The organism is Martinezella sp. CNPSo 3957 (assembly GCF_057784395.1).
The window spans coordinates 285,669-342,722 of the sequence record NZ_JBXSOU010000001.1 but is presented as its reverse complement, the minus strand read 5'-3'; the positions used below and the strand labels follow the sequence as shown (position 1 = coordinate 342,722).

The 57,054-nt window shown below is 59.6% G+C and carries 56 protein-coding genes and 2 pseudogenes (2 of these 58 running past the window's edge); 20 read left to right on the top strand and 38 right to left on the bottom strand.

Annotation, left to right across the window (positions count from 1 at the left end; translation table 11 throughout):
* On the top strand, positions 1–182 hold the 3' end of the coding sequence (gene xdhC, locus AC13QE_RS01645; RefSeq protein ID WP_488482294.1) for a xanthine dehydrogenase accessory protein XdhC. Its footprint begins 670 nt before the window's first position; 182 of the gene's 852 nt are visible here — the last part of the coding sequence; its start codon lies off the left edge, out of view; it ends in the stop codon at positions 180–182.
* On the opposite strand, the gene AC13QE_RS01640 is transcribed toward xdhC, so the two are convergent.
* Complete coding sequence (locus tag AC13QE_RS01640; protein ID WP_488482293.1) at positions 169–1,113, bottom strand: LysR family transcriptional regulator; 945 nt, start codon at positions 1,111–1,113, stop codon at positions 169–171. The genes xdhC and AC13QE_RS01640 overlap by 14 nt on opposite strands.
* A 141-nt stretch (positions 1,114–1,254) precedes the next feature.
* On the opposite strand from AC13QE_RS01640, the gene AC13QE_RS01635 reads away from it, so the two are divergent.
* The gene (locus tag AC13QE_RS01635) at positions 1,255–2,493 is read left to right on the top strand and encodes a urate hydroxylase PuuD (protein ID WP_488482292.1); all 1,239 of its coding nucleotides are present in this window, start codon (positions 1,255–1,257) and stop codon (positions 2,491–2,493) included.
* On the top strand, positions 2,490–3,833 hold the full coding sequence (gene guaD, locus AC13QE_RS01630) for a guanine deaminase (RefSeq protein ID WP_488482291.1): 1,344 nt from the start codon (positions 2,490–2,492) through the stop codon (positions 3,831–3,833). Before AC13QE_RS01635 ends, guaD begins: the two co-directional genes overlap by 4 nt.
* A gap of 62 nt (positions 3,834–3,895) precedes the next feature.
* Here guaD and bhcR read toward each other — a convergent pair whose 3' ends face one another.
* Positions 3,896–4,723, bottom strand: a complete 828-nt coding sequence (bhcR, locus tag AC13QE_RS01625) for an HTH-type transcriptional regulator BhcR (protein ID WP_488482863.1) — start codon at positions 4,721–4,723, stop codon at positions 3,896–3,898.
* 195 nt (positions 4,724–4,918) lie between these two features.
* On the opposite strand from bhcR, the gene gcl reads away from it, so the two are divergent.
* The 8 genes from gcl (at position 4,919) to AC13QE_RS01585 (ending at position 15,077) form a co-directional block, all read left to right on the top strand.
* The gene (gene gcl / locus AC13QE_RS01620) at positions 4,919–6,703 is read left to right on the top strand and encodes a glyoxylate carboligase (RefSeq protein ID WP_488482290.1); all 1,785 of its coding nucleotides are present in this window, start codon (positions 4,919–4,921) and stop codon (positions 6,701–6,703) included.
* 12 nt (positions 6,704–6,715) lie between these two features.
* On the top strand, positions 6,716–7,531 hold the full coding sequence (gene hyi, locus AC13QE_RS01615; RefSeq protein WP_488482289.1) for a hydroxypyruvate isomerase: 816 nt from the start codon (positions 6,716–6,718) through the stop codon (positions 7,529–7,531).
* Positions 7,532–7,536: 5 nt separating this feature from the next.
* Positions 7,537–8,421: a 2-hydroxy-3-oxopropionate reductase gene (glxR, locus tag AC13QE_RS01610; protein ID WP_488482288.1), complete on the top strand. Its 885-nt coding sequence runs from the start codon at positions 7,537–7,539 to the stop codon at positions 8,419–8,421.
* Between the two features lie 15 nt (positions 8,422–8,436).
* Entirely contained in the window at positions 8,437–9,714 is a 1,278-nt protein-coding gene (locus AC13QE_RS01605; RefSeq protein WP_488482287.1) for a glycerate kinase type-2 family protein, read from the top strand.
* A 259-nt stretch (positions 9,715–9,973) separates the two neighbouring features.
* Positions 9,974–11,602, top strand: coding sequence for an MFS transporter (locus tag AC13QE_RS01600; protein ID WP_488482286.1), 1,629 nt, complete (start codon positions 9,974–9,976; stop codon positions 11,600–11,602).
* A 365-nt stretch (positions 11,603–11,967) separates the two neighbouring features.
* A complete protein-coding gene (locus tag AC13QE_RS01595; protein ID WP_488482285.1) occupies positions 11,968–13,023 on the top strand; it encodes a hypothetical protein in 1,056 nt (351 codons plus the stop codon).
* Positions 13,024–13,244: 221 nt separating this feature from the next.
* Positions 13,245–14,102 carry a helix-turn-helix domain-containing protein gene (locus AC13QE_RS01590; protein ID WP_488482284.1) on the top strand — a complete coding sequence of 286 codons (858 nt, stop codon included), beginning with the start codon at positions 13,245–13,247 and terminating at the stop codon, positions 14,100–14,102.
* Between the two features lie 99 nt (positions 14,103–14,201).
* On the top strand, positions 14,202–15,077 hold the full coding sequence (locus AC13QE_RS01585) for an NmrA family NAD(P)-binding protein (protein WP_488482283.1): 876 nt from the start codon (positions 14,202–14,204) through the stop codon (positions 15,075–15,077).
* Between the two features lie 48 nt (positions 15,078–15,125).
* Here the strand turns inward: AC13QE_RS01585 and AC13QE_RS01580 are convergent, their stop codons facing one another.
* Positions 15,126–16,184 carry an ATP-binding protein gene (locus tag AC13QE_RS01580; protein ID WP_488482282.1) on the bottom strand — a complete coding sequence of 353 codons (1,059 nt, stop codon included), beginning with the start codon at positions 16,182–16,184 and terminating at the stop codon, positions 15,126–15,128.
* A complete protein-coding gene (locus AC13QE_RS01575; RefSeq protein ID WP_488482281.1) occupies positions 16,168–16,860 on the bottom strand; it encodes a response regulator in 693 nt (230 codons plus the stop codon). Before AC13QE_RS01575 ends, AC13QE_RS01580 begins: the two co-directional genes overlap by 17 nt.
* A 145-nt stretch (positions 16,861–17,005) precedes the next feature.
* On the opposite strand from AC13QE_RS01575, the pseudogene AC13QE_RS01570 reads away from it, so the two are divergent.
* Positions 17,006–17,113 (top strand): annotated as a pseudogene (locus AC13QE_RS01570) (IS6 family transposase); the annotation flags it as partial.
* A gap of 448 nt (positions 17,114–17,561) precedes the next feature.
* On the opposite strand, the gene AC13QE_RS01565 reads toward AC13QE_RS01570, so the two are convergent.
* From AC13QE_RS01565 to AC13QE_RS01555, 3 genes are read right to left on the bottom strand one after another with little or no spacing between them, the layout of a single operon-like run.
* Positions 17,562–18,563 carry an NADP-dependent oxidoreductase gene (locus AC13QE_RS01565; RefSeq protein ID WP_488482280.1) on the bottom strand — a complete coding sequence of 334 codons (1,002 nt, stop codon included), beginning with the start codon at positions 18,561–18,563 and terminating at the stop codon, positions 17,562–17,564.
* A 34-nt stretch (positions 18,564–18,597) separates the two neighbouring features.
* Complete coding sequence (locus tag AC13QE_RS01560; protein WP_488482279.1) at positions 18,598–19,461, bottom strand: alpha/beta fold hydrolase; 864 nt, start codon at positions 19,459–19,461, stop codon at positions 18,598–18,600.
* Positions 19,462–19,496: 35 nt separating this feature from the next.
* The gene (locus AC13QE_RS01555) at positions 19,497–19,910 is read right to left on the bottom strand and encodes an SDR family NAD(P)-dependent oxidoreductase (protein ID WP_488482278.1); all 414 of its coding nucleotides are present in this window, start codon (positions 19,908–19,910) and stop codon (positions 19,497–19,499) included.
* Positions 19,911–20,137: 227 nt separating this feature from the next.
* Here AC13QE_RS01555 and AC13QE_RS01550 point away from each other — a divergent pair, with 227 nt between their 5' ends.
* Positions 20,138–20,710, top strand: a complete 573-nt coding sequence (locus AC13QE_RS01550; RefSeq protein ID WP_488482277.1) for a TetR/AcrR family transcriptional regulator — start codon at positions 20,138–20,140, stop codon at positions 20,708–20,710.
* A gap of 272 nt (positions 20,711–20,982) precedes the next feature.
* On the opposite strand, the gene AC13QE_RS01545 is transcribed toward AC13QE_RS01550, so the two are convergent.
* From AC13QE_RS01545 to speB, 7 genes are all read right to left on the bottom strand, one after another.
* Positions 20,983–22,308: an aspartate aminotransferase family protein gene (locus AC13QE_RS01545; protein ID WP_488482862.1), complete on the bottom strand. Its 1,326-nt coding sequence runs from the start codon at positions 22,306–22,308 to the stop codon at positions 20,983–20,985.
* Between the two features lie 44 nt (positions 22,309–22,352).
* Positions 22,353–23,417, bottom strand: a complete 1,065-nt coding sequence (locus AC13QE_RS01540; RefSeq protein ID WP_488482276.1) for a phosphotransferase — start codon at positions 23,415–23,417, stop codon at positions 22,353–22,355.
* Positions 23,418–23,485: 68 nt separating this feature from the next.
* Complete coding sequence (locus AC13QE_RS01535; RefSeq protein ID WP_488482275.1) at positions 23,486–24,919, bottom strand: NAD-dependent succinate-semialdehyde dehydrogenase; 1,434 nt, start codon at positions 24,917–24,919, stop codon at positions 23,486–23,488.
* A gap of 20 nt (positions 24,920–24,939) precedes the next feature.
* Positions 24,940–26,532 carry a gamma-glutamyltransferase gene (gene ggt / locus AC13QE_RS01530; protein WP_488482274.1) on the bottom strand — a complete coding sequence of 531 codons (1,593 nt, stop codon included), beginning with the start codon at positions 26,530–26,532 and terminating at the stop codon, positions 24,940–24,942.
* Between the two features lie 13 nt (positions 26,533–26,545).
* Positions 26,546–27,928: an aspartate aminotransferase family protein gene (locus AC13QE_RS01525; RefSeq protein WP_488482273.1), complete on the bottom strand. Its 1,383-nt coding sequence runs from the start codon at positions 27,926–27,928 to the stop codon at positions 26,546–26,548.
* A 122-nt stretch (positions 27,929–28,050) separates the two neighbouring features.
* Positions 28,051–28,893, bottom strand: a complete 843-nt coding sequence (locus AC13QE_RS01520; protein WP_488482272.1) for a lysine/arginine/ornithine ABC transporter substrate-binding protein — start codon at positions 28,891–28,893, stop codon at positions 28,051–28,053.
* Between the two features lie 78 nt (positions 28,894–28,971).
* Entirely contained in the window at positions 28,972–30,018 is a 1,047-nt protein-coding gene (gene speB / locus AC13QE_RS01515) for an agmatinase (protein WP_488482271.1), read from the bottom strand.
* Positions 30,019–30,201: 183 nt separating this feature from the next.
* Between speB and AC13QE_RS01510 the strand changes: the two genes are divergently transcribed.
* From AC13QE_RS01510 to AC13QE_RS01480, 7 genes are all read left to right on the top strand, one after another.
* A complete protein-coding gene (locus AC13QE_RS01510) occupies positions 30,202–30,900 on the top strand; it encodes an FCD domain-containing protein (RefSeq protein WP_028754911.1) in 699 nt (232 codons plus the stop codon).
* 27 nt (positions 30,901–30,927) lie between these two features.
* Complete coding sequence (locus tag AC13QE_RS01505; protein WP_488482270.1) at positions 30,928–31,653, top strand: ABC transporter permease; 726 nt, start codon at positions 30,928–30,930, stop codon at positions 31,651–31,653.
* Entirely contained in the window at positions 31,653–32,357 is a 705-nt protein-coding gene (locus AC13QE_RS01500) for an ABC transporter permease subunit (RefSeq protein WP_112400402.1), read from the top strand. Before AC13QE_RS01505 ends, AC13QE_RS01500 begins: the two co-directional genes overlap by 1 nt.
* Positions 32,358–32,368: 11 nt before the next feature.
* Positions 32,369–33,175, top strand: a complete 807-nt coding sequence (locus tag AC13QE_RS01495) for an ABC transporter ATP-binding protein (RefSeq protein WP_488482269.1) — start codon at positions 32,369–32,371, stop codon at positions 33,173–33,175.
* A 452-nt stretch (positions 33,176–33,627) separates the two neighbouring features.
* Positions 33,628–34,416, top strand: a complete 789-nt coding sequence (locus AC13QE_RS01490) for an SDR family NAD(P)-dependent oxidoreductase (RefSeq protein ID WP_488482268.1) — start codon at positions 33,628–33,630, stop codon at positions 34,414–34,416.
* A 16-nt stretch (positions 34,417–34,432) separates the two neighbouring features.
* On the top strand, positions 34,433–35,212 hold the full coding sequence (locus tag AC13QE_RS01485; protein WP_488482267.1) for a MoaF C-terminal domain-containing protein: 780 nt from the start codon (positions 34,433–34,435) through the stop codon (positions 35,210–35,212).
* A 7-nt stretch (positions 35,213–35,219) separates the two neighbouring features.
* Entirely contained in the window at positions 35,220–35,609 is a 390-nt protein-coding gene (locus AC13QE_RS01480; RefSeq protein ID WP_488482266.1) for a nuclear transport factor 2 family protein, read from the top strand.
* 42 nt (positions 35,610–35,651) lie between these two features.
* On the opposite strand, the gene AC13QE_RS01475 is transcribed toward AC13QE_RS01480, so the two are convergent.
* The 24 genes and pseudogenes from AC13QE_RS01475 to AC13QE_RS01360 form a co-directional block, all read right to left on the bottom strand.
* Positions 35,652–36,596, bottom strand: a complete 945-nt coding sequence (locus AC13QE_RS01475) for an AraC-like ligand-binding domain-containing protein (RefSeq protein ID WP_488482265.1) — start codon at positions 36,594–36,596, stop codon at positions 35,652–35,654.
* A 39-nt stretch (positions 36,597–36,635) separates the two neighbouring features.
* Positions 36,636–37,352 carry an ABC transporter ATP-binding protein gene (locus AC13QE_RS01470; protein WP_488482264.1) on the bottom strand — a complete coding sequence of 239 codons (717 nt, stop codon included), beginning with the start codon at positions 37,350–37,352 and terminating at the stop codon, positions 36,636–36,638.
* A gap of 1 nt (position 37,353) precedes the next feature.
* Positions 37,354–38,058: an ABC transporter ATP-binding protein gene (locus tag AC13QE_RS01465; RefSeq protein ID WP_488482263.1), complete on the bottom strand. Its 705-nt coding sequence runs from the start codon at positions 38,056–38,058 to the stop codon at positions 37,354–37,356.
* On the bottom strand, positions 38,055–39,092 hold the full coding sequence (locus AC13QE_RS01460) for a branched-chain amino acid ABC transporter permease (protein ID WP_488482262.1): 1,038 nt from the start codon (positions 39,090–39,092) through the stop codon (positions 38,055–38,057). The genes AC13QE_RS01465 and AC13QE_RS01460 overlap by 4 nt, the downstream gene beginning before the upstream one ends.
* The gene (locus AC13QE_RS01455; RefSeq protein ID WP_488482261.1) at positions 39,089–39,955 is read right to left on the bottom strand and encodes a branched-chain amino acid ABC transporter permease; all 867 of its coding nucleotides are present in this window, start codon (positions 39,953–39,955) and stop codon (positions 39,089–39,091) included. Before AC13QE_RS01455 ends, AC13QE_RS01460 begins: the two co-directional genes overlap by 4 nt.
* Positions 39,956–40,121: 166 nt before the next feature.
* A complete protein-coding gene (locus AC13QE_RS01450; protein ID WP_488482260.1) occupies positions 40,122–41,375 on the bottom strand; it encodes an ABC transporter substrate-binding protein in 1,254 nt (417 codons plus the stop codon).
* 60 nt (positions 41,376–41,435) lie between these two features.
* Positions 41,436–43,031, bottom strand: coding sequence for a GMC family oxidoreductase (locus AC13QE_RS01445; RefSeq protein ID WP_488482259.1), 1,596 nt, complete (start codon positions 43,029–43,031; stop codon positions 41,436–41,438).
* 3 nt (positions 43,032–43,034) lie between these two features.
* Positions 43,035–44,441 (bottom strand): aldehyde dehydrogenase family protein, encoded by a 1,407-nt coding sequence (locus tag AC13QE_RS01440; RefSeq protein WP_488482258.1) that lies wholly within the window; start codon positions 44,439–44,441, stop codon positions 43,035–43,037.
* 103 nt (positions 44,442–44,544) lie between these two features.
* Entirely contained in the window at positions 44,545–45,531 is a 987-nt protein-coding gene (locus tag AC13QE_RS01435; RefSeq protein ID WP_132721540.1) for a helix-turn-helix domain-containing protein, read from the bottom strand.
* Positions 45,532–45,591: 60 nt separating this feature from the next.
* A complete protein-coding gene (locus AC13QE_RS01430) occupies positions 45,592–45,873 on the bottom strand; it encodes a hypothetical protein (protein WP_488482257.1) in 282 nt (93 codons plus the stop codon).
* A 135-nt stretch (positions 45,874–46,008) separates the two neighbouring features.
* On the bottom strand, positions 46,009–46,431 hold the full coding sequence (locus AC13QE_RS01425) for a PIN domain-containing protein (protein ID WP_488482256.1): 423 nt from the start codon (positions 46,429–46,431) through the stop codon (positions 46,009–46,011).
* A complete protein-coding gene (locus AC13QE_RS01420; RefSeq protein WP_132721546.1) occupies positions 46,428–46,682 on the bottom strand; it encodes a type II toxin-antitoxin system Phd/YefM family antitoxin in 255 nt (84 codons plus the stop codon). The genes AC13QE_RS01425 and AC13QE_RS01420 overlap by 4 nt, the downstream gene beginning before the upstream one ends.
* Before the next feature lie 162 nt (positions 46,683–46,844).
* Positions 46,845–46,946, bottom strand: a pseudogene (locus AC13QE_RS01415) (IS630 family transposase); the annotation flags it as partial.
* A gap of 168 nt (positions 46,947–47,114) precedes the next feature.
* On the bottom strand, positions 47,115–48,488 hold the full coding sequence (locus tag AC13QE_RS01410) for an amidase (protein ID WP_488482255.1): 1,374 nt from the start codon (positions 48,486–48,488) through the stop codon (positions 47,115–47,117).
* Between the two features lie 17 nt (positions 48,489–48,505).
* On the bottom strand, positions 48,506–49,723 hold the full coding sequence (locus AC13QE_RS01405; RefSeq protein ID WP_488482254.1) for an ABC transporter substrate-binding protein: 1,218 nt from the start codon (positions 49,721–49,723) through the stop codon (positions 48,506–48,508).
* A gap of 16 nt (positions 49,724–49,739) precedes the next feature.
* The gene (locus AC13QE_RS01400; RefSeq protein ID WP_488482253.1) at positions 49,740–50,792 is read right to left on the bottom strand and encodes a CobW family GTP-binding protein; all 1,053 of its coding nucleotides are present in this window, start codon (positions 50,790–50,792) and stop codon (positions 49,740–49,742) included.
* The gene (locus tag AC13QE_RS01395; RefSeq protein ID WP_488482252.1) at positions 50,782–51,114 is read right to left on the bottom strand and encodes a hypothetical protein; all 333 of its coding nucleotides are present in this window, start codon (positions 51,112–51,114) and stop codon (positions 50,782–50,784) included. Before AC13QE_RS01395 ends, AC13QE_RS01400 begins: the two co-directional genes overlap by 11 nt.
* 45 nt (positions 51,115–51,159) lie before the next feature.
* A complete protein-coding gene (locus tag AC13QE_RS01390; RefSeq protein WP_112345836.1) occupies positions 51,160–52,041 on the bottom strand; it encodes a polysaccharide deacetylase family protein in 882 nt (293 codons plus the stop codon).
* Positions 52,042–52,074: 33 nt separating this feature from the next.
* Positions 52,075–53,178, bottom strand: coding sequence for an ABC transporter ATP-binding protein (locus tag AC13QE_RS01385; protein ID WP_488482251.1), 1,104 nt, complete (start codon positions 53,176–53,178; stop codon positions 52,075–52,077).
* A gap of 78 nt (positions 53,179–53,256) precedes the next feature.
* Positions 53,257–54,489 (bottom strand): ABC transporter substrate-binding protein, encoded by a 1,233-nt coding sequence (locus AC13QE_RS01380; protein ID WP_488482250.1) that lies wholly within the window; start codon positions 54,487–54,489, stop codon positions 53,257–53,259.
* Between the two features lie 95 nt (positions 54,490–54,584).
* A complete protein-coding gene (locus AC13QE_RS01375) occupies positions 54,585–55,352 on the bottom strand; it encodes an SDR family NAD(P)-dependent oxidoreductase (protein ID WP_488482249.1) in 768 nt (255 codons plus the stop codon).
* Between the two features lie 13 nt (positions 55,353–55,365).
* The gene (locus AC13QE_RS01370) at positions 55,366–56,130 is read right to left on the bottom strand and encodes an SDR family NAD(P)-dependent oxidoreductase (protein WP_488482861.1); all 765 of its coding nucleotides are present in this window, start codon (positions 56,128–56,130) and stop codon (positions 55,366–55,368) included.
* On the bottom strand, positions 56,130–56,975 hold the full coding sequence (locus AC13QE_RS01365; RefSeq protein ID WP_488482248.1) for an ABC transporter permease: 846 nt from the start codon (positions 56,973–56,975) through the stop codon (positions 56,130–56,132). Before AC13QE_RS01365 ends, AC13QE_RS01370 begins: the two co-directional genes overlap by 1 nt.
* 2 nt (positions 56,976–56,977) lie before the next feature.
* Positions 56,978–57,054, bottom strand: the end of a protein-coding gene (locus AC13QE_RS01360) for an ABC transporter permease (protein WP_488482247.1). It continues 823 nt past the right edge of the window; only the last 77 of its 900 coding nucleotides appear in the window; its start codon lies beyond the right edge, outside the window; the stop codon is at positions 56,978–56,980.

Sequence of the window (57,054 nt, the reverse complement as noted above, 5' to 3'; positions counted from 1 at the left end):
TGTCGCGCGAAACCGGCCATGCGGAGCTTTTCGATCGTCTTGTCTGCCCGATCGGCGGGACGGCTATGAAAGACAAACGCCCGACCGTTATCGCAACGCTTGCGGCCGCAGAGATCATGACGGCGGCGCTGAGCTGGACGGCGGATCATGCAAGGCTTGCGAGCAGCGTTAACCGCCCGTAGCTTTAGCCGCCGGCTCGTCCTCGAGCAGCTTGCCGATCAGCCGCTGACAGCGCTCCGCCATGAAATCGATCATCAGGCGGACCTTCGGATCCTGGAAACGCTTGTGAGGATAGATGGCGGCGAGCTGAACCGGAGCCGGCGGACTTTCCTTCAGGATCTCCACCAATCGCCCTTCCCTGAGATAGGCCTTCACCTCAAACAGCGGCTTGTTGATGATCCCGCGGTCTTCCAGCGCCCATTGTGTCAGCACGTCGCCGTCGTCGCTGTCATAAGGGCCTGCGACTTCGAATTTGCGGGGGCCTTCTGCGGTCACCAGCGTCCAGTAATATTCCTTCGAGCCAGGATAGCGCAGCAGAAGACAGTCGTGTTTGTCGGCAATTAGAGCATCCGCAGTCGGCGGTACGCCGCGGCGCGCGAGATAGGCCGGCGAAGCGCACAGCACCCGCTCGCAATTGAGGATGCCGCGCATGCGCAGGTTTGAATCTTCCAGCACGCCAAGCTTGAAGGCGACGTCGACACCCTCAGCAAGGATATCGACATTGTGGTCCGACAGGCGGACGCGCACCTCGATATCCGGATATTTGTCATGAAACTCTGGAATACCCGAGGCGATCAGCCGCCGGCCGATACCGAGCGGTGCCGTGATCCTCAGCGACCCCTTCGGATTGCGTGAGAGATCGGCGATCGCCGCTTCCGCCTCGTTGACAGCCTCGATGATCTTCACTGCCTTTTCGTAGAAGACGCGGCCATGTTCGGTCGGCGACAGCTTACGCGTCGTGCGATTGAAGAGGCGCACGCCGAGATGACGCTCGAGTTCCTTGATGCGGTTGCTCGCAACCGCAGGCGTGACGCGCTGGTCGCGGCCTGCTGCCGAAAGAGTACCAAGTTCGACCACGCGAACGAAGACACGGACATTATCGAGATAGGACATGGCACCTTTCTACCACATCGGCACGCGGAACAAACCAGGGTTCATCTTATAGATTTTTTTGAAAGTGTTGGCGGATTAACCGGGATTTTCGGGAAAATGAAGCGATGGCAAACACTCCCATAAAGATCGGGAGGAGTTCCCATGTATGAATATGCCATCGCCTGGGACTGGCTGACTTTTGCCGTCCGCTGGCTGCACGTCATTACCGCCATCGCCTGGATTGGCTCGTCGTTCTATTTCGTGGCACTTGACCTAGGCCTCAAAAAGCATCCAGCGCTGCCGCCGGGAGCCTATGGTGAGGAGTGGCAGGTCCACGGCGGCGGCTTCTACCATATCCAGAAGTATCTGGTGGCGCCGGCCAACATGCCGGACCACCTCGTCTGGTTCAAATGGGAAAGCTATGTCACCTGGCTGTCGGGCTTCGGCATGCTCTGTCTCGTCTATTATGCCGGCGCCGATCTCTACATGATCGACCCGGCCGTGCTTGACGTCTCCAAGCCGGTGGCGATCGCCATTTCGCTCTGCTCGATCGCCGGCGGCTGGCTCCTCTACGACCTGATCTGCAAATCGCCCTTCGGCAACGACAATACGCGGCTGATGGTGGCGCTCTATTTCATCCTGGTCGCGGTGGCCTGGGGCTATACCCATCTTTTCACCGGCCGCGCCGCCTTCCTGCATCTCGGCGCCTTCACCGCGACGATCATGTCGGCCAACGTATTCTTCATCATCATTCCGAACCAGAAGATCGTTGTTGCCGATCTCCTTGCCGGGCGCACGCCAGATGCGAAATACGGCCGCATCGCCAAGCAACGCTCCACGCACAACAACTACCTGACGCTGCCAGTGCTGTTCCTGATGCTGTCGAACCACTACCCGCTGGCTTTCGGCACGCAGTTCAACTGGATCATTGCCTCGCTCGTCTTCCTGATGGGCGTCACGATCCGCCACTGGTTCAATACCCGCCACGCCAATGCCGGCAACCCGACCTGGACCTGGCTCATCACCGTCGTCCTCTTCATCATCATCATGTGGCTTTCCACGGTGCCGAAGATCCTGACGGGCGAGCCAGTCACGAAGATCTCGGCAATCCAGCAGCCCTTCGTCACGGCTGAGGCTTTTCCCAAGGTTCGCGACACGATCATGGGGCGCTGCTCGATGTGCCATGCGAAGGAGCCGAGCTGGGAGGGCATTATCGCGCCGCCGAAGGGCGTCGTCTTCGAGACCGACCGCGACATCGCCGCCCATGCGCGTGAGATCTACCTGCAGGCCGGCCGCAGCCACGCCATGCCGCCGGCCAACGCCTCGCACATTACCGACGAGGAGCGCCGTCTGCTCGTCTCCTGGTACGAGAGTGCCATCAATGGGGAGAAGACCCAATGAGTGAAATCCTGATCCGTGGCCGCGTGCTGACCTTCCTTGCCGAGCCACAAGGCATCGATGATGCCGCGTCCTATCGCTATATCGAAGACGGCGCTGTCTTCGTTCGCGATGGCAAGATCGTGGAAATCGGTGTCTATGGCGACATTCGCAGGCTGGCCGATGCCGGCGTCAGAATCGCGGATCACCGCCCGCATCTCATCCTGCCGGGCTTTATCGACACACATCTCCATTTCCCGCAGACGCAGGCGATCGCCTCCTATGGTGCGCAGCTGCTCGAATGGCTGAATACCTATATTTTCGTCGAGGAGCAGAAGTTCGCCCGCGCCGCCCATGCGGCCGAAGTCGCCGACCGCTTCATGGACGAACTCCTGTCGAACGGCACGACGACGGCCGTCGCCTATTGTTCCGTGCATCCCGAAAGCGTCAATGCCTATTTCGCGGCAGCCGAAGCGCGCGGCATGTGCATGATCGGCGGCAAGGTGATGATGGACCGCAACGCGCCGGACGCACTGCGCGATACGCCGCAGCGCGGCTATGACGAAACGAAGCATCTGATCGAGAAATGGCACGGATGCGGACGCGCGCATTATGCCATCAGCCCGCGCTTTGCGATCACCTCAACGCCTGAGCAGATGGAGATGAGCAAGGCGCTCGTCGCCGAGCATCCGGATTGCTATGTCCAGACGCACCTCTCGGAAAATCGCGACGAGATCGCCTTTGCCACCTCTCTCTATCCGGAGGCGAAGGACTATACGGATATCTACGCCCGCTATGGCCTGCTCAACGACCGCATGCTGCTCGGCCATTGCATCCATATGAGCGAGCGGGAAGTTGCCGTGCTGGCGGAGAACGGCGCGGTCGGTGTCTTCTGCCCGACCTCGAACCTCTTCCTCGGCTCGGGGCTCTTCAACGCAGCACAGTTTGACAGCCTCGGCGCTCGCTGGTCGGTTGCGACCGACGTGGGCGCCGGCACCAGCTTCTCCATGCTAGAAACGATGGATGAAGCCTACAAGGTGCTGCACCTGCAGGGGCAGCGGCTGACGCCGTTCAATTCCTTCTACCGCATGACTCGCGGCAACGCGCTGGCCCTTGGCCTGGAGAAGCAGATCGGCTCGCTGCAGGCCGGCGCGGATGCCGATATCGTCGTGCTGGATTCCAGCGCCAAGTCGGCCATGGAATTCCGCATGCGCACTGCCACGTCGCTGGCTGAGGAACTCTTCATTCTCCAAACCATGGGCGATGACCGTTGCGTTGCTGAAGTCTATGTCGCCGGCAAGGCGATGAAGACCAAGGGCAAGAAAGCAGACACGATCGTACGCGAGCAATTGCAGCTCGCCTAACCAATAAATGTGGCGGACCGGCAGCGCCGTCGTCTCCGGATAGGAGACGACGGCGAAGACGTTCAGGTCCGCTTCGAGCGTCCACCCATCGCCTTCGTCAATTCTTCCGCCGCCGCCCGCACAGCAGGACCAAGCGCAGCAACCCTTTCATCCGGCAGCCGCACAGCCGGGCCCGAAATCGAGATGCCGGCAATAGCCTCGCCATATTCGTCGAAGATCGGCGCGGCGACGCATCGCATGCCGAGCGTATGCTCCTCATCGTCGATCGACCAGCCGCGCGAGCGGATCTCGGCCATATCCGCAAGCAGCACGGGCAGCGTATCGCGGGTCTTATCGGTGAAATGCTGCAACGACCGCCCTTTGAGCAAAGCCTCTATCTGGCTATCCGACCAGGTGGAAAGGATCGCCTTGCCGATACCCGAAGCATGGATCGGTCCGCGCCGGCCGGGGCGGAAGAAGGCGCGCATCGGCGCATGGCTTTCCGCCTGGGAGATGAAGACGACGTCGCCATCTTCCTCGATGGCAATATTGGCGGTCTCGCCAGACGCCTCCATCAGCTGTTTGAGAAACGGCCGGCTGATTGTGCCGAGCTTGCGGAAGCGTAAGTAGGCCGTTCCGATCTCGAAGGCTTTCACCCCGATCGTCCAGGCGCCGGTCTCAGCATCATGCGCCACCATACCGTGCTGGGCGAGAGAGGTCAGCAGCCGGTGAACCGTGGAAGGCGCCATGGCCGATCTGTCGGCGAGATCGGTCAGAACCGCGCCATCGGCTTCGGCCACCAGCTCCAGCAGCTTCAGGCTGCGATCGAGCACCTGCACGGACGAGGCCGCTGCATTCTCGGCCGGTTTCCGACCCGGCCTGCCCCTCGTCTTTTCCCGATTTTCCGCCATGCCGCTCACTTTTGACTGAAGGCGCGTGGCGCAGTTTGGCGCCACCCGCTTTGGCTTCATGACATATCCGCTTCGCTTCGATTGTTCCAGATTTGTTGAAAATGTTTATTTCCGTATTATGGGATTGATTTCCATTTTTAGATTGCACTCGTTCACCCATGCGATACCTTCGAAGCAGAAACGGAGGAAATTCCCATGGCGAAGATGCGCGCAGTCGATGCCGCAGTGCTGGTTCTGGAAAAGGAAGGCGTCAATTGCGCCTTCGGCGTTCCCGGCGCTGCGATCAACCCCTTCTATTCGGCGATGAAAGCGCGCGGCTCTATCCGCCATGTGCTGGCCCGTCATGTCGAAGGTGCAAGCCATATGGCCGAGGGCTACACCCGCGCCCGCGCGGGCAATATCGGTGTGTGCATCGGAACGTCTGGGCCTGCCGGCACCGACATGATCACCGGCCTTTATTCCGCCTCTGCCGATTCGATCCCGATCCTCTGCATCACCGGCCAGGCGCCGCGCGCTCGCCTCGACAAGGAGGATTTCCAGGCGGTCGATATCGCCAAGATCGCAGCCCCCGTCACCAAATGGGCCGTGACCGTCATGGAGCCCGCTCTCGTTCCTTACGTCTTCCAGAAGGCATTCCATACGATGCGCTCCGGTCGCCCTGGCCCGGTTCTCATCGATCTGCCTGTTGACGTCCAGCTCGCCGAGATCGAGTTCGATATCGACACCTATGCGTCGCTTGCCCCCTACAAGCCCTCGGCGACGCGAGCCCAGGCGGAAAAAGCGCTTGCCATGCTGAACGCGGCCGAGCGGCCGCTGATCGTCGCAGGCGGCGGCATCATCAATGCCGATGCTTCCGACCTGCTCGTCGAATTCGCCGAGATCACCGGCGTTCCGGTCATCCCGACGTTGATGGGCTGGGGCACGATCCCGGACGATCATCCGCTGATGGCCGGCATGTGCGGGCTGCAGACCTCGCATCGCTATGGCAATGCGACGCTGCTTGCCTCCGATTTCGTTCTCGGCATCGGCAATCGCTGGGCCAATCGTCACACCGGCAACGTCTCGACCTATACCGAGGGCCGGATCTTCGTGCATGTCGATATCGAACCGACCCAGATCGGCCGTGTCTTCGCTCCCGATTTCGGTATCGTCTCCGACGCCGGTGCTGCGCTGAAGCTGTTCCTCGACGTTGCGACGGAATGGAAGACGGAAGGCAAGCTGCGTGACTGGTCGGCCTGGGCGGAAGAATGCCGCGACCGCAAGCGCACCATGCTGCGCAAGACGCATTTCGACCAGACGCCGCTGAAGCCGCAGCGCGTCTACGAGGAGATGAACAAGGCCTTCGATCGCGACACCTGCTATGTCTCGACCATCGGGCTTAGCCAGATCGCCGGCGCGCAATTCCTGCACGTCTACAAGCCCCGCAACTGGATCAATTGCGGCCAGGCCGGCCCGCTCGGCTGGACCCTGCCGGCAGCACTCGGCGTGCGCGCCGCCGATCCGGACCGTCCGATCGTGGCTCTCTCCGGCGACTACGACTTCCAGTTCCTCATCGAGGAGCTGGCGGTCGGTGCGCAGCACAAGCTTCCCTATCTGCATGTGGTCGTGAACAATTCGTATCTCGGCCTCATCCGCCAGGCCCAGCGCGGCTTCAACATGGATTTCGAGGTCAGCCTCGCCTTCGAGAACATCAACGCATCCGGTGATGCCGAACCTGGCTATGGCGTCGACCATGTCGCGGTTGCCGAAGGGCTCGGCTGCAAGGCGATCCGGGTGCGCAGCCCGAACGAATTCCAGGAGGCGTTCACGACAGCAAAGCAGCTGATGGCGGAGCATCAGGTTCCCGTCGTCATCGAGTTCATTCTGGAGCGCGTCACCAACATCGCCATGGGCGCCGACATCAATGCGGTCGTCGAGTTCGAGGAACTTGCCGAACGCGGCGAGGATGCACCGACGGCAATCCTCGCCCTGCTGGACTGAAGGAGAAATACAATGCCGAAATTTGCGGCCAATCTCACCATGCTTTTCACCGAGGCACCGTTTCTGGATCGCTTCGCGCTGGCCGCCAAGGCGGGCTTCGAGGGCGTCGAATATCTGTTTCCTTATGATTTTGCGAAGGAAGCGCTGCGCGCCGAACTCGATCGTCATGGCCTGACTCAAGTGCTGCACAATCTGCCCGCCGGCGACTGGGCCGGCGGCGAGCGGGGGATCGCGATCCTGCCCGATCGTATCGACGAATTCCGCCGCGGTGTTGCCTCGGCGATCGACTACGCGACGACGCTCGGCTGCAGACAGGTCAACTGCCTCTCTGGCATCGCACCGGCGGGCGTGCCCGATGAGGTGCTGCGGACAACCTTCATCGTCAACCTCAAATATGCGGCGGAAGAGCTCGGCAAGCACGGGATCCGTCTGCTGATCGAGCCGATCAACCGGTTCGACATTCCGGGGTTTTATCTCAACACGCTGGACCAAGCCGCTTCGATCATCGCCGAAGTCGGCAGTGACAACCTGTTCATTCAGTACGACCTCTATCATCAGCAACGTACGGAAGGCGAGCTGATCGGCACCTTCAAGAAGCACCAGGCGCAGATTGCCCATGTGCAGCTTGCCGACAATCCCGGACGCAACGAACCAGGCACCGGCGAGATCGCCTACCCCTTTGTCTTCGAAACGCTCGATGCGCTCGGCTACGACGGCTGGATCGGCTGCGAATACAAGCCCCGCACCACGACTGCGGCGGGGCTCGGCTGGTTTGCCGCAGCCGGACGCCACGCCGAAAGCGCCGCCATTCTCAATATCAGGAGCTAACAACCATGGCACATATCGGATTTATCGGCCTCGGCATCATGGGAACCCCCATGGCGCGCCACCTGCAAAATGCCGGCCATATCGTCGTCACATCAAAGTTTTCGATTCCGCCGCGCCAGGAGCTGCTCGACAACGGCCTGCAATTCGTCGAAACGCCGAAGGCGCTCGCCGAAACCGTCGACATCATCATCCTGATGCTGCCGGATACGCCGGAGGTCAAGGATGTGCTCTTCGGCGAGAACGGCGTTGCGTATGGCCTTTCGAAAGGCAAGCTCGTCATCGACATGAGCTCGATCTCGCCGATCGAGACCAAGGAATTTGCGAGGAGAATTCGTGAGACTGGCGCCGAGTATGTCGACGCTCCGGTTTCGGGTGGTGAGGTCGGTGCCAAGAACGCCTCGCTTTCCATCATGGCCGGCGGTTCTGAAGCCAGCTTCGAGCGAGCGCTGCCGCTTTTCCAGCTGATGGGCAAGAACATCACGCTCGTCGGCGATTGCGGCGATGGCCAGGTCACCAAGGTCGCCAACCAGATCATTGTCGCATTGACGATCGAGGCCGTGTCCGAAGCGCTTGTCTTCGCCTCGAAGGCCGGTGCCGATCCGGCGCGCGTGCGCTCGGCCCTGATGGGCGGCTTTGCCTCATCGCGCATCCTCGAAGTGCATGGCGAGCGCATGATCAAGCGCACTTTCGAACCCGGCTTCCGCATCTCGCTGCATCAGAAGGATCTGAACCTCGCCCTGCAAGGCGCCAAGGCTCTCGGCGTTTCGCTGCCGAACACAGCGGCAACGCAGGAGCTTTTCAACCAGTGCGCCGCCAATGGCGACAGCGGGCTCGACCATTCCGGTCTCGTCAAGGCGCTGGAGCGCATGGCGAACCATCCCGTCGCGTAACATGTGAGAGACCCGATGCCTGACATCGCCGATCCCCGCGCCTTTCTGGAAAGGCTCTTCTATGCAGCCGTTACGGCTGCCGATCCGGACAAGGCGCTCGCCGCCCATCTGCCGGAAAAACCGAAGGGCCGGACGGTGGTGGTCGGTGCCGGCAAGGGGGCAGCGCAGATGGCGCGTGCCTTCGAGCGTCTCTGGGATGCGCCGCTCTCCGGCGTTGTCGTAACGCGTTACGGCTACGCCGTGCCATGTGAGCGTATCGAGGTTCTCGAAGCCGCCCATCCCGTACCGGATGAAAGAGGACTGCTCGCAGTGGATCGGTTGATGGCTGCGGTAAACGGTCTTACCGAGGATGATCTGGTCATCGCCCTCATCTGCGGCGGCGGCTCGGCATTATTGCCGGCACCTGCCGGCGATCTCACGCTTGCCGATGAGATCGCCGTCAATCAGGCCCTACTTGCCTCCGGTGCACCCATCAGCGCCATGAACGCCGTGCGCAAGCAGGTTTCCCGCATAAAGGGAGGGCGGCTCGCCGCCCTTGCCTATCCGGCCCGCGTGGTCTCCCTCGTCGTTTCCGATATTCCCGGCGACAATCCCGCCCTGGTCGCCTCCGGCCCGACCATTCCCGACGGGACGACCCGCGCCAATGCACTTGCGATCATAGAACATTATGGTCTCGATTTGCCTGATGCGGTGATGCGTCATCTCGAAGATGGCAGGGATGAGCCGCCCCTACCCTCGGACCCTCGTTTCGCTCGCAACGAGGTGAAGCTCGTTGCTTCGGCGGCTATCGCACTGGACGCTGCGGCCGATGTCGCCCGCAAGGCCGGCGTCGAGACGATCGTGCTTTCCGATGCCATCGAGGGCGAAGCATCGGAAGTCGGTCGTCAACATGCGGCGATCGTAGCCAAGATCCTGCAGCGGGGGCTGACATCGCAAGAGCCCATGCTTCTTCTGTCTGGCGGGGAAACCACGGTAACGATCAAGGGCAAGGGCAAAGGCGGCCGCAACAGCGAGTTCCTCCTATCCTTCGCCTGCGCCATTTCCGGCCAGAAGGGCGTTTCGGCGCTGGCCGCCGATACGGACGGCATCGACGGTTCGGAGGACAATGCCGGTGCCTTTGCCGACGGCACCACCGTTTCACGGCTTGCCGCTCGAGAGAAGGATGCAACCGAATTCCTGGAGCGCAACGACAGCTGGTCGGCCTTCGCCGCGGTCGACGACCTGTTCGTCACAGGACCAACCGGCACCAACGTCAACGACTTCCGCGCCATTCTTCTAAACCCGCTGGATTGAGGTCAGGCGACCCAAGCGATCGGGATCATCAGGACGCCAAAGCCGCCTGATCAACGAAATCGGGTGAGGCTTATAGCGCCGAGGCTTAACGAGCGCCTGAACCAGAGCTCAATTCTGCCTTCATTGGCGAGAATATTATTCCAAAATCATTTCGGAACTTAGCAAATCACTATAGGGTTGATACCGACTCGGCGGTGCCTACGCTTTGAGCGAGTCCGCTTTGCCGTCGAGCAAGACAATCCTGCGAAGAAAAGCCGACATGCCCAAGAGAAGCTCCCCGCTCGTCGCGTTTCAGTCCAAGACATTCCGTTCTCTCTGGTCGGCAACTCTCATCTCCAATCTCGGCGGATTGGTCGAAGGTGTGGGGGCTGCCTGGCTGATGACCAGCCTCGCCACCTCCCATGGCATGGTCGCCCTGGTTCAATCCTCCACGACGCTGCCTGTCATGATCTTTTCGCTCGCTGCCGGCGCGCTTGCTGACAATTACGACCGAAGACGGATCATGCTGATCGCGCAGACGCTGATGCTCAGCGTATCGGCAACGCTGGCGGTCCTGTCCTACAGCAATGCCCTGACGCCCTGGCTGCTGCTTTGCTTCACTTTCCTGATCGGCTGCGGCGGCGCGCTGCACAATCCGTCATGGCAGGCATCCATGGGCGATGTCGTGCCGCGCGAGCATCTGCCGGGTGCGGTGGCGCTCAACAGCATGAGCTATAACCTCATGCGCAGCATCGGGCCGGCGATCGGCGGCGTCATCGTGGCGGCTGCGGGCGCGGCCTTTGCGTTTCTCTTCAACGTCTTCTGTTATTTCGCCCTCATCTTCACCTTATGGCGCTGGAAGAAGGCTCCTGTGCGCAACACGCTGCCGCGTGAGTCTTTCGGCAGCGCGATGTCGGCCGGATTTCGCTACGTCCAGATGTCGCCGAACCTGCTCAAGGTGATGTGCCGCAGCTTCGTCTTCGGCCTGACGGCGATCGTCATTCTGGCCCTGCTGCCCCTCGTTGCACGCGATCATGTGCATGGCACCGCAATCACCTACGGCATCATGCTTGGCTTCTTCGGCTTCGGCGCCATCTGCGGCGCGATGCTGATCGGCCGTATCCGCGATGCGCTGAGCAATGAATGGGTGATCCGTGGTGCCTTCTTCACGCTGGCTATCAGCTGCTTCTTCCTGGCGCTTAGCGACCAAGTGTGGCTAAGCTGCCTTCTGCTCATGCCGGCCGGCGTCGCATGGGTGCAGGCCTTTTCTCTCTTCAACGTCACGGTTCAGCTTTCCACGCCGCGCTGGGTCGTCGGCCGCGCTCTGTCTCTCTATCAAACCGCCACCTTCGGCGGCATGGCTGTGGGGAGCTGGCTCTGGGGCGAACTGGCCGATGCCCATGGCGTCACCGGCGCCCTCGTCGTCGCAAGCGCCGCTCTAGGCATTGGCGGTCTGCTTGGCCTCCTGTTGCGGCAGCCGGACTTCGAATCCCTCAATCTGGATCCGACGAATACCTTCAGCGAACCGCAATTGCAGCTCGACCTGCGCCCCAGAAGCGGCCCGATCCTCGTCATGGTGGATTACGACATCGAGCAGGAGGACGTAGGGGAATTCCTGGTCGTCATGGCGAAGCGCCGCCGGATGAGAATCCGCGATGGCGCGAAGCAATGGTCGCTGTTGCGCGATCTCGAAAAGCCGAACACCTGGACGGAAAGCTACCATCTGCCGACGTGGATCGATTATGTCCGCCACGGCCAGCGCCAGACGCATGCCGATGTCGAGGTCGCCGAACAGCTGGATAGACTGCATCGCGGCGACGGGCCGCCGGTTATCCACCATATGATCGAACGGCAGACGGTACCCCGGCACGACGACATGCCCCTGAAGCCCTATCTGGATGCGACGTAACGGAGCGGTCGCAGACCTGCTCCGGGCGACATCGTCATGTTGCTTTTCTTTTTGGCCTCGAACTACCGGTTCCAAGTGAAAACCAGCGGGCTCGACCCGTCAGTTAATCTCGCGAGGCAAAAAGGTCACACACTGCAAGCATTTGATATCACATCATCGTAAAGCCGGGGAACGACCTACAACCCTGTATTGAGCTATTAAGCAAAACGCCTATCTTTCCGCGCTGCTAATGTGGGCGCCAAATCACCCCAGGATTTTGCGAAGCATATGCTTCGCTCCTCGCCTTGCGGCTGCCTACGCAACCATTCGGAGTTTCAAGGCAGACAATGACATTTCCGACGATTAAGCTTCCCCAGAGAGCCATCATGCTCGCTCAGGGCGTGATTACGATGCCGAAGGCCGCCTATTTCTCCCTGGCGATCGTGATCGCGCTTACGGTTTTCATAACAGTTTACGAAGCGCCAGGCATATTGAGGGATTGGACGATCAGCCAAAACCCCATCAATCCTGTCGATGGTGATATCCGCGACGGAAAATGCTCAACGCGAAGAGGCTTCTTCACCACCTGCGAGGCGCACCTCAAATATACCTACAATGGGCAGGCCTACGACAAGGATGTCGAAATCATGTTCGTCGATATCCATGCGGGCGACTATGACACTGACCTCGTCATCTCCAGAGATCATCCAGGCTTGGCGACCCTCAGCCTCGGACTGGATATGCTCTGGAACCGGATCATAACGCTTGCCGTCTTCGTCGCCCTTCTCGGCGGCGCCTGTATTGCCGCGATCTTCCAGATCCTGCGCGTCTGGCGCGCCCGCGGACAACTGCGCCGGCCTGCTCAGCTCGAGCCGGTCCCGGTGGAAATCACCGCTTTCCAGCGACGCGGCAAGCGGCTGATGGTGGCCTATGCCGACAAGATCGACGGCAGAAAAACCGGACGGGCGGCCCATACGAATTTCGGGCCTGGAGAGGAGCCACTGGTCGTCGGCGCAAACGGCGACAAGGCTGTCGCACTGGCCGTCTGGCATGGAAATACGGCCCTCCCCGTGCTTTTGGATAGCCGGCTGCAACGCATCGACATCTCGGCCGAGGAGCGCGCGGGCATTCTCGCTCCGCTGACAGCGGAACTTGGCGCTCATCCGCCGGAACTCGTCGCCCAAGGAAAGAGAGGGCCGTCCGTCATGGCACGGCTTGCCAGGGGTTTCCTGGTTATCCTTCTCTTCATTATCGGCATTTTCGGCTACTGGGTCTGGTATGTGACTAGCGCCGGCTCGCAGTTCACTTCGCCCGCCATGGATCTCAACAATATGATGCCAGCACCCCTCAACCGCTGGGGCTGCGATCAATTGAAGAAGCGTTTCGGCGATCAACGCGCCCCGTTCGGATGCGTCGCTTCTGACTATACGAGCTGGAAGTGATATTCGACCAAACATTGATGGACGGGGCCTCTCCAGCGAGACCGCGTTCACCCAGACATTCTGCCATTCATCCGCTGATCTCCGAATGCGAGAATGCTATCGGTTCCCTGACAGGCGCACATTGCCGAAGATAGCTCGACCGGATACGCCGTGCTACCTATATTCTCAAGATCGAGATCGCCCTCAAACCGGGACGATAGAATCCGCGGAAGCGCATAGTCATGGACCAGCTCAACAGCACCGCCGCGACACTCCTCTCCAGCAAGGATCGCGGCTGGAAGGGCCTGGAAGCGAATTTCCTCCGTATTCAGGCTGGCCGAACCCATGTGCCGGGGTCGCAGACGCATCGGCTCGGCATTCATTTCGGGCGGGCCGTGAATGCTTTTTGTGAGTGCGACGGCCGTCAATACCGCCGTCGTCAGGCGCATGGAGATATCGATATCGTTCCCGCCGGACTCGATGGCTGGTGGGAAGATGACGGGGACTGCACCATTCTGCGCCTGAATATCCAGCACGAACTCCTTCAATCCGCCGCAGAAGCGCTTGGCAGAAATCCGAATGCGGTTTCTCTGGCACCAAAATTCCAGCTTCGGGATTCCCGGATTGAATCGATCGCCTGGGCGATCAAGGCCGAAATCGAGTCGCCCGTTCCATCAGACAGGACTTATGCCGAAGCATTAGGCCTGGCGCTGGCGATCCGTCTGGTGGAAGGCAGCGAACAGACTTCAATCGGTACAGCCGCGACAGGCGCCACTTTGACCAACCGCCATCAGCGACGCCTGTTGGATTTTATCGAAGCCCATATCGATCAGTCGCTGTCTCTTGCCGATCTCGCCGCGACGGTCAATCTCAGCGTATCGCATTTGAAGCCACTCTTTCGCGCCACTTTCGGCATGCCGGTTCATCACTATGTGTTGACGCGCCGGATCGAGCGCGCGAGGTTGCTCATTCTCTCCACCGACATGCCGCTCGCCGAGATCGCGTCGGCAACCGGGTTTGCCCATCAGAGCCACATGACGCACTGGATGCGGCGCATCCTCGGCCTCACCCCCGGCATGCTGAGCCGAATGCACTCATGACTTCGATTGTCGTCCAAACCTGCAATTGACCGTCCGAACCTGTGCGATCCGATGAACGCGCATGGCTAGGCTGAAGCAGGATCGACAGGAGAAGATGCCATGCACGCAATTTTGGGCGCCACCGGCAAGGTTGGCCGCACGACCATCGCCGCCCTGCGCAAGGCCGGCGTTCCGGTTCGCGCAATTCTGCGCAACGGCTCGAAAGCACAGGCTTTTTCGGATCTCGGCTGCGAGATCGCCATTGCCGATGTGCACGACCATCGGGCGCTGACGGCCGCATTCGAAGGAGCAAGCGCCGTCCAGATCATCTGCCCGGTCGATATTCGTGCCGCTGAGGCCTATTCCGGCATGAGACGACTGGTCGATTGCCTTGGCGAGGCCCTGGCGGCCGCCAAACCGCAAACCATTCTCGCCATCTCCGACTATGGCGCGCAGCATAGCTCTGGCACCGGCGTCACCTTGATTTTCCATGCGCTTGAAGCACGGCTGCGTCGGCTGGAGACCGAGAGGCTTATCCTGCTGCGATCGGCCGAGCACATGGAGAACTGGGCACGTCTGGCAAAGGTAGCGGCAGAGAGCGGCCGATTGCCGAGCTTCTATCATCCGCTGACCAAGCTTCTTCCGACCATCTCCGCGTATGACGTGGGTTCGATCGCGGCCGAGCTGTTTTTGGAGAAGCAGGACACCGCGCTAAGGATTGTTCATGCCGAAGGTCCCCGGCGTTATACGCCGAATGACGTTGCGGCGGCCATCGGCTTGCTGACTGGTCGCGACGTCGTTGCCCAACCGCTTCCCGAGACCGAATGGCAAGCCGCACTCATGCGGGCAGGTCTTTCCGAAGACTATACGCGACTGCTGGTCGAACTTTATACCGCCCATAATGCAGACCGAATAGATGTCGAAAAAGATGTGGGCGAGATCCGTCGAGGCACAACCGAATTGGTGGAGGTATTACGGCGAATTCTCAGCGCATGAGGATTCCCGAACGCCTGGAACAGGCCATTTGCTGCCCTGTGCACGATCTCAGCAGCGCGGGATTGTCAGCACGACGGTCGTGCCGCCACCCTTGCGGCTGTCGATCGTCGCGTGGCCGCCATGCGCCTCGGCGATCGCCTTGACGACGGCGAGGCCGAGGCCCGACCCGCCGCCTCTTCGCGTTCTCGCATCGTCGGCCCTCCAGAACCGCTCGAAGGCCCGTTCGCTTTCCGCAGCCGTCATGCCGGGGCCGTCATCCGAAACCATGATGACACACAGGTTGCCGGCCTCCTGAGAGGCTACACTCAACCTCGAGCCCGGAGCGTAGCGTGCGACATTGTCGATGAGCGCAAGCATCGCCTGCCGGATGCGCGCCCGATCGGCAATCACCGGCATCTTCTGCAAGTCGGTTTCAATCCTGATGCTGAGGCTGGCAAGCGACGGCCCAACGGAATCGATGATGTCTGCGATTTCTTCTCCAACGTCGAAACGCGATTGCTGCAGCTCCATGCGCCCGGCATTCATCAGCGAAAGCGTCCTGAGGTCGTCGACGATGCGCGTCAGAGCATCGATATGCCCGATCAATCCGCGGAATACCTCCTGGCTCGGCTCGAACACCCCATCCGCCAGCCCCTGCATGCGGCCACGCAGGATCGTCAGCGGCGTGCGCAATTCGTGCGCGATGGCCGAATTCGAATATTGGAGCTCCTTTTCCGCTCTTTGCAGCTCCTCCGCCATGCGATTGAAGTCGCTGATCAGACGATCTGCTTCGCCGAAATTGCCTTCGCCGGTCGCCCGTCCCGCGAAGTCTCCATCCGCGATGAGGCGGGCAGCCTCCGTCACGGCCGTCAGAGGCTTGACGAGACGCCGCGCAAGCCGCCATCCGACATAAGCGCCGACGGCCTGGCCAATTGCCACGTTGATGCCGAGCACGACGAAATCGCTGACGGCCCAGTCGTCCGGCGGAGCGGAGTCCTTGAACAGCCATTCGTAGACATAGCCGTAGATCAGGAAGCCGAAAAACATCACCGACAGAGCGACGAAGGCGACGATGGTCGTTGACCAGATGATTTGCCTGTTAAGGCTGTTGCTAACCGAAATCGCCAAGGCGGTAACCCACTCCCCGAACGCCGTTCAGAAGGTCGCCGACACCTGCGGCATCGAGCTTGCGGCGAAGTTTGCTCATGTGACTGTCGACAGTGCGGTCAAGTGCATCGCCTTCGGGAAGGCAGGCATCGACGATCTCGCCGCGCTCGAAGGCCCTGTTCGGAAACCCAGCCATATATTCGAGGATGCGGAATTCGGTGCGCGTCAGGTTCAATGGCATGCGGCTTTCGCCGTCCTCGACGACGGCTATGTAGGCGATCGGATCGATTGCGAGCCTGCCGACCCGCAGCACCTTGTTCGCAGCACTTCCCGTCGCCCGTCGCAAAACCGCCCGCGCCCGGGCAACCACTTCGACCGGGTTGAACGGCTTGACCACATAGTCGTCGGCGCCGGAACGCAGCCCATGCAGCTTGTCGAGATCGTCGGCAAGTGCGGTGACCATGATAACAGGCGTATCGCCTCTTTGGCGAATGGTGGCAAGCACCGTGTGGCCGTCGAGTTTCGGCAGCTTGACGTCGAGGACGACGAGATCGGGCCGCAGCCGCTGGTGATGGGAAAGCCCGATCTCGCCATCCGAGGCCGTCAGCACCCGAAACCCCTCGCGCTCAAAATAGCGTTCAAGAATATCGGAGATTTCCGGCTCGTCCTCGACGATCAATATCAGTGCATTTTCCATCCAGGGCTCCTTTACCGGATAGAAACGTCAGACAGGGTCTGCGCGTCAACACTCCTCTGCCCTCCTCCATGAAACCTCCACAAAACGTCGACCGAAGACCAACAATCCCAATGTTTGCTTAGGCTCGGACGAAAGTGCTTGGGCGGTGCGCTGGTACTGCCGCTATGGTGTTAGCTATCGCGATCTTGAGCAAATGATGGGCGAGCGGGGCGTGCTCGTGGATCATTCCACGATTTATCGCTGGGTCCAGAAATAGGCGCCGGAGATGGAAAGCGGCTGCTGGCGGGCCTCGCCCACGAAGGGCCGACCCGATTTACGAACGCAATGCTCTTGATGGGATTGGAACCAAGGACCTGTTGTTAGAAAAAGCCCATCTATCTGAATTTCCGTCGATACCGCACTTTGATTTTGCCTAGATGGAATGATCGATTTGGGGGCAGCGGAATGTCGGCTCTTGGGCCGACCAGCTACATATAGTCCTACTGTTGCCACTGCCGTTCGCGCAGTTCGGACAGCAGATTTTGCAACGCTTCCGACTGAAGGTGCAATATTGGAAGTTGAATAATAGAAGGGTAATCGTTCGAAATGGCTGTTTGCGCAGGGCTGGCTTCAGCCACGCGTCAACGGCGACCCAGCGGGTGATGGTCCCGTTGAGCGACGGACGCGTGGCTTGCCGTGCTGGTTGTTGAATTGGGGGCCTGTCACTTGATCGAAATGACGACCTTACCCTTTGCCCGGCCGGTCTCGACATAAGTCAAGGCGTCTCCGGTCATCGCAAACGGAAAGGTCTTGTCTACCACCGGACGGATTACGCCGGCTTCGATCAACGCGGTGATGTCACCCAACTGCTTCCCGTCCGCGCGCATGAACAGGAACGAATAGCGCACCCCGAGATTTCGGGCTTTCTTTCTCACACCGCGGCTTATCAGGCGCATGACCAGCTTCAGGAACGGGTTCAGGCCGAACTCCCGGGCAAACGCCGGGTCGGGCGGGCCTGAAATCGAAATGAGGAGACCGCCCGGCTTTAGCACACGCAGGGATTTTTCAAGGGTCTTGGTGTCCTGGCTATTGAGGACGAGATCATATCCCGACAATACCTTCTCGAAATCCTGCGTCTTATAGTCGATCACGACATCCGCGCCGAGGCTTTTGACAAGATCGACATTCCCGGCGCTCGTCGTCGTCGCGACCGTCGCGCCGAGGTGCTTGGCGAGCTGAATAGCAAAAGTCCCGACGCCGCCGGAGCCAGCCTGGATGAAAACCTTCTGGCCGGGCTTCAATTTAGCGACTTCCGCCAGCGCCTGCCACGCGGTCAGGCCCACCAACGGGATGGACGCCGCTTCTTCCATGGTGAGGGTCGTGGGCTTCAGGGCCACATCCGCCTCATTGATCGCGATGAACTGGGCAAAGGTTCCGACCCGAGGGTCCCGCGGCCGGGCATAGACGGCATCGCCTGGTTTGAAGGCCCGGACCTTTGAGCCGACACGGGTAACAATGCCCGCAACGTCGTGGCCCAGGATGAAGGGAGGCCGATACGGCAGCAGGAACTTGAACTCCCCATCCCTGACCTTGGAATCCAGCACGTTCACCGCCGTGGCATGGATTTCCACGAGGACGTCATCCTCCTGCAACTGCGGCTCCGGCATGTCAGCCAGCCGCAGCACGCCCTTCTTCTTGTACTTGTCGACAACGAATGCCTTCATCGCATTTTCTCCGGTTTGTTATTGTGTGGTTTCATCAGGCATCGAGGAAAGACAGTGCCTTCGGTACGAAGTCAGCATGGTTCTGAAAAATCCCGCCGTGGCCGGCGTCCTGGTAGATCACAAGTTCCGAGCCCGGGATGCGCTTGGCCATGTCGACGCTGTTCGACGTCGGAACCATGATATCATTGTCGCCGTTCGCAATCAGGACCGGGATTTTGATCTGCCCGAGATCCTGGGGAGCCTGCTGGCCCCAAGCCTTGATTGCCTTAAGCTGGCGCAGGAAGGCACCAGGTGTCGGCCCTTTGTCACGAGCGGTCTTGCGTTCCTTCAATCGCTTCAGAAAGGCTTTCGCGGCACGGCGACCATTCCCGGTAGAGGTGAAGAACAGGTAGAACTTCGGGTCTCGCAACGTCAGGAGACCCTTCAATATCAGAGGCCATGACACCGGTCCGACCTTGTCGATGCCTTTGCCGCCCGCTGGACCCGTACCGGTCAAGATGAGCTTGCGCACCAGCTTCGGTTCTTTCAAGACAATGTCCTGTGCCACGAATCCCCCAAGGGAGAAGCCAAGCAAATCGACCGTTTCGAAACCCAGCGCATGGATCAGCGCGACGGCATCGTGCGCCATCTCACCGACGGTGACGGGCGCCTTGCCACCGGACGCACCGATACCCCGGTAGTTGGTGGCGATCACGCGATGCTTGCTGGCAAGACCGTCGACGATCCGCGGGTCGAAATTATCGAGGACGGCGCCCCAGTGATTGAGAAGGACGACCGGCACCTCGGTTCGAGGGCCAAGGTCACGATAGGTGAACGTCGTGTTTCCAACGCAAATTGAGCGGTTCGGCGCATCGATGTAGCGCTCTCGCGATCCGATGTAGCTTATAGAAGTCGTCATTGTTTGTTCCATGTCACGGCTCATCTTCCGCAGCGTCACGCCAGGCCGAATTGCGAGCGCAACATTTTGTCGAAGAGGGATCGGGGTGCGAAACGCCGGGCAAAAGCAACCTGCCGTGCGGCCTTGCCGGAGGGGTAGCTCAGTTGCGGAATCTTGTCGCGCGCGGCCTTGAGGATGGTTTCGGCCACGCTCTCGGCGGTATCGGCGACCGTCATCGCGCGCTGGAGCGCCGCGAAATACTTCGCGCGGCCGGTATCGTAGGCGGCAAGCGGGATATCCGGGATCATCCGGATGCCGTCCCGTACCTCGTCCGGTTTGGCACTGCGGCTGGTGCCGATCACACGATAGCCCGCATTCTTCAGCGCCATGGCGGCAGCCTCACCGATCCCGCCGGACGCGCCGGTGATGAACGCAGTCTTCGGCTGCGGCTGCGCTTTCGATGGTGCCATAGTCTCTACCCTTTCGCTCTGTTCATCGCTGGATGGCATCACTGCTATGGCCGAATACAAACTCGCTATGCTGGCCATATTTAATGATGACATTCATAATCATTAATGTTAGATGATACTCGTAATCAAAAATGTCAAGTGGATTTTTGCCGGGGGTGACGAGGTAGGGCCATCCGTGGCAGAAGACACCGCGCAGGTCGTTCCTGCCTATGATGGAGTGAGCAGAGATGAAGGTGACCCGGGAGAAGGTGCAGGAGAACCGTCAGCAAGTCATTGATATGGCGGCGCGGTTGCTGCGTGAGTGCGGTTTCGATGGCGTTAGCCTTGCCGACATCACGAAGTCCGCAGGATTGACCAATGGCGGCTTCTATCGACACTTCGCCTCAAAAGACGACCTGCTGGTCAAGGCCAGCGAAAGGGCGATCACGGATACGCTGACGGTCCTCAAGAATGAGCTTCTCCAAAAGCCCACAGATCCGTTTCGCACGCTGATCGAGCGCTATGTGTCATCGGCCCATCGCGATGATCCCGGTTCCGGGTGCATCCTGCCGGCGCTCGCTGTAGATGCTGGGCGCAGTCATGATCCCGCTCTCCGCGAAGTCTTCGTGTCCGCGATCCAACACTATCTCGAACAGATTGCGGCACTCTTGCCAGAGAGAGCAGAAGCGGACCGCAGCCGGCCTCCTGCCGCCATCCTTTCAGAAATGGTGGGCGCCGTAATTCTGTCCCGTGTCGTTGCCGGTACTCCCTTGGCAGACACATTGCTCTCCACCGTCGTGGAAGACTTGTTGGCAGGCTGAACCAAATGGGTCCTTGCGGCTATTAGAGCATTTCCGCTTTTCTTCGAATCGCGAAAACGCTCCATCTTCTTGTTTTACGCGGTTCCGGACGCAAAACCGCTTCGCACTTTGCTGGAACTGCTTGAAGGGAAGGGAACGGCCGATCTGCGATCGCGGAGTGGCCGGCGATAGATCTACGCTTCAGTTCAGCACTTGAAAGCGCTGATTTGGCCAACCGGAATGGTAAAGTGCATGACTGTTCCCTACCCCTTTGAATTCGACTCACCAGCCATTCATCCTGCGCTGCGTTCTATTTGGACAAGAGCATCCTGCAGTGTGTTGAGCAGCATATCAGCATTTTCGCGAGAGAAAGGGAGCGGGGGCCGAATTTTCAGAACATTACCATTCGGTCCTGAAGCGCTGATCAATACATACCTATTGCGAAGCTCGCTAACAACTTTCAGTGCGAGGGCGCCATCTGGCTCGCGGCTGTCCTGATTGCGCACAAATTCCAACCCGAGAAACAAACCGCTGCCCCGCACATCTCCAACCGAAGCGAACGTCTCCTTAAGGCTCTTCATTCCTGCGCACAGGTAGTCCCCTGTCTCGCGCGCATTTTGCATAAGATTTTCGTTCTCAATAACGTCAAGTACGGCCGAGGCAGCAGCCAAAGAAACGTTGTTGGCCCCAAATGTGTTGAAGTAACGTATATCCCGGCCGAAACATTCCTGGATGTCCGACTTCATAATGGCCGCTGCGATTGGCATGCCGTTACCCATCGGCTTGCCGGTCACTACAATATCGGGGACGACTTCGTGACGCGCGAAACCCCACATGTTTGTGCCTATTCGCCCAAAGCCGGGCTGCACCTCGTCAGCGATATAAAGCACGCCAGCTTTTTTCAGCACATCAACGACGGGTTTGAGGAAACCGGGCGGATCAGCAAAAACGCCATCCGAGGAAAAGATGCTATCGGCAATAAACGCAGCTGGCATAATACCGCGGCGGCGCATATGAACAATCGCTTTAGCAACGTCGTCCGCCAATGCCGCACCCACATCGCGACCATCGGCGCGATACGTATCTGGCGCTGGCACTGTCAGGACATGCTGACCAAGGGGTACGCTATCTCCAAGCAGCGGCGAGATTTCCGCCGCCGAGGCCGTGACGCCATGATAGGCGTTCTCCGTAATGATGATACCGGTGCCACCTGTATAATGGCGTGCCAATCGGAGGGCCAGATCGACCGCTTCGCTTCCGGTGCAGGTGTACATCACACGGTCGAGTTCGGCCGGAAATGTCGCCAGAAGTCTTTCTGAGTAGGACAGAATCTGTTCGTTGAGATAACGTGTATGCGTATTGAGTTGCGACGCTTGGTAACTTATCGCCTCCACAACGTGCGGGTGGCAATGACCAACGGAAGGCACGTTATTATAGGCGTCGAGATAGGCTTCTCCGTTCGGTCCATATAGCCATACGCCTTTGGCCTTTGTGACATGAACCGGATTTTCATAGAAGAGCCGATATGACGGTCCGAGTAGCATCTGTCGGCGCTCGATCATCTTTCGCTCTCGTTCCGGCAGGCTAGCAAGCCGCGCCGGGTCGAACCCGTTGACCATTGGTGCGCTCGGTTTGTGGGAAGCGTTTTCTTTCATGCTTTTGATCACCGATTGGCTTCGCGCAGTCTTTCGATAGCGACAGTTCCTGGGATTGCATCAAGGCGCGCCAACTGCGCCCAAACGCCTGCACTTTGTATGGTCAAGCGTTGAGCGTGCTCGGGGAACAGCTGTGCCCGCCATCTCGGAATACACAGCCGCATCACCAACCGCATGACCGCTGCCTTGTAGATCAAGGGGATTTCGGCATCGGACAGGGAACATTCGCTGCGATACCCCGCGATAAGATCGCACATCGCCGTTATCGGGTCAGGTTCATCCCCGATCTGATAGGCAGCAGCGACACCCACGTCGAAAAGCGTGGGCGCGTGCACCATATCGCCAAAATCGATGATGCCGGTGATTGTATCCGGCGCTGTCGTATCGACAAGGATGTTTTCCATGTTGAAGTCGTTGTGAATGACTTGGGCATCCAACGTATTCATGATCGGCATAATCGCCTCCTCGAACTCGTCGATCGCGTTTTCGAGGCGTGTTCGCTGATGTACGTCAGCGAAAGTCGGCAGGACTTCACGCATCCCTGCCGCATGTTTCAAATCCCAGGTGATGCGATGTGATGCGGCCTCATGTGAAAAGCTCTTTAAGGCTTTTTGCAAACGTCCGAGCATTGCGCCAACCCGCCGGCGCTGCAAAGGAGACTGCGGCGCGGTCCGTTGCGCAACGCCCGGCGCGAACGTGACCATGCGGACGCCGCGTTCGGTGCCATCGTCCGCCACGAAGCGAAAATCCGCCGCACCCTCACGGGTGAGAATGACACGCTGGGTCGGAATCCCCGGATCCACCTCCTCCACATGCAAGAGTGCCAAACTGTGCATCGAGGTAACGAGAGGATCCTCTGCGGGATTGAGGATTTTTAGAAGATAGGCCGTGCCGTCTTCGAGCATCACGCGAAAATTACTGTCCTTTTCGCCCCACAGCCATGTTGCTCGACCAGAAAGGCCATAATGGTCGCATGCAATTTGCTGAGCCTGCTCACAGGACACGGGGACAGAGGCAGTTTCCAGTTCGGCGCCGAGCACACCGATTTTGGAGTTTTTTTGTATGGCCGACATTGTACCGTTCACCCTTTTTTGGGTACGTCTCTTGAAATTTCCCAAGCCTTCTGCGGGCAAAAGTCGAACTATGTCGCTTCGGTCACAAGCTTTGTATTGACGTAGCTTTCCATCGCCTCGGTGCCGCCTTCTGAGCCGTAACCGGAGTCTCTCACACCGCCGAAAGGCAACTCTGGCAGCGCCAGCCCGTGTTGATTGATAGAAAGCATCCCACTTTCTATATCGCGGGCGAGCGCGGCGCTTGTCTTTGCGGATTTGGTATAGGCATAGGCGGCAAGTCCGTATGGCAGCCGGTTCGTCTCCAAGATGGCCGCGTCGTAATCCGCAAATGCGCTGACCAATGCGATGGGGCCGAAAGGCTCCTCATTCGCAATGCGCGCGTCTTGCGGAACATCGGTGAGAATGGTGGGCTGGAAGAAATTTCCTCGATTTCCTAGCCTCTTGCCGCCGGTCGCAATGCCTGCTCCACGAGCGACGGCGTCCGCTGTCAACGCTTCCATGGCCTCGACGCGACGAGCATTGGCGAGCGGCCCCATGTTCACGCCGTCCATCAAACCGTCGCCTACGGTTATCGCTTCGGCCGCCTTCACAAAGCCTTCCAGAAATTTCCCATAAACGCTCTGCTGAACGAGAAAGCGCGTTGGCGCCACGCAGACCTGCCCGGCATTTCGAAACTTTGCGCCACTCAATATTCGAACGGCCAGATCGACGTCCGCATCATCGAACACAATGGCCGGCGCATGCCCGCCCAACTCCATCGTCACCCGCTTCATATGGGCACCCGCGAGCGAGGCGAGCTGTTTTCCAACCGCCGTCGATCCCGTGAAGGAGATCTTGCGGATCACCGGGTGCGGAATGAGGTAGCTCGAGATGTCGGCCGGTATGCCGAAGACAAGATTGAGAACGCCGGCCGGCAAACCCGCATCAGCGAATGCACGAACAAGTTCGGCACAGCTCGCCGGCGTCTCTTCGGGTCCCTTCAAGATGATCGAACAGCCGGCAGCAAGAGCTGCCGATACCTTGCGCACAGCCTGGTTCAATGGGAAATTCCAAGGACTGAAGGCCGCCACCGGGCCAACGGGCTCCTTTACGACCATCTGTCTGACATTCATCGCCCTTGGGGGAATCAAACGACCGTAGGCGCGACGGGCTTCCTCGGCAAACCAGTCGATGATGTCGGCCGCACTCAAGGTTTCCGCCAGGGACTCGGCCAAGGGCTTACCCTGTTCCAGCGTCATCGTCCTGGCGATCGCCGCCGAGCGCCCGCGCAGAATTTCAGCCGCCTTGCGAAGGAGTTTCGCTCGCTCAAACGCACTGACCTGACGCCATTGTTGAAAGCCGGCCGATGCTGCGGCAAGTGCTTCGTCGAGATCATTGCTGCTGGCATTTGAGACGTTGCCGATAACCTCGCTCGACGCCGGATTTACGACAGGTAGCTGCTCATTGGAGCCATCGCGCCAGACGCCGTTTATATAAAGCCTTGTGTTCGGATACCCGGACATTTCAGTTCCATCCTTTTTTGTCAGTAACCGAGGGCACAACCGTCTTTTCTATGATCGGAAGCACCCAGCAAGGTGCCATTTTGATCATCGATCCAGATCGCCTGCGCACCGCCGATCGCCCATTTCGGAGCGACAACCTTAAAACCGCGAGCTTCCAGATCGTTGCCGATCGCCGACCGAAGCAGCGCCTCGATCTCGACCGTGGCCGTGCCCGGAAGCGGGAACAAACGCGGAAGATCGATTGCGCTTTGAATATCGAGATCGTAGTCAAAAAGCTTGGAAAGGAAGTGGGCGTGACCCATTGCCTGGTAATGCCCTCCCATGACGCCGAATGAGAGCACGGATTTTCTAGCGCGCGTCACCAGTCCCGGAATGATTGTGTGCATCGGTCTTTTGCGCGGACCTATCGCGTTCGGATGACCATCTCTAATGACGAAACTCTGGCCGCGATTGTGAAACAAGACGCCAGACTTCGGAGCCATCAGGCCGCTTCCGTAAGGATGGAAGATCGAATTGATGAAGCTTGCGACATTTCGGTCCTTATCGACCACGGATATGTAAACGGTATCCGAGTGCTCGACATCGTCGATAATGGCTCCCGCATCGACCGCTTTCTGCAGATCTATTTTTGCAGCAAGACTGTCAATGAACTGATCGGACAAAAGGTGTTCAACCGGGACAACCGACGTTTCCGACTCGGCCAGCCATCGATCGCGTGCCGCATAGGCAAGCCTCGTAGCCTCCACCTCGATGTGCAGGTTATCGGCGCTCAGCGGATCGCCTTTGCGCTCGAACCGCTCCAGAATCCTCAGAATCATGAGCGCGATGATGCCTTGACCGTTGGGGGGGCATTCGTGAACAATCCATCCCCGGTAGGTCGCACTGATCGGCTTCACATATTCACCGGCGGCGGAGGCAAAGTCCTCTGCCGTATGCAAACCGCCCAGCGATTTAAGCTTGGCCAGCATGTCCTCGGCGACCGGCCCGCGATAGAACCCGTCACGGCCTGAGATCCCAATCGCTTCCAGCGTCTGCGCAAGCTCAGGCTGTCGTTGGACCGATCCGACAGCAGGAACCTGGTCGTCGGTCAAAAAGATGCGACGGGTCGACGGATCACGTAAAAGCAAGTCTCGCTGGTTCGAAATGTCGGCTGCCACCCTCGGCGTGATCCCATAGCCGTCCCGGGCCAGCGCGATTGCAGGAGCAAGTATCTCCGCGATCGGCATCCTGCCGTGGTCGGCGACCAGGCGTGTCCATGCATCCACCGCGCCCGGAATTGTCACGGCATGGGGCGATGACCGGTCGATGGCGGTAATGCCGTTATCCTTGTACCATTCGTATTTCGCCGCAGCGGGCGTCCGTCCCGAGCCATTATAGGCCACGACCTGGTCGCTGCCGTTTGCCGTCAGCAGTGCAAAACAATCACCACCCACGCCGGTGGACCCCGCCTCCACCACACACTGGACGGCGCAGGCGCCGACGGCAGCGTCGATGGCCCTGCCCCCGCTCTTCAGTATCTCGATCGCAGTCATGCTCGCCATTGGATGGGATGTCGCCGCCATCCCATTGCGCCCGACGGCGACCGATCTTCCCGGAGTTTCGAAATTGCGCATCGTCATTCTTTCCTCAGTACAATCCATTCGCCCTGGCCCAGGCATAGGTGTCGTCCAACGCGCGGATGGAGCGGTCGAACAATTCGTTGATCTGCGCCTCGGTGATGATCAGCGGCGGGCACAGCGAGTAATTGTCGCCCAATGCGCGGGTGATGACGCCGTGCGCCTGCGCTCTTCGTCCGGCGTGAATAGCAATGCCATGGGCTGGATTGAACGCTTCCTTCGTCTCCTTGTTGCGAACGAGTTCAAGCGTTCCAATCAGACCCAGGCCACGGGCGTTGCCAACGAGCGGATGCGCGCTCAGATCATTCAGTCGGCGCTGAAATAACGGCGCTACGTCCTGGACATGGCCTACTATGTCTCGCTCCTCGTATATCTTGAGGGTTTCCAGCGCGACGGCCGTGGCGACTGGATGGCCGCCATAGGTGAAGCCATGTCCGAAGGTTCCGATTTTCTCGCTTTCGGAAACGATCGCAGACTGGATCTTTTCATTGATCATCAGTGCTGAAATCGGCTGGTAAGCTGCCGAGAGCTGCTTTGCCATCACGATCATATCGGGTTGTAGCCCGAAGCTTTCGGAACCGAACATCGTCCCAAGTCTGCCGAAGCCGCAGATCACCTCGTCTGCGATTAGCAGCACGTCGTATTTCTTCAGAATTGCCTGAATTTTCTCGTAGTAGGTTGGCGGCGGGACGATGCAGCCGCCCGATGCCATAAGCGGTTCGGCAAAGAACGCGCCGATTGTTTCCGGGCCTTCCGCAAGGATCAGTCTCTCAAGCGAATCCGCGCAACGTGTGGCAAATTCCTCTTCCGTTTCACCCGGCTGGCCGTAGCGATAGAATTCCGGGCAGTCCGTATGCAGCACGCGATCGATCGGCAGATCGAAATCACGGTGATTATTAGGGAGCCCCGTCAGGCTTGCCGAGGCGATGGTCACGCCGTGATAGGCACGCATACGCGAGATGATCTTCTTCTTTTCCGGCCTGCCGATCGCATTGTGATAATACCAGACGAGTTTCATGGCCGTATCATTGGCCTCGGAACCCGAGTTGGCAAAGAACACCTTCGACATCGGAACAGGCGAAAGCTGGATGAGCCTGTCGGCCAGCTCGATGGCTGTCTCATGCGATTTGCCGCCAAAGCTGTGATAGAACGGCAATTCCTTCATTTGCCGGGTCGCAGCATCGACCAGACGCTGTTCGCTAAAGCCGAGCGACGCGCAAAACAGCCCCCCAAGACCTTCGATATACTTATTGCCCTCGCTGTCGACGATGTGGATCCCCTCACCCCTTGCAATCACCAGCGGACCGTCCTTCAAATGTTGCGAGGCGTTGGTATAGGGATGAAGAACGAAGGCAGCGTCCCGAGCTTCAAGGGAATTGAGAAGGGTGGTCACAATGGCTCTCCAAATGAGGTATGTTTCGATAGCGGCGCCTGGCAAAGCTCCGCCGGTCAGCCGATGAGACCTTTTGGTGCACCGGCTGCCATTTTTGTCGGGGTGAGAACTTCAGTGCTCAATCAATCAAGATTTGTCTTGATCCATTTCTGCGAAAGCTTGTTGATCGTTCCGTCCGCCTTGGCTGCTTTGATCGCCGCGTCGAACATGGACTTCAGGACCGTGTCGTCCTTGCGAAGTCCTGCGGCGATACCCTGCCCGAAGACCCCGCCTTTGAAGGTCGGACCGGCTATCGTGTAGTCTTTGAAGTCATCCTTTCGAAGCGTGGCGGTCAGCGATGTTTTCTGCGCAACGACCGCGTCGATGCGGCCGGCCTGAAGATCCAGATCATGCTGCTCGACGGTCTTGTATTCTCTGGGATCGACAACGCCCTTGAAGTAGGTGTCGAGAAACACCGCGTTCGCCGTTGATACCTGGGCGCCGACCGTTTTGCCCTTGAGGGCGTCTCGAAGCGGCTGCAATTCCTGCTCGACCTTCGCCTTGTCTCCGGCAAGATCGACCGTCGTCCCGGTACCTGGCAGATTTGCAAGCGGACCGGTCTTGTCGACCATGAAGGCCGCCGCAGTCGGGGCATAGGGCTCGCTGAACGAAATGACGGCAAGACGCTTTTCGGTAACGATCATCGAGGCCATGATAGCATCGAACTTTTTCGCATTGAGCGATGGAATGAGGCCGTCCCAATCCTGGGCGACGATCGTGCATTTGATCTTCATGCGAGCGCAGAGGTCGTTGGCGAGATCGATCTCGAACCCGGCAAGCTTGCCATCAGGTCCAGTGAAGTTCCACGGTTCGTACGCGCCTTCGGTCGCAATGGTAATTTCGGTTGGCTTTGTCTCGGCGGTGGCAGCGCCGGCAAAGGCAACACCCAGTAAGACGGACGTCAGCAAGAGTTTTGATAATTGCATGTTGCATTCCCCTTTTTGTTACCCCCTGTCCTTTTGCGGACAGGGCGGTGCAGCATTCACAACGCCTAGCCTCAGTCGCTAGGGCGCGCGAATCTTGATTGCCTCTACCGCCAGGCAGAGGAGCTCGAATAAAACCTGCGCCGCGATTTGCGCCGTGTTCGTTGTCGGATCGTACTGCGGAGCGACTTCAACTACGTCGCCGCCGACGATGTTCAATCCCGCAAGACCTCGCAGAATGCCCAGCGCTTGGGCGGAAGTCAGCCCACCGACTTCAGGCGTCCCCGTGCCGGGCGCAAATGCCGGATCGAGAGAATCGACGTCGAAGCTGATATAGGTCGGACCCGAGCCGACGATTTCCCTCGCCTTTGCGATGACCGCCCCAATGCCGATATCGCCGACCTCTTCCGCATGTATGACAGTCATGCCGGACGCATACGAAAACTCCCATAGATATTCCGAATTTCCTCGAATGCCGATCTGAACCGTCCGCCGCGGATCCAGCACACCGTCAAGAACCGCCTGCCGGAAGGGGCCGCCATGATGGAATTTGCACCCCTCAAAGGAGCCGCCGGTATCGCAATGCGCATCGATATGGATCATTCCCACCGATCGATCCTTGCCAACAGCCCTAAGAATGGGAAGACCGATCGAATGGTCGCCGCCGACCGCCAAAGGCACAACGCCCGCCTTGACCACCGCGAGGACAAATCGCTCGATATCCTCATGGGATGCGGCGAGATCAAACCGGCTCCTGAACGGAACATCGCCGACATCGGCGACCCGTGCATGGGCGGTCGGAACGGCGCGCAACACATGCTCATAAGGACCGACCCGATCGACATTTCGAACGGCACGCGGCCCGAACCGCGCACCTGATCGGTTCGTCACGCCAAGATCCATCGGTATTCCGAAAAGCGCGATGTCGATGCCGGTAAAATCGGGCGACGCATCAGGACGATAAGGAGCCTTCAAGAGCGTTGGCATGCCGCAATAGGGAGCCTGACGGCTGTCGCCATCCCCAAAGACCAGCTCGGCAACCTTTCGAAACTCCGGGTCGAACATCTCGCCGCCCGAGGCGTTCGAAAAGCGTTCCCGCAGTTCTTCCAGACTTAGAATCTCCGGCATTGGGCCTCCATTTGTCCTGCACCCACATTTCAAGCCGCCTCCAAAATGCAAACGAAAGGCCATTGCTTGTTGTGGTCAACATTGTATACATAATCGTATTCTCCTTGATCAAGCAAGAGGGAAAAAGTTATGGTGCCACCGACAGGACCCGCTGAACGGGTGAAAACATGGAAGGGGAATTGATTGGCATCGACCAAAACGGAACAGCGAGGCTCTTTACGTGAGAGCACATACTCGCAGCTGAAGGATCTTATCCTCAGCGGCCAACTACGCCCCTCGGAGCGACTGTCGGAAAACACGCTTGCCAAGCGCTTTGGCGTCAGCCGGACGCCGTTGCGCGAAGCGTTGATGAAGCTTGAAGAGGAAGGGTTGATCGTCGGACAACGAAACCTCGGATACACGGTCACCGATCTGGACGTCACCAAATTCTGCAATTTGCTGGTCGTTCGCGAGGCGCTCGATGTCTGCGCGGCGCAGCTTGCCTGCGAGATGGCGACCGAAGAAGACCTTGACCGGCTTCGAGGCGTAATCGCCCAGATGATCGAGCTCAAGGAGACGACCAATGAGGCGCCGTCCGACGCCGCCCGCAACCTAGACCTTGGACTATACATCCACCGGGTCATTGTGGAATCGACTCGGAACGAGGCTCTCGTAAGGGTAACCGACCAAGTCTACCAGCAGCTTCGTTTGGCCCTGTGGCTGGAAGTTCTCTGGGTCGATCTCGAGCACACGGATCTTGATGAGCATCGGGCAATTGCGGACGCTATCTGCGCACGCGACCGCGAGGCCGCTGCAAATGCGGCGCGCGCGCATGTGCAAAGCTCACTCAAGAACATGTCGAAGCTCCAGCGCATTTGGGCGCATCGGCGAACTGTCGACTGAGCCAAGCTTTCACAAAGAGGGTCACATATGGAGCTTATCTATAGTTATCTGGCACTCGTCGGTGCCGGACAGACAGGCTGGGGTCCGCTCCTTCTGACGGCCGCCGCCATGACAATTGGCGTTTCCGTGTGTGGCTTTCTGGCTGGAACGGTCATCGGCTCGGTTGTTACCTTTATGCAGTTGTCGCCCCACATGGCCGTTCGCTGGTCTGCCGACTGCTACACCACAATTCTTCGCGGCGTGCCGGACCTTCTGATCATCTATCTTTTCTATTTCGGCGGAAGCTCGCTGCTCGGATCTGTCGGCGGCCTGTTCGGCTATCATGGTTTCATCGGAATGCCCGCTTTCCTGACCGGAACCCTCGCACTTGGCGTCGTCTCGGCCGCCTATCAGGCGGAAGTCTTTCGTGGGGCCTTCAAATCGGTTGCGCGTGGCGAAATCGAAGCGGCCAACGCCGTTGGCATGCGGCCGTGGCCCAAGTTCAGGCGCATCATCGCACCTCTCGTGCTTCGCTATGCCATTCCGGGACTTGGAAACACCTGGCAACTTGTCCTGAAAGAATCGGCATTGATCTCCGTGACTGGTCTCGTCGAGCTCCTCCGGCAATCGCAAATCGCCGCCGGGTCCACACGCCGCCCGTTTGAATTCTACCTGACGGCGATCGTCCTTTATCTCGTTATCACCTGGCTCTCCTCAATCCTGTTCAGGAAAATGGAAGCCCGAACAACCCAAGGGATAAGGAGGGCCTTGTGATGGACATTGGCTTCATGAGGGAAACGCTCCTCACCCTTCTGACCGGTTTGCCGCTAACCATCGAACTTGCAGTCACATCCATTCTGGCGGGGAGCGTCCTGGCCCTTGTCATCGCGCTCTTTGCGGTGATGGGCGGCACCATAGGTCGAACCTTAACTCGCGCCTATGTCTTCGTGTTCAGAGGTTCCCCGCTCCTTGTCCAAATGTTCCTGATCTACTATGGCCTCGGTCAATTCCGGCATGGACTGCAGGATCTTGGCGTCTGGTGGTTCTTCCGGGAGCCTTATTGGTGCGCCGTGTTAGCGTTGACGCTGAACACAGCCGCCTACTGCAGCGAAATCTTTCGGGGTGGCCTGCAGGCCGTCTCCATGCAACAAGTTGAGGCGGCGCGCGCCTGCGGCATGTCCGGCATCCTGTTGTTCAGGCGCATCATTCTTCCGATTGCCATAAGGCACGCATTGCCTGCCTATGGCAATGAGATCATCTTGATGGTCAAGGCAACGGCGCTTGCTTCCGTCATCACCATCATGGAAGTCACAGGTCTCGCAGGAAAATTGATCGCGGACAGCTTTCGGGCTTTCGAAATTTTCATCGTCGCAGGGGCGATTTACCTTGCGATCAATTTCATCGTCACGCGCATGCTCATGGTGGCCGAATTTTGGCTTTCGCCACATATGCGTATGCCACCCAATCCTACCACTTAACGGGAGTACGCATGTCCGTCAGGGGAACAGTCTTGGTCAGCGATAACATACAAAAAAGCGCTGCCGTTTCGGTCAAGGATCTCAGAAAATGCTTCGGCCCGCTGGAGGTGCTGAAAGGTGTCTCGCTGGAAGCTCACCAAGGCGACGTCATATCGATCCTGGGCTCTTCCGGCTCCGGAAAATCGACGATGCTCCGATGCATCAATATGCTTGAAGTGCCCGACAGTGGCGAGATACGCATCGACGGCGAGATGTTCTCGCTGAAAAAAGGACGTCACAGGACTGAACCGGCCGACCGCAGGCAGGTCGATCGACTACGCGAACACATCGGCATGGTCTTCCAGAGCTTCAATCTTTGGTCACACATGACCATTTTGGAGAACGTAATCGAAGCGCCGATACACGTGCAGAAACGCAACCGTGCCGAATGCGTCGCGGAAGCAGAAGCGCTGCTCGAACGAGTTGGAATCGCCGACAAGCGAAATTTCTATCCAGCTCATCTATCTGGAGGTCAGCAGCAACGCGCGGCGATTGCTCGTGCTCTTGCGCAGCGGCCGAAGGTCATGCTTTTCGATGAGCCGACCTCTGCGCTTGATCCCGAACTTGTCGGCGAAGTGCTCAAAGTCATGCGGTCGCTTGCCGAGGAAGGTCGAACCATGCTGGTCGTAACGCATGAGATGGGGTTTGCACGTGATGTTTCCAATAAAGTCGTGTTTCTTCATAAGGGGATCATCGAAGAGACGGGCGAACCTGCGGAATTGTTCAAGCACCCAAAATCCGAGCGTTTTCGACAGTTCCTCGCACACGAGCGACGCTGAGAGGCAGCTTGGTTTCGATTTGCACGCAGAACAGCCCAGATCGGTTGTTTGAATTCTTTCTCAATTAGTTTCAACGCGGTTACCTGCGCCGCTCGCCAACATGAGTTGGATATCCTTCTCAAAACCCGACGTCAGCGACGATCTTCCTTGCGGCAGTGCTTCGGACCGGCGGCCGCCATCCGAGGAGTCCGGCATGTCGCCAGGGCGCAAATTCCGGATCATTCAGCCCGAAGGCCTGGTTTGGCGCGGGGAGCAGGCACCAACTCGTCCGGGACGTTGAGGTCCATTCATAGCTAGGCCATGCCGTTGGTGTCGCGTGGCCCCGCGCCTCATCACCCGAATTTCCGCATAGGAAAACTTTGTGCACGCTCAGTCAAAACGGACTGCACAGCTGGGCGCGACGCCTCCACAAACATCAGCCATGATGGACCCGAAAGCCAAGAGGAGGAAACATGCGTTTCAAGAACAAGACCGCCCTGATCACCGGCGGCGGCACGGGCATTGGCGCGGCCGTCGCTCGCCTTATCAGGCAGGAGGGCGGCAACGTCGCGCTGGTCGGGCGCCGCCTTGAGCCACTCCGCACCGTTGCCGAAGAGATCGGCGCGACGATCATCTCGGCCGATGCCGCCGATGGCGCTGCGATGAAGGGCGCCGTCGAGAAGGTTGTCGGAACGCTTGGCGGTCTCGATATTCTGATCGCCAATGCCGGTGGCCACGGCGTCGGGCCGACGGTCAGCATGTCGGACGAGACCTGGGATCTCGCCGTCCGGCTCAACCTCAACACCGCTTTCGTCAGCGCCCGCGAATCCCTGCCACATCTCATCAAGAGCCGGGGCAATATCGTCGTCCTGGCCTCCATCGCCGGGCTGTTTGCCGGACCGGATGCGGCCGGATACGTCACGATGAAGCATGGCTGCATCGGGCTCGCGAAATCGCTGGCGCGCGACTATGGCCGCAAAGGCGTGCGCACCAACATCGTCTGCCCCGGCTGGGTCACGACGGCCATGGCCGATGAGCAGATGGAATTCATCGTCGAGAAATACAAGCTGAACAGCATCGAGGAGGCCTATGCGCTCGTCACCAAGGACGTGCCGCTTGGCCGGCCGGCAACCGCCGAAGACGTCGCCAATGCCGTCTGCTTCCTCGCTTCGGCCGAGGCATCGATGATCAATGGTGCCGTCCTGACGGTTGACGGCGGCGCCGGCACAGTCGATCTGCCGACTCTGGCCTTTGTAGAATGACGGGGAGGACATACCGATGAACCAGAATCCCAAGGACTGGAAAACCTATGACGAATTCGCCTATGGCATCGAGACGAACCGGCTGCCGGCAACGGAGGCTTTGACCGGCTCATCTCACAAAATCTCGTTCGACGACGGCCGCAAGCTGGAGCTTGCCTTCGCCAAGGGCGAGGTCAAGTGGTCCAACGGCAGGGACGGCGCCACCGACCTCTCCGAGGTGATCGAAGTCGCGCCGAAGACCTATTTCGTCGAGATTATCTTTGCCGGCCGTCCCAAGGAGGCAGAGACGCTGATCCTAAACATCGAAACGCGCCGGGTGCTTTCCATCTACTCCGTCGTTCGCGAACTCAAGGATTCTGTCGGCGAACCGCAGGTTGCGCAGATCTTCCGGCCAGGCGTCATTGAGGGTGGTGTAGCAAGTGGGCCGGTACCGCATGAAAGCCGCGATCTGATTGGGCTCAGGGCGCACTTCACCTACAGCCCCAACCACGTTTATGAGCACACCTATCTCTCGTCGCAGCGCTATGCCTGGCAATGCCTCGTCGGCGTGCAGCGCGGCCATGGTGATGTCGACCTGACCACGACCTACAAGTTCGCCGACAACCTCTACATATTCACCTTCCGCGAGTTCAAGATCGCGGTCGCATCCACTTTCTTCTACAATTTCGATGATATGCGTTCGACAGGCAAGTTCCTTGGCATCACGGGCGACGGCCGAATCCAGAACAGCCCCGCCGGCGCCTTCATCCGCAAGGCTTCGATGACCTACTACCTGCCCGGCCAGGAACCAGTGTGAGGATCCCATGCGCAATGCATTCGATATCGTAAAGGCGCATTACGACGCCAATGACCGCCGCGACATGGAAGGCATGCTTGCGGACATCGCACCGGATTGCCGTTGGACTGAGATGGACGGCTTTCCCTGTGCCGGCACCTATGTCGGACCGGAGGAGATTTTCAAGAACGTCTTCCAGGCGCTGGGGCAGGCCTTTGACGGATACACCTTCAAGCTCGAGCGTCTCCTCGACGCCGGCGACGAAGTGGTTGCCGTCGGGGATTACAGCGGCACTAACAAGCGAACTGGAAAGACATTCAAGGCTCGTGTCGTCCATGTTTGGGGTGTCGCTGAAGACAAAATCCGACGTTTCGAGCAGTTCACCGATACGCTGAGAGTGGCGGAATCCATGCACTGACCGTTGAGGCGGTTCGGCTCCAGCCGGACCGCCTTGTCCCATTCAGGACACACGGACCTTGCGCCATTGCGACGGCGAAACGCCAAAACGATGGCGGAATGCCCGCGAAAAATGCGCGCTCGAGGAAAACCCGAGAGCAAAGGCAATCTCGGATATTTCTCCCGCGTAGCCGCCGGCGTCCCGCAGCTGTGCCGCAGCTTTTTGCACCCGCAGATCCCAGATGTAATCCGAAGGCGTCAGACGTTCGACCTCGAATGCGCGGTATACGTATCGCACCGAGCAGCCCATGCGGCGCGCGATCACCGCCACGGTCAGGTCCGGTCGTTCGAGGTTGCCATCGATGAAGTCCTTGATTCGCTGCAGCAGCACGCCAAGCGGATTGGCGATGGATTTTGGCTGCGGCGGATCAGAACCGATCATGGTGCGCACAAGCTCGATCATGGTCTGGCCGACACTTATACGCCGAGCCTCATCAAGATGATCGATCTCATGAATGGTCGAGTCCATCAGCGATAGAAGGATCCGGCACATGCCGTCCTGCTCGGCATGCGCCGTAAAAGGCCGTGCCAGTCGTTCCACCGCTGTTGCAGGCAGCGCGTAACGCGGCAATTGCAGCAGCAGCTGGCGGACCGGCGTGCTGTTCGTCAGCATGTAGGGACGGCTGGGATCGTAGATGACAAGCGCATTCCGCGAGATGGGCGCATGCACCCCACCCTGCGTGAGCGCGGCGCTGCCCTCCGTCTGCACGATCAGCTTGATCGCGTCGGGATCGTCGGGCGCCGCCGTCACATGATCGCCGAAGACGACATGTCGGTCCGCTTCCAGCCGCGTCAGCCGGCATGTACCCAGCATGGCGGATGTCATCCGGCTCTTCTCCTCGTCGGCGCTGCCGAAATCGAGCCGAACATTGCCGAAGAGATTACGTGCCAGCCCCGCAAACGCTCGGCCGCTGGCGCTGTCGACATGCCGGTGAAGTGCTGCAGCCATGATCGATGTCCTCAAAAGGGCGAAATATTTTTTATCGCTTCAGCTTGCCAGATAAGCGCCGTGCAGAATGTCCGGCTGGGCCTTGAGTGTCGGAGCGGCGCCGGAAAAAACGAGGCGCCCGCGTTCCAGCACGAGAGCCTGGTCGGCGAGATCGAGTGCGAGATTGGCGAACTGCTCGATCAGCAAAACGCCGATACCGCGGGCCGCGGCGATCTTCAGCGCCTCGGCCAGACGCTTGACGACGGCCGGCGCCAGGCCGAGCGACAGCTCATCGACGATCATGAAGCGCGGCTTGGCGATGAAGGCCTGCGCCATGGCCACCATCTGCTTCTGGCCACCCGAAAGATCCGATGCCGATTGGCGCCGCCGCTCCAATAGCTCGGGGAATATCTCATAGGCGTGAGCCAAACCCTCTCGCCGCGCAGTCGCCGATCCTTCAAGGGCCGCCACCAGGATATTGTCCTCGACGGAAAGCTGCCCAAGCACGCGATGTCCTTCCGGTACGAGCGCAAGACCGGTGCGGCGAACGCGGTCGGGTGAAAACCCTTCGAGCGCCGCATCGCCGAGTCGCACCGAGCCGCCGCGCGGCAGGACGCCGGCCATCGCCATGACCGTGCTCGACTTGCCCGCCCCGTTGGCGCCGAGAAGCGTCGTGATCTTGCCGGCTGCGACCGAAAAAGAAACATCATGAATGACGCGCTTGCCGCCGCGCTCGACGACGAGATTCTCGACGCGGATTTCGGGCTTGGTGTCCATGTCAGAACTCTCCCAGATAGGCGCGTCGCACATTGGGATCGGCCAGCACGGTCTGCGTCGGGCCGAGCGCCAGAAGCTTGCCGTAATCGAGCACCATGGTTTCGCTGCACATGGAGCGGATGAGATCGACATCGTGGTCGATAATCAGAACCTGCGCCCGGAATTCCGCCGGTATGCGCAGCACCAGCTCGCGAAAGGCTTTACCTTCTTCTTCAGTCAACCCGGCCGCCGGTTCATCGAGCAGAATGAGCTTCGGCTCGCCGACGACGCATTTCGCCAGTTCGACAAGGCGGCGCTGGAAGAGATTGAGGGATTGGCCGAGCCTCTCGGCAACATCGGTCAAGCCAGCAAAAGCAAGAGCCTGGTTGACCGCACGGGCATGATGTCCAGCACCAACGACATGATCAGCGATTGCGGCGATATTGCCGGCAACCGTCAGGTCCTCCACCACCTGCTCCGTTTGGAACGAGCGTCGTAAGCCGGCACGTACCCGCTGTAGCGGCGTCATCGGCAGCAGCGCCCGCTCGCCGAGCGAAACCGAGCCCTGGATAGGCTTCACGAAACCGGAAAGCACATTGAGCAATGTGGTCTTGCCCGCGCCATTCGGGCCGATGAGACCGGCGACTGGTGCGGTCAGCACGGCGCTGAGTTCATTGATCGGCCTGATACCGCCGAACTGGACGATGAGATTGTCGATCTTGATCATCGCGCCCTCCCCCGGGAAAGAGCAGCATTCAGCCTGATGATGAGAGCCGATATCTGCCCGGCAATGCCGGTCGGCGCGGTTGCCAGCGCATGGAACAGGGCGACGCCGAAGATCCCGATCGTGACGTAGCCATCAATGCCGAGATCGGTGAGCAGCGCCGGCACTGCACGCAAGAGAAGGCCGGCGATGATGGCGCCGTACCAGTTGAAGACACCGCCGACGATGGCAAGCGCAAAGAGATTGAGGCTTTCGAAAGCGCCGAAGGCGCGCCCATCGAGCTGGCCGACATTGCCCGCCAGCAATCCGCCGGCAAGGCCGGCGAGAAAGCCGCTCAATGCAAACGCCCAGGCCTTATAGATCAGCACATTGACGCCGCTGGCAACCGCAACCGCTTCGCCCTTGCGGATCAGTGCCCATGCCCGGCCAGGACGGGCAAGCTTATGCCATTGTGCGATCAGCAGGCCGATTGCCGCCACAGCACAGACATAGAGAAAGTAGGAGACTTCTCCATCGGCGAGGACCGGTCTCGCCAGCATCGCGCGGCCGGAACCGTCAGCCCGACCGAGGAACCCGAGACCACCATCCGGAAAACCCCAGGCGCTGATGACGATCTGGAAGGCACCCGCAAGCATCAGCGTCACGAGCGCGAGATAAAGACCGCGCAGGCGCAAGGCCGGTACGCCGAATGCCAACCCCACCACCGAAGCGACGATGCCGCCGGCAAGCAGGCTCAACTCGAATGGGGGATGAAAAGCGTGGCCCACGCGAAGCGTCACCCAACCGCCAACGCCGACAAGGGCGAACTGGCAAAGGGAGACAAGACCGAGCTGGCCGTAGAGAATGGCAAGTCCGGCAACAGACAGCGACAGAGCGACGGCCGATGTTGCCGCGGACAGCCAGAAGGAATTGCCAAGCAGGGCGACGACGAGCGAGAAGATCGCCATCGTCACGGGCACATGAAGAAGCTGCTTGGGCAGACGCACCATCGATATGCTTTCGGCTGTTGGGGCGATTGTTTGCTCCTGAATGGTCATCGATCTTTCAACGCGGCGCGCGCCGTGCCTCCCAGAATGGTGACCGCGATAAGCGCGATGATGAAAGGCGCTGCTGCGCGATAGGGCGATATCCAGGCAATCGGCGTCAGCACGGCTTCGGCGATCCCGATCAAGATGCCGGCAACGGCTGTTTGCCAAAGCGACTGCAGTTGACCAAGGATCGCCGCCGCGATTGCCGGGATCACCAGCAGAGTCAAAAACGTGCCCTGCAACCGGACGAGATCGGCAAGCAAGAGGCCGGCAAAGCCGGAGAAGATGCCGGTCATGATCCAGGCGGCTGTTTCGGTGTAAAGGATGCGTACGCCGAGGACGGCGCTGAGATCGCGATCATTGGCGAGTGCGCGCATATCCAAACCAAGGCGCGTCCGGGTGAGCAGCAGCGTGATGGCAACGACCATGACGATGGCGAGGACGATGGCGATGATGCGCGTATAGGTCAGGCGCACCGCGAAGAGAGAAACGAACATCTGGTCGGTCGGGAACTGCAGGCGACGCGGCAGCTCGCCCCAGATAACGCCCATGATCGCGATCAGGACCAGCGCCGGCGCCAAGGTGCCGACAGCGCGCACGACGATATCGCGATGCGACAGCATGGGCGCGAAGACGCGACCATAGAGGAAACTGATCGCGGTCGAAACGGCAACGGCAGCGAGGATGGCGACAGCGAGCGGCATCTTCCACTCCAGCAATTGCCAGGCGCAATGGGCTCCGATCGCACCGAAGGCTCCGAATGCGAAGTTGAGAACGCCCGTCGCCCGAAACAGGACGACAAGACCGACACCGGACAGCGCATAGACGGCGCCGATGCCTAGCCCGGAAATGACAAAGGGTAGAAGATTCATGGATCAATCCTCTACGGCGCGGCGCGTCTTCAGACGCGCAAGGGACGCCGTAACACTTTAGATCAGCGCATCGAGCTTTCCGAAAATCGATCCCGATTTCCGGGCCGATGCGTGGGGTCGTTCGGTCCCGCGGATTTGCCGCGGAACCGGTTGCAAGTGTGAGAGCTCAGTTGATGCCGGCGGACTTTTCAAAGGCGCGGATATCCTTCAGCTCCGGATCCGGCGACGGCGCGCAATCGGAGACGACCTTCCACTTTCCACCCTCGGCAACGGCCATGCGCGTCGTCGAATTGGCGTTATGGCGCGGCTGACCATCGCCGAAGTACCAGGGAGCGCAGAAGATATCGCTCTTGAAGTCCTTGATCTCTCGCACGGCGGCAGAGGCGGTCTCGCGGTTGATCTTGGCCGGATCGAGAGTCATCAGCGCCTTCTCGGCGATGCGAGCTGCGAGATAGCCTGCCTGAGCAAAGGTATCGCGCGGGTCGGACTTCTGGCCGTATTGATCCATGACAGCGAGCCAGTTCTGATTGTCCGGCGTCGTTGCCTCGAGATCATTGAATTCCATATTGACGTAGAACTTGCCATCCCAACCGGAGCCGATGGTCGACGGAACCGAGAGATCATAGGCGGAGGCGGCGCTCAGGAAGGTGATCGTCTGGTTGAGGCCCTGCTCTTCGGCAGCCGTCAGCAACGGTACGGCAACACCCTTGGAAAGACCAAGAACGATAACATCCGGTTTGCTCGAAGCAGCCTGCAGGATGATCGATGTAGCATCGGCAGAGCCGGGATCCATCAAAATCGTCTGGGCGGCAAAGCCCTTTTCCTTCGCGAGCAGCATCACACCATCGCAGGACCAGGTGCCGACATTCGGGATGTTCGGACCGATGCAGACGACGGACTTGGCATTCAGCTTGTCGAGCGCATAACCCATGGCGCCGAGCATCGAGACGCGCGGCCCGGCATTGGTCGGCGCATAATTCTCAGCGAAGTAGCACTCACGCGGCACACCGACGCCGGCGACGACAAGAATGCCCGACTTCTTGTAGAAATCGGCATTCGCGCCGCATTCGACATAGCTGGAATTGCCGACCATAAGTACGGCCTTCTCGTCATTGACGAGTTTTGCAGCCAGTTGCGCCGCAATTTCGGGGTTCCACTGATCGTCCTCGACCAGATATTTGACCGGCCGGCCCTTGATGCCGCCGTTGGCGTTGAGGCAATCGAAATAGGCCTTCGCCGCCTTGGTGGAATTGGAAAAGTCGTCCGGTCCGGTCTTGCCGGTGATGGCGCCGATGATGATCGGTTCACCCGTTGCCGGCTTGCCGCTATTGTCGCCGCAGGATACGGCCGCATGGGCGCTAAATGCTGATGCCAGCGTCAGCAAAAGGCCGATCACCAGCCCTCTTAGATTAATAGGCATAGTCTCCTCCCAATTTGTTGTCCCGTTCCCCACGGGCTCATTGCTTCCCCGATTTCCGGCTCACCCGGAAATCGCCTTTCCAGTCATGAAGGCCGCAGCCTTTGCCGCAATCATCATCGTCGGCGCATTGGTGTTGCCGGAAACCAATGTTGGCATGATGGAGGCGTCGCAGACGCGCAGCCCCTCGATCCCACGTACCATCAGGTCAGGCCCGACGACGGCCATGCGATCGTCTGCCCGGCCCATGCGCGCCGTGCCCGCCGGATGGAACACGGTCTTGCAGGATTGACGGATGTAATCGCGCAGCGCTTCAGGGTCCTTCTCGATGCCGGGCTTCGGCAGCAGGCGGCGCTTGACCAGCTTGGCAAGCGCCGGTGCATCGAGAATGCGGATCGCCGTTTCGACACCACGCACCAGGGTTTCGAGATCGGCCGGATCGGACAGCAGGTTGGCGTTGAAATCCGTCTGTTCGGTCGGATTCTTGCTCTTCAGCCGTATCCAGCCGCGCGACCGTGGCCGCAGATAGCATGGACCGATGCTCAAACCGTGACCCGGCTCCGGATCGCGATCAACGAAGCCGATCAAGACAGGTAGGACATGGAACTGCACATCCGGCTGCCCGGTGCCCGCGGTGTCGATGAAACCGCCGCATTCGACAACGTTGGACGTCAGCAACCCGCGATGCGCCGTCAGATAGCGCAGCATATGGCCTGCCGCCCGCAGCCCCTTGTCATGGCCGAGGATCGAGATCGGCTCGCGTGTTTCGCCCTGCACCGGCACTTCCAGATGGTCCTGATAGTTGCTGCCGACACCCGGCAGGTCGGCGACGACCTTGATGCCGATCGAGGAAAGATGTTCGCCGTCGCCGACACCCGACAGCTGCAGAATCTTCGGCGTTGCGATGGCTCCGGCGGTGAGCGCGATTTCGCGCGATGCCTTGAAGATCGCGCCATCGAGCAGCTCGACGCCGACGGCTTTCTGCCCTTCGAACAGGATACGGGCAACCTTGCGCTCCGTGAGCACGGTCAGGTTCGGCCGCTTCTCCGCCTCGCGCAAAAAGGCCTGCGCCGAACTCCAGCGACGGCCGCCATAGGTCGTGCTCTGATAGAAGCCGACGCCGGCCTGATCCGCGCCGTTGAAATCGTCATTGTGGGGAATGCCAATTTCCGTCGCCGCCTTGATGAAGGCTTCGCTTAAAGGATGGCGATGGCGGGGGTCGGAGACGCGCAGGCCGCCCTTGTTGCCGTGGTAATGGCCATTCAGCCGCTCATTGTTCTCAAGCGAGCGGAAGGCCGGCAGCACATCCTCGTAGGACCAGCCCTGGCAGCCCATTTGCGCCCAGGTATCGTAGTCGTTGCGATGACCGCGAATATAGATCATCGCATTCACCGAACTGCCGCCGCCCAGCACATTTCCCTGCGGCACGATGCTGGGCCGGCCATTGAGGCCCCTATCGGGATTCGATGCATAGGGGTGGATATCGATGCCCTTGCCCAGCACCTTGAAAAAAGTGGCGGGGATATGGATCCAGGGATCGGAATCCCGGCGACCGGACTCGATCAGCAGCACCTTGTGCGCCGGATTTTCCGAAAGCCGGTTTGCCAGCACGCAACCCGAAGAACCGCCACCGACGATGATGTAGTCGTAAGTCGTCATGACTCAGCTCAATACGGTCTGGATTGTCGTGAATTCCTTCAGCCCTTCGGCGCCGAATTCGACGCCGATACCAGACTGCTTCACACCGCCGAAAGGCGCATTCGGCTGGATCGTGCCGTGCTTGTTGATCCAGACCGAGCCGCACTCGAGCTGCAGCGCATAGCGCTTCGCCTTCTCCGCATCGGAGGACCAGACGGAGCCGCCAAGGCCAGCCGGGTTCTGGTTGGCGCGCGCGACCACCTCATCGATGTCGCTGTAGCGGATGATCGGCAGGGCCGGACCGAACTGCTCCTCGTCGACCAGGCGGATACCGTGGTCGACATCGGCAACGAGCGTAATCGGATAGAAATAGCCCGGTCGATCCATCGGCGCCCCACCGGTCAGGATACGACCGCCATTCGCGCGCGCATCGTCGACGAGTTCGCGCACCTTGTTGAACTGCATCTCGTTCTGCACCGGACCGAGAATGCTCGCCTCATCCAGCCCATCACCGACGGCGATCTTGCCGGCATATTCCGCAAGACCGCGGCAGACCTCCTCATAGATGCTGTCGTGTACATAGAGCCGTTTCAGCGCCGCACACGTCTGACCATTGTTGATGAAGGCACCCCAAAAGAGTCCTTCGACTATGACCTTGGGGTCGGCATCGGGCAGGACGATGCCGGCGTCATTTCCGCCAAGCTCCAGCGTGAGGCGTTTGAGGGTCGCGACCGCAGACGCCATGACTTTTTTGCCGGTTTCCGTCGAGCCGGTGAAGGTCATCTTGGCAATACCAGGATGGGACGAAAGCGCCGCACCGATACTGTTTTCACCAGTGACGACGTTGACGACACCGGGCGGCAGAACCTCGTTCATGATCTCCACCAGACGAATGGTGGACAGCGGCGTCAGCGGCGAGGGCTTGATGACAACGGTATTGCCAGCACGAACGGCCGGAATTATATGCCAGCAGGCGATCATCACGGGCCAGTTCCAGGGCGTGATCGAACCAACGACGCCGATAGGCTTGCGATGCAGTTCGACGCGGCCTTCGTTATCGTCTTGCAGGATTTCCACTGGCAGATCGAGTTCGGCAGTATGGCGCGTCCAGGCGAGCGCGGCACCGATCTCGAAGCGAGAGCCGAGACCATTGAGCGGCTTGCCCTGTTCGCGGGTCAGGATTTGAGCAAGTTCCTCACCGTGCTCGCCGATCTTTTCAGCGACGGCGCGGCAGGCCGCCGCGCGCTCCTCGCTGGAGATCTGCGACCAACCCTTGAAGGCTTCGGCGGCCGCGGCAACCGCGCGGTCGAGATCCGCTTCACTGGCAAGCGGCATATGGCCGACAATGTCACCATTCGACGGATTTTTAACCGGTGCATGATGAGATGTGGCAACAGGTTCGCCACCGATAAGCAGGGTGTACTGCTTCACGACATTTTCCTCCCGTGACTTTCGAGAGGACTATGCCCCTTGCCCTAAAACCCGTCTTGGGGAGAAACGCGCCTCGTCTTGGACTGGAACGCAGTCTCGCGCTTCAGTCCAACCTATGGGCCGGCTCGGCGGCGCGAAGCAGCTCGCTCGGCGCGCAATCGAACAGCTCCTTGAAGCTGCGATTGAAATAGGAGATGTCATTGAACCCGGCCGAATAGGCCACTTCGGCTATCGTCGCCGGGTTGCGCTGCTCTTTCAGCTGCTCGATCTTTTCCCGCGCAAAGCGCAGCCGCTTGTCGCGAATGACCGTCGTGCAGGTCATGCCCATGCCCTGGAAATCCTGCTGCAGGGTGCGGATGGAAATGCCGAGCCGTGTCGCCAGCCACTTGGCGCTGAGGTCGCTTTCGGTCAGATGCTTGTCGATGAGGATATCGACCATCTGCATGCGCTTGCTGGCACTTTCATGCAGCGAATTCAGGCTTGCCGTCTGGGCGCCTGTGGAGAGGAATGCCTGACGGGTTGTATCGAACATCAGCTGACGAAGATAAGGTGAAGCTGCTTCATTATCCGGCGTGGTCATCATCTTGGCAATCAATGCACGTAGCATCATGGCCATCGGGTCGCTCGCCTCGAGCTTGCGCGCAACGTCAAAATCGATCTTGCTGTTCGAATACATTAGCTGCCGAGGCAGATGCAGCGACAGGTGATTGGAGAAGTGCCCGCGAAAATAGAAGGTGGTCGGCCGCGTCGAATCGACAAGAATGCATTCGCCGACATCGAGAATGTTTTGCTGGCCGGAATGCTCGACACCGCAGACGCCCTCCAGCTGCAGGATCAGAAACAGATGCTCATTGGCATCACGGCGAATGTCCTCCCAATCGCGGTGGACATAATCAAGATCGTTGGAAACATGAGCAAACTCCATGCCGCAGACATCGATACGGCTCGCCGTGCCGATGACGCTATCACCGCGCTGCATACTGTGCGGATTGAAGTTGCCGCAAATGCTTTGAAGGTCGTCAACCCACTGATCGTAGGGCGTCGGTGACCAGGTCCGGTCAACCAGACTGCGATTTTGCAACAGGTCCAACTCCGCCTCCCAACAGTGTCAGCACTGCGGAAGACTGCTACAGATCTTCTGGTCCGTCAATCAAATACTTAACATATTAATGAAATCGAAGAGGCCTTCATTCGCCGCTATCTCCATCTGTTCCGGCGTCGCACAGATCGGCCAGCGAAGACCCCAACTTCCTGCGAAGGCGCCGCTATAGATCTTCGAATAAATATCAATCTTTTCAGTGGAGAAGGTCTCGGCGGGCAGAGCATCCTGAGGCTGTTCTACGAATTCCATTGCGCGTAGGGCAAGTTCCCTATTTTCCGGCGTCATATGTTCTGCAGAGAACCCCCGGCCCGCCACGGCGATGTTATTCAAGACGCTAAGAATCTTCCGCCATTCACGAACCGCCGGCACGCTGGCAGCTCACCGATCAGGATCTATGCGCCAACAAGATCTCCATTCACCCATTGCTGCGGCTGAGCTACAGCTTTCTCGGTTGCCTCTAGAAGTTCAGCCCTGCCATGGATCAACGATGATCACACCAGTTCCATCGAAGTCTTTGATATTCCGCGTGACAACAGCCAGACCATGGACCAGCGCCGTTGAAGCGATCAAGGCATCGGCCTCGTTGCGACGGTCCGGAATGTGAGGGTGAGCACAACGCGTAGCGACGGCATCGTCTATGGGCAGAATACGATCCACAAATTCCGGGCGAACGCGGCTATCCATCCACTCTCGTAGTCGAGCGCCTTGCGACGCATCGCGGCGCTGAACACTCAAGATACCGCGTTCGATCTCCATGATCGTGATAGCGGAGATGAAGAGTTCACGGGCATCCTGCGACGCAACCCATTGCGTGACGTTTGCATCTGCCTTGCCATCCCCAACCTTCCGCAGCTCGAAGACGACGTTCGTATCGAGAAGATACTTCAAGACAGATCGACCTCGCGTGTCGCGATTTTGGCTCTAGGCGTATCCATCTCAATAGTCGAAAGGCCGGGCATAGCGAGCGCGTCAACGAGGTTCCTGCGTTTCCCTGACAAACGCTCGAATTCACTGTAGGTCATCAGGACGTGCGATGGCTTGCCGCGATCTGTGATAATCACGGGACCGTGCTGAGCGGCCTTTTTAGCCTTGCTGACGTCATGATTGACCTCTCTGCTGGACAAACTCGTCATACTCATAGGCAACCTCCATGTAGGTAAGTACCTACTTATAGAGTATCATTGATTTTTGGGCAATAGTCTCGCCGGCTGAGGTCTTGAAGAGATTTGAACGATAGCCGGCAGGAGGGACATGAAATGAGAAGCAAGGTGGCGTGGACGAACAACTGCAACGCCTCTGAGGATCATGACGACGTCGCCAGGTTTGAGAACAGGCAGGAGTTGGCGTTCGACATAGGCTCGAAAGCACTGGCCATTGATCGGTCCGTTAAAGACACAGGGTGCAACGGACCTGGATCAAGACCGGTCTGCCGGGACTACTATCCGCTTCGTCGACTGAGAAGAGATGCGCCCCGCCGAGGCACGGCGCCGGCAACCACCTCACTGCCGGGGCGACTACAGGGCCGCATCGCGCCGCAGCCCCGACATCGGTTGTTTTCATCAGTACATTCTTCAACAGCCGACAGTCGTTATTGCCTCTTCCAGCGCCAGAGCGGCCCCCAGCAATCGCTCATCATGGTTCTTGGGAGCCGACAGCAGAAAGCCGACCGGCATGCCGGCTTCGCCCACCCCGCAGGGCAGAGAAACGCCGCACCAGTCAAGAAAATTACCGATCGCCGTATTGCGTAGCGTTCTGCCATTGATCTTTACGAACAGTTCGTCATCGGCCTCCAGGGGGCCAAGCGCCGGCGCGACATGGGCAACCGTCGGATAGGCGATAAACTCATTCGGCCCAAGCGTTGCGGCAACCTCCTTGATCAGTTGCTCACGCACTTTGAGCGTTTCCAGATAGCCGACCAGCGTCGTTTTCTCTCCGAGGCGCGTTCGCGCGACAACACGCCGATCCATGGCTTGAGCCTCCGGCCCCGCCAAGCGACGATGATGCAGCACGAAGGCCTCGGCAGTAACCAACGGCCCATACTCGGCCATCAGCTCAAAGAGCCTTTCGAATGCGGGAAAGGCAGCTCGCCGGATCTTAACGCCAGCAGCACTCAACCTCACTAGCGTCGCCTCAAAAGCTGCAAGAACACCATCCTGCGCATCATCCATGACGATATTTGTCGGCACGACGATGGAAAGCCTGGCGGCTTCGGCGCGCTCCACCTCGGGGACAAAGCGCCCGCGCATTGCGGCATCGACCCAGATCGCATCCTGGACGCTGCGGCACAAAGGCCCTAGCGAGTCGAGGCTCGTCGACAGCGGAAAGACGCCGGCCATGCTGTAACGGCCATGGCTTGCCTTATAGCCGACAAGGCCGTTGAAAGCAGACGGTATGCGCACCGAGCCGCCCGTATCCGTGCCGATCGCCACCGGCACGAGACCGGCCGCAACCGCGACGGCGGAACCCGAGGACGAACCGCCGGGAATTCGCGGCACATCCGTTGCCAGCGGGTTTAGCGGCGTGCCGTAATGCGGATTGAGGCCGAGACCGGAAAAGGCGAATTCGCTCATATTAACCCGGCCGACGGCCACCATGCCCGCCGCCTGCAGGGCCCTGACGACATCGGCATCGTCCGGCGCGGGCGCGGCATCCGCAAGCACGATCGAGCCGGCCGTCGTCGGCAGCCCGGCGATGGCAAAGAGGTCTTTCCAGGCAACGGGAATGCCATCCAACAGCCCGCGCGAACGCCCTTCACGCAGCCTCTTAGACGAAGCAGCCGCCTCCTCCTTCGCGCGCCGCTCCAAAAGCTGCGTGAAGATCGCCTGGTCCTTATAGGTCCGGATCGCGTCGAGGGTCTCCTCGGCCAGCGCGACCGGGTCGAGACTGCCGGACTGGATCAGGACCGAGAGTTGCGCGATCGATTTGCCGAGATGTGTCTTTGTCACAGGTCCTGCTCTCCTTCTCAGCCAACCAGCTGCATCCAGCGGCGCACGAGATAATTGTGCTCATCCATTGTCGTATTCCAGACGGCAATGCAATTGGCGCGCTGCCAATAGGACCCGCCGCTGCGCACCGATCCTTTCCTTATCCGCATCTGGCCATCCGGGCCGGGCAAGTCTTCGGTGGCCGCCGCGCCTTCATACCAGTAGTCCCATTCGGCCTGGGTCATGAACTGCCGCGAACGCTGCGGTGTCGAAATGTAATAGCCCTGCCGCGCGACCACGGCACCCGGCCATCCCGATATCCACCAGTTCAGATAGTCGTAGGCAACGTCGAGGAGGCGGCCGCTCAACTGTTTCGAAAGACACAGGCCACCATGCCAAGCGCGATAGCCTTCGGCGGGGACGGCCTGCTCGACCGGCACGCCCTTCGAATTCAGAATGCCGATGCCGGGCGACCACATGCTCTGGACGCTGGTCTCGCCGGCGATCATCAGCCGGGCCGCATCCTCGGCAGTTTTCCAGAAATCCCGGAAGAAGCCAGCCTTCTTGCGCTGCTCCAGGAGATCGATCAGCTGGTCGATCTCCTGAATGGACATATTGCCGATATCGTCGAAGGACATGAGGCCAGCGGCCTGTGCCGCGAGCGCCGCATCGAAAATGCCGATGGCAGGCTCATCGACCAGCGCCACTCTGCCCGCCCAGCGGTCGTCGAAGAGCGCGCCCCAGGAATGCATGCCGACACCATTGGGCGCCAGATCGGTCCGATAGGCGAAGCTGTCGAAATTATGCGTCGTCGGCAGCATGGAGATGAAGCGCGACGGCGTATCGCCCAAGGCGAGGTTCGGCTGCACGAAGAGCTTCTTCGCCGGCACGTCGCCGAGCCCCAATCGCGGATTGGGGCCGATGTGGCCGGTCTTCGTCAGATCGTTGACCTCATCCCAGAGCACGATGCGCTGGGTGTCCACAGGCTGGATCGCACGCCAATGCCAGACGATATCGAGATTGTGGAAGCACTGGTCGTAGATATCGTAGGTCTCCGGCTCGCGGGCCGCCTTGTATTGAGTTGTCAGGAAATCGTTGTTGTCGAAGATGACATCGATGCCGAGATCGTCCTGCGCGCGCAGGCGCAATTCCTCCAGCAGCGAGATCGCGGTACCGAGAACGCGCAGGCGCGGCCGACCCTTCAGATGTAAGGCGGGAGCGGACATGCTTTTGGCGATGGATTCATGCTTGTTCATGGAGATACCAGTTGTCTCATCGCGCCGCGGCGATCGGATAAGGCGCGGCAGGCACGTACGCCAGTGTGAAGGCTTCGAAGGAGCGTTTCAAGAGAGTGCCGTCGAGCCCATCCAGGATGAAGACCAGTCGCGAGCTGCGGTCTTCCGAGGGCCATCCATCCATATGCACCGGCGTATGAACCAGATGCTGAACCCCATGAACAGCGACCGGGCGCTCCTCACCGTTGAGATTGAGAATACCTTTTACCCGCAGCACGCGCTCCCCATGCCGATTGAGCAGCATGGTCAGCCAGAGCCCGAAAGCGGTCCAATCGACAGGCCTGTCGATGACGAACGAAATCGAGGAAATGGCGGCCTGATGCGGCACGCCATCCGATGAGACGAGCTGCACCGGCTCCTCACAGTAAAAGCCGCTCTGCGACAGGCTGCCGCTTGGCGAGACGTCGCTTTGGACGGCAACAAGCGAGGAGAGATCGAGATCCGGATCGGCCGCTGTCAGGATTGGAGCATAGGGATTGAGCGTTCGAAGGCGAGCCCGAAGGAAATCTCCCTTGCTGTCGGCTTCAAGATCGGTCTTGGTCACGATCAAACGATCCGCGACCGCTGCCTGCCTGTTGGATTCGATATAGGTGTCGAGCTGGCGCAGCCCATTTACCGCATCGACAGTCGTAATCACGTTGCCGGCGCAGAAATGATGCCGGAGCACCGGATCGGCCTTGATCGTCGACAGGACCGGAAAGGGATCGGCAAGACCCGTGCTTTCAATGATGACGCGCCGGAATGGCGGCAAGAGCCCGCGCTCGCGGCGGGAATAAAGTTCCTTGAGTGCCGTAGCAAGTTCGCCACGCACTGTGCAGCAGACGCATCCGGAACGCAGTAGCACCATCTCGCCCTCGACGCTTTCGACGAGATCGTGATCCAACCCGATCTCGCCGAATTCGTTGATGAGCACGGCGGTATCGGCAAAGGCCGGGTCCGCAAGGATGCGTTTGAGCAGCGTCGTCTTGCCGGAGCCGAGAAAACCGGTCAGCAGATTGATCGGCAGGAAGCCGCTTGTTTCAACCGACATGGCGTCCCTCCATCCTGGCGACGAAGGCAAGGTCAAGCGGATCGCAGTACCGTCCGACGAGCCTTTCGGCCGCCGGCCAGAGATGGCCGAGATCCTCGATGATTTCGCTCCTGCCCGTTCTGGTCGACAGCACGAAGGACGCGCCCTGCCAGTCGGCAAGGACAAGGCCGAAACCCGAGAGCATCACGTTGGCGGCACGCACGCGCTCGGCGCGCTCGCGCCGCCGGTCGAAGCTTGCTTGATTGCGGGTGAAGACGCCCGGCCGTGCCGCGGCATCCGTCCAATGCTCATTGCCGCCGAGCACGCCGCACAGTGAACACATGGCAATCACCTCCAACCTGATGCTTCGATCCTTCAGCCTAGCCGTCTATTTCTTGCGCGGAAAGCGGGCGGCGAAATCGTCGGCGATCTCATTCATCGTGACGAACTTGACGCCTGGATGCTTGATCATATGCGCATAGAGCCTTTCCAGCATCATCAACACCTGAGGCCGGCCCGCGACGTCGGGATGGATGGTGATCGGGAAGACAGCATAATCCATCTCGCGATAGACCCAGTCGAACTGATCGCGCCACATCTGCTCGATATGATGCGGATTGACGAAGCCATGGCTGTTCGGGGATTTCTTGATGAACATCATCGGCGGTAGATCGTCGAGATACCAGGATGCCGGGATTTCGATCAGATCGGTCTCCTGGCCGCGTTTCAACGGCACCATCCAGTCCGACGGCTTGCGCGAATAGTCGATCTTGGTCCAGCTGTCGCCGACGCGCACATAGTAGGGCGTGAAGTCATTGTGCATCAGCGAGTGATCGTATTTGATGCCGCGCTCCAGAAGCAGCTCATTGGTCACATTGGAGAATTCCCACCACGGTGCGACATAGCCGGTCGGGCGCTTCCCTGAAAGCTTGGTGACCAGCTCGATGCACTTGTCGAGGATCTCGGTCTCCTGCTCGCGCGTCATGGCGATCGGATTTTCATGGCTGTAGCCGTGGATGCCGATTTCATGGCCGGCATCGGCCACAGCCTGCATCTGCTCCGGAAAGGTTTCGATGGAGTGGCCGGGAATGAACCATGTCGTCTTGATGCCGAAGCGTTCGAAGAGCTTCACCAGTCGCGGGCTGCCGACTTCGCCGGCAAAAAGGCCTCTCGAGATATCATCAGGCGAATCCTCACCGCCGTAAGAGCCGAGCCAGCCGGCGACGGCATCGACGTCGACGCCAAAACTGCACAAGATTTCCTTTGCCATGGGATGACCTCCTTCAATTTGAGTTTTCTGTAGTCAGTGAGCCGGGATGACGGTCGCGTCGGCCGGATCCCAGGCAAGCATGACCTCGGCGCCTAAGGGAAAGGCGCCGGGCCGGTATTTATCGACATGGGCTTCCAGCGCCAGGCCTCGGCCGTCCGGTAGGCTGATGCCGATCTGCGAGATATGGCCGACCACGTCGAAGCGCTCGACGCGGGCGCCGACCACATTGCCGCTGAAAGCCCGGATGAGATCTTCGCGCGCCGAGCCACTCGCCGCGTGAACCTCGATCGCCTCCGAAGGAATGACGATGTTGACCTTGCTGCTGAGGCCGCCATTGGCGCAGCCCGACAGCGTGCCGAAGGATGTGGAGACGAATGTGCTGTCGGCCTGCGTGCCGGCGACCTCGCCTTCGAAGATGGTATTGCGGCCGATGAACTGCGCCACGAATGGCGTATCGGGGCGCGTATAAAGCTGAGCTGGCGGACTGATCTGCTCCACCCTGCCCTGGTTCATGACGACGATGCGGTCGGATAGCGCCAGCGCTTCCGACTGGGCATGCGTGACGAAGACGAAGGTCACGCCGAGCCTCTTCTGCAGCAGCTTCAGCTCGTTCTGGATCGCCTTGCGCAGATTGGCATCGAGCGCACCCAGCGGCTCGTCAAGAAGCAGCACATCCGGCTCGACCACGAGGCCGCGAGCAAGCGCGATGCGCTGGCGCTGGCCGCCGGAAAGCTTGTCCGGCTTGCGCTCGGCAATATCCTCCAGCCCAAGTGTCACAAGGATACGATCGACCCGCGCATCCCGCTCGGCCTTCGCCATGCCCTTGACCTCGAGACCATATCCGACATTCCGCCGGACGGTCATATGCGGAAACAGAGCATAGTTCTGGAAGATCATCGATGTCGGCCGCTTCTGCGGCCTGACATCGTTCATGCGCTCGCCCTTGATCATCATGTCGCCGGAGGAAATGCTTTCGAAGCCGGCGATCATGCGGAGCGTCGTCGTCTTGCCGCAGCCCGACGGACCGAGAAAGGCGATGAATTCACCTTTCCTGATCGAAAGATTGAAGTCGATGACGGCGGGCGTGCCATTGTCATAGACTTTGCCGACATTGATGAGTTCCAAATCATATATCATGAGAGATCTCCGGGCGTGGACGAGGAGGCGGACATCGCCTCCCCGCGCGGCATAGGATGGCCGGCAGCAGCCATCGGATCAGGCATTGAGGAATTCATCCCATTTCTGAACGAGATGGTCGTATTCATCCGGCCACTGGTGCCAATAAGCGACGTTCTTGGCGCGCTCCGCCAGCGAGCCGCCATCGCGCAGGTCCCCTTCCTTGATACCGCGCTCAGGAGCGCCGACCCATGGCTTGCCCTCGTACCAGAAGGCATATTTGTCCGGCGCCATGACCTTCTGGATATTGGTCGACGGAGAATAATAGCCCTGTTCGGAAACGGTGATGCCGGGCTCGCCGGAGAGCCAGTAATCGGCATAGGCGATCACGGCTTCCTTGTTCGGCGTGCCAGCGATCATCGACGGGCCGATCGCCCAGCCGCGATAACCTTCCTTCGGCACGGCATATTTACATGCCTTGCCCTGGGCCTTGACCGCCATGACGGCCGGCTGCCAGGCGTCGCAGACGACCATCTCGCCCGATGCCATCAGATTGACCAGCTCGCCGAAATCGCCCCACAGCGCGCGGAACTGCCCGTCCTTCTTCTTCGAAACGAGGAACTTCGCCGCTTCGTCGATTTCGGCCGTGCTCGGGTTGCCGGGATTTTTCACGTTCAGAAGGCCAAGCGTGTTCATCGCCATGATCGCCTGACCGAAAGCGATCAGCGGATCGGTGTTGAGGCCGGACTTGCCCTTGAACTTCGGATCGAATATCGCCGCCCAGGTATTGGCTTCCTCGGCGGAGAGAACGTCCGGATTGTAGCCGATGGAGTCGTAGTTATAGACGGCAGGCACCATGTTCAGCATGGTCTTGGCGTCATCGGCCCAGATCTGGCCGACGATCTGCTGCTTCGGCTCCCACTTGTCCGAGGGTGTGGTGAAGGTATCCCGGATATTGGCCCAGTTCTTCAGGGAAGCGGCCGGAACCGGCTCGACATTGTTGGTCATGACGATCGAGGGCAGACGCTCGCCGATGATCTCCCAGCAATCGTAATCCTTGGAACCGGACAGGATCTTGGTCTGCGCGTCGGGAAAGGTCGCCGCAGTACCTGAGGTCTGCCCGACACCGCTCACCTTGCGGAAGTCATCGAGGATACGCTCCTGGACCGTGACCGAAAGACCGATGGTGCGCAACTGCTCCTTGGCGAGATTGGCAGCCTGTGCGTAGGCCGCTCGCGACGACAGGAACGGCGTGCCGCCGCCGATTGCAAGCGCCATAACGCCGGCCGAATGCTTCAACAGAGAGCGTCTGTTCAATTCCATTTTGGACATTTTTGTTCTCCAGTGCTGATTGCTGTTCCCTAGGCCCTTGTTGGGCCTCTTCATTGCCGTATCGCCCCTACCCAGCCATCGCCGGACGATGACGATCAGTACCGCCCCACAAGGAGGCCACCATCAACGACCAGAACCTGGCCGGTCATGTATCTCGCGCCGTTTGACGCGAGGAATGCGATCACGTCGGCGATGTCTTCCGGCTCACCCAGCCGGCCCATCGGAATGAATTCGGCAGCCTTTTCCGCGCCTGAGGGGCCTAGCGAATTCTCTTCCGAAAGGAGCTGAGCCGTGCGGATATAGCCCGGCGCAATGCCGTTGACCCTGATGCCGTCCTTCGCCAGTTCCACCGCAAGCCCGCGTACCAGTCCGACGACACCGGATTTCGCCGCCGAATAATGGACATGCTCGTCCCAGCCATAGGCGACACCCATGATCGAGGAGAGCGCGACGATGCTGCCCGATCCGCGGGTACGCATGCCGGGTACGGCGGCACGCACCAGCTTGAAGATGCCCTTCAGATCGACATCCATGGTTAAGTCCCACTTGTCGTCGGTAAGCTCGCCGAGCGGCGTGCGATGGGCGATGCCGGCATTGGCGACGATGACGTCGATCTTGCCGAAACGCGCCTCGACATCGGCGACCAGCTGGTTTGCCGCTTCCGTCGAGCGCACGTCGTAAAGGTGGAATTCGGCCGAGCCGCCGGCGGTCAGAATGTCATGAACCGTCTGCTCACCTTCCTTCTCGAGGATATCGGTGACGACGACATGGTCGCCGAGCGTTGCAAAAGCCTTAGCCGTTGCCTGGCCGATACCGATGCCCGCACCCGTGACGATGACCACCCGCTTTTCTAAACTGTCCATCTGCTTGTCTCCCTCAGAGCATCACATCGCCGGAATTCGGCCCGAGCGTCTGGCCGACGAAAAGGCTCGCGGCCGGCGAGGCCAGGAACGCCACGGTCGCGGCCACCTCTTCCGGTTCGCCAAAGCGGCCGAGCGGCAATTCGCGCTGCTTGCGTTCGCGCCATTCCTCGGAAAGACCGAGCACCAGCGGCGTATTGATCGGTCCGGGCGCTACCGCATTGACCCGTACGCCCCGGCTCGAGACCTCGCGGGCGAGCGCCTTTGTCATGCCGATGATCGCGGCCTTGGCGCCGGAATAATGAACAAGCTCGATGCCGCCGATCTGCCCGAGCTGGGAGGCGACATTGACGATGACACCCCCGCCCCGCGCCAGCATCGACGGCAAGACGGCCTTGGTCATCAGGAAGGTGCCGCGCACATGCACCGCAAACATCCGGTCGAAATCCTCAAGCTCGAGGTTTTCGAATGCCGCCTGATGCGCAATGCCGGCATTATTGACGAGAAGGGCGACGTCGCCGTGCGAGGCCTTGGCAGCCGCATGGATCGCGGCCACATCCTCCGGCCGCGCCACATCACCGGCGACCGCGACCGCCGCTCCGCCCGCCTTGATAATTTCCGAGGCAACAGACTTGGCGCGCTCCTCGGAAAGGTCATTGACCAGAACCGCATAACCGTCGGCGGCAAGGCGGAGCGCAATGGCACGGCCGATACCGGAGCCGGCGCCGGTGACAATGGCGGAGAGGGGGGCGGAGATCGGGGCGGAAGCCTTCTCAGCCATCATGCGTCCTCCTGGATGCGGATACGTTTGGCGCGCCGCACCGACAGACCCATCAGGATCGCGTAGGTGCCGAGAAGGGCGAAAGAGAAGAGCGTGGTCAGTACCCCGAAAGCGAAGACGTTCGGATGCACCTCGACCGAGAAGGTGCCGTAGATGGCGAGCGGCAGCGTCAGCTCACGACCGGAGGCAAATAGGGTCCGCGAGAACTCGTCATAGGAGAGCGTGAAGGCGAAGAGCATGGCCGAAAGCACGCCCGGAAAGATCAGCGGGAACGTGACCTTGCGGAAGGTGCGTGCCGGGGTAACACCGAGCGACCAGGAAGCTTCTTCCATACTGGGATCGAACCTGTTGAAGATGGCAAGCATGACGAGGAAGGCGAAGGGGAAGGTGTAGACGACATGCAGGACGAAGGCCGTGCTCCACCAATGGCGATCGATGCCGAAAGCATTGGCGACAAGCGCCATGCCGAGGCCGACGAGCACGCCCGGCACCATCATGCCGAGAACGATTAGATAGAAGGCCACGCCCGAACCGCGGAACTTGCGGCGAAAGGCCTGCGCTGACATGACACCGAGCACTGTCGAGACGATCATGGTCATCAGCGCCAGAAAGAGCGAGCGGACGAGCGCCTGGTCGATCGGCAGGGGCGCGATGCGCGACGGCGGCGTCAGACCGAAGAGATGCCGATACCAATAGGTCGACCATTCGATGATCGGGAATTGCGGACCACCCTCCGGACCGGTCTGGAACGACAGGATCGCAAGGACCGCGAGCGGGCCGTAGAGGAAGATCAGAAAGACGGTCGTATAGACGCCCAGGCCGAGCTTGATACCGCCAGCATTCATGATCAGAGCTCCTTTCTGAGGTCGACGACCTTGAGCAGGGCTGCGACAACAGCACCCATGATGATCGTCAGCACAACGC

Excerpts from the sequence above, each read along its gene's own strand:
- AC13QE_RS01640 (WP_488482293.1), bottom strand. The coding sequence starts at position 1,113 with ATGTCCTATCTCGATAATGTCCGTGTCTTCGTTCGCGTGGTCGAACTT.
- AC13QE_RS01635 (WP_488482292.1), top strand. The coding sequence starts at position 1,255 with ATGTATGAATATGCCATCGCCTGGGACTGGCTGACTTTTGCCGTCCGC.
- guaD (WP_488482291.1), top strand. The coding sequence starts at position 2,490 with ATGAGTGAAATCCTGATCCGTGGCCGCGTGCTGACCTTCCTTGCCGAG.
- bhcR (WP_488482863.1), bottom strand. The coding sequence starts at position 4,723 with ATGGCGGAAAATCGGGAAAAGACGAGGGGCAGGCCGGGTCGGAAACCG.
- gcl (WP_488482290.1), top strand. The coding sequence starts at position 4,919 with ATGGCGAAGATGCGCGCAGTCGATGCCGCAGTGCTGGTTCTGGAAAAG.
- hyi (WP_488482289.1), top strand. The coding sequence starts at position 6,716 with ATGCCGAAATTTGCGGCCAATCTCACCATGCTTTTCACCGAGGCACCG.
- glxR (WP_488482288.1), top strand. The coding sequence starts at position 7,537 with ATGGCACATATCGGATTTATCGGCCTCGGCATCATGGGAACCCCCATG.
- AC13QE_RS01605 (WP_488482287.1), top strand. The coding sequence starts at position 8,437 with ATGCCTGACATCGCCGATCCCCGCGCCTTTCTGGAAAGGCTCTTCTAT.
- AC13QE_RS01600 (WP_488482286.1), top strand. The coding sequence starts at position 9,974 with ATGCCCAAGAGAAGCTCCCCGCTCGTCGCGTTTCAGTCCAAGACATTC.
- AC13QE_RS01595 (WP_488482285.1), top strand. The coding sequence starts at position 11,968 with ATGCTCGCTCAGGGCGTGATTACGATGCCGAAGGCCGCCTATTTCTCC.
- AC13QE_RS01590 (WP_488482284.1), top strand. The coding sequence starts at position 13,245 with ATGGACCAGCTCAACAGCACCGCCGCGACACTCCTCTCCAGCAAGGAT.
- AC13QE_RS01585 (WP_488482283.1), top strand. The coding sequence starts at position 14,202 with ATGCACGCAATTTTGGGCGCCACCGGCAAGGTTGGCCGCACGACCATC.
- AC13QE_RS01575 (WP_488482281.1), bottom strand. The coding sequence starts at position 16,860 with ATGGAAAATGCACTGATATTGATCGTCGAGGACGAGCCGGAAATCTCC.
- AC13QE_RS01565 (WP_488482280.1), bottom strand. The coding sequence starts at position 18,563 with ATGAAGGCATTCGTTGTCGACAAGTACAAGAAGAAGGGCGTGCTGCGG.
- AC13QE_RS01560 (WP_488482279.1), bottom strand. The coding sequence starts at position 19,461 with ATGACGACTTCTATAAGCTACATCGGATCGCGAGAGCGCTACATCGAT.
- AC13QE_RS01555 (WP_488482278.1), bottom strand. The coding sequence starts at position 19,910 with ATGGCACCATCGAAAGCGCAGCCGCAGCCGAAGACTGCGTTCATCACC.
- AC13QE_RS01550 (WP_488482277.1), top strand. The coding sequence starts at position 20,138 with ATGAAGGTGACCCGGGAGAAGGTGCAGGAGAACCGTCAGCAAGTCATT.
- AC13QE_RS01545 (WP_488482862.1), bottom strand. The coding sequence starts at position 22,308 with ATGGTCAACGGGTTCGACCCGGCGCGGCTTGCTAGCCTGCCGGAACGA.
- AC13QE_RS01540 (WP_488482276.1), bottom strand. The coding sequence starts at position 23,417 with ATGTCGGCCATACAAAAAAACTCCAAAATCGGTGTGCTCGGCGCCGAA.
- AC13QE_RS01535 (WP_488482275.1), bottom strand. The coding sequence starts at position 24,919 with ATGTCCGGGTATCCGAACACAAGGCTTTATATAAACGGCGTCTGGCGC.
- ggt (WP_488482274.1), bottom strand. The coding sequence starts at position 26,532 with ATGCGCAATTTCGAAACTCCGGGAAGATCGGTCGCCGTCGGGCGCAAT.
- AC13QE_RS01520 (WP_488482272.1), bottom strand. The coding sequence starts at position 28,893 with ATGCAATTATCAAAACTCTTGCTGACGTCCGTCTTACTGGGTGTTGCC.
- speB (WP_488482271.1), bottom strand. The coding sequence starts at position 30,018 with ATGCCGGAGATTCTAAGTCTGGAAGAACTGCGGGAACGCTTTTCGAAC.
- AC13QE_RS01505 (WP_488482270.1), top strand. The coding sequence starts at position 30,928 with ATGGAGCTTATCTATAGTTATCTGGCACTCGTCGGTGCCGGACAGACA.
- AC13QE_RS01500 (WP_112400402.1), top strand. The coding sequence starts at position 31,653 with ATGGACATTGGCTTCATGAGGGAAACGCTCCTCACCCTTCTGACCGGT.
- AC13QE_RS01495 (WP_488482269.1), top strand. The coding sequence starts at position 32,369 with ATGTCCGTCAGGGGAACAGTCTTGGTCAGCGATAACATACAAAAAAGC.
- AC13QE_RS01490 (WP_488482268.1), top strand. The coding sequence starts at position 33,628 with ATGCGTTTCAAGAACAAGACCGCCCTGATCACCGGCGGCGGCACGGGC.
- AC13QE_RS01485 (WP_488482267.1), top strand. The coding sequence starts at position 34,433 with ATGAACCAGAATCCCAAGGACTGGAAAACCTATGACGAATTCGCCTAT.
- AC13QE_RS01480 (WP_488482266.1), top strand. The coding sequence starts at position 35,220 with ATGCGCAATGCATTCGATATCGTAAAGGCGCATTACGACGCCAATGAC.
- AC13QE_RS01475 (WP_488482265.1), bottom strand. The coding sequence starts at position 36,596 with ATGGCTGCAGCACTTCACCGGCATGTCGACAGCGCCAGCGGCCGAGCG.
- AC13QE_RS01470 (WP_488482264.1), bottom strand. The coding sequence starts at position 37,352 with ATGGACACCAAGCCCGAAATCCGCGTCGAGAATCTCGTCGTCGAGCGC.
- AC13QE_RS01465 (WP_488482263.1), bottom strand. The coding sequence starts at position 38,058 with ATGATCAAGATCGACAATCTCATCGTCCAGTTCGGCGGTATCAGGCCG.
- AC13QE_RS01460 (WP_488482262.1), bottom strand. The coding sequence starts at position 39,092 with ATGACCATTCAGGAGCAAACAATCGCCCCAACAGCCGAAAGCATATCG.
- AC13QE_RS01455 (WP_488482261.1), bottom strand. The coding sequence starts at position 39,955 with ATGAATCTTCTACCCTTTGTCATTTCCGGGCTAGGCATCGGCGCCGTC.
- AC13QE_RS01450 (WP_488482260.1), bottom strand. The coding sequence starts at position 41,375 with ATGCCTATTAATCTAAGAGGGCTGGTGATCGGCCTTTTGCTGACGCTG.
- AC13QE_RS01445 (WP_488482259.1), bottom strand. The coding sequence starts at position 43,031 with ATGACGACTTACGACTACATCATCGTCGGTGGCGGTTCTTCGGGTTGC.
- AC13QE_RS01420 (WP_132721546.1), bottom strand. The coding sequence starts at position 46,682 with ATGAGTATGACGAGTTTGTCCAGCAGAGAGGTCAATCATGACGTCAGC.
- AC13QE_RS01405 (WP_488482254.1), bottom strand. The coding sequence starts at position 49,723 with ATGAACAAGCATGAATCCATCGCCAAAAGCATGTCCGCTCCCGCCTTA.
- AC13QE_RS01400 (WP_488482253.1), bottom strand. The coding sequence starts at position 50,792 with ATGTCGGTTGAAACAAGCGGCTTCCTGCCGATCAATCTGCTGACCGGT.
- AC13QE_RS01395 (WP_488482252.1), bottom strand. The coding sequence starts at position 51,114 with ATGTGTTCACTGTGCGGCGTGCTCGGCGGCAATGAGCATTGGACGGAT.
- AC13QE_RS01390 (WP_112345836.1), bottom strand. The coding sequence starts at position 52,041 with ATGGCAAAGGAAATCTTGTGCAGTTTTGGCGTCGACGTCGATGCCGTC.
- AC13QE_RS01385 (WP_488482251.1), bottom strand. The coding sequence starts at position 53,178 with ATGATATATGATTTGGAACTCATCAATGTCGGCAAAGTCTATGACAAT.
- AC13QE_RS01380 (WP_488482250.1), bottom strand. The coding sequence starts at position 54,489 with ATGTCCAAAATGGAATTGAACAGACGCTCTCTGTTGAAGCATTCGGCC.
- AC13QE_RS01375 (WP_488482249.1), bottom strand. The coding sequence starts at position 55,352 with ATGGACAGTTTAGAAAAGCGGGTGGTCATCGTCACGGGTGCGGGCATC.
- AC13QE_RS01370 (WP_488482861.1), bottom strand. The coding sequence starts at position 56,130 with ATGGCTGAGAAGGCTTCCGCCCCGATCTCCGCCCCCCTCTCCGCCATT.
- AC13QE_RS01365 (WP_488482248.1), bottom strand. The coding sequence starts at position 56,975 with ATGAATGCTGGCGGTATCAAGCTCGGCCTGGGCGTCTATACGACCGTC.